This is a genomic window from Vibrio nigripulchritudo (genome assembly GCF_027924785.1).
In the GTDB taxonomy this organism is placed as follows: domain Bacteria; phylum Pseudomonadota; class Gammaproteobacteria; order Enterobacterales; family Vibrionaceae; genus Vibrio; species Vibrio nigripulchritudo.
The window spans coordinates 1,266,934-1,324,604 of sequence record NZ_AP027050.1 but is presented as its reverse complement, the minus strand read 5'-3'; the positions used below and the strand labels follow the sequence as shown (position 1 = coordinate 1,324,604).

Here is a 57,671-nt window from a genome sequence, read left to right as displayed (position 1 = left end):
TACACACGCTCGGCGGGTGACCGTATAGAATCCTCGGAGTTTCAAGGGTCGAGCATTTATGAGTTTGACCATGTGGGTCACACGCTAGAAAAGACGTTTGAAGAACTGAGAGAAAAAGACAAGTCGTTTCAGGATCTGTTTAATTTTTCACTCTCTCCGATCATTGTTTGGGACACCGAGGGTGGTGTTCTAAGGATGAACCCAGCCGCAGAGCGCGCTCTGAATTCAAAGCTGGATATGAGTGACAGCGAGATAGATGACCGCTTTAAAAGCTTTCAGAGCAAAGTCGCGTTTTACCTGCGTATGGTAATGACGGGTGAAACCCTGATGGGGGTTAACGTTCCAATTGAGAACAAGATCTATCGCTGGAACTTATCACCACTAGAGTTTGATAACGAGATCCACGCTATCATCGGGCAGGGGCAAGACATTACCACGCTTATTGAAGCAGAGAAGCAAAGTAACCTGGCTCGAATCGAGGCCGAGCGAAGTGCAGTCGCCCGAGCGGACTTCCTGGCAAAAATGAGCCACGAGATTCGTACTCCGTTAAACGGAATTCTCGGTATTACTCAAATCCTTCAGAGCACGTTAGACAAACCGGAAAACAAAGAAAAAGTCGATATTCTTTACCAGAGTGGTGAGCACCTTCTAACTGTACTGAATGACATTTTAGACTTTTCGAAAATTGAACAGGGCAAACTTAATATCGAGTTTAATGAGTTTGTTTTCCGTGATTTGGTGAAATCGCTTGAGACCATTTACATGCCGTTGTGTGTAAATAAGGGTCTGTCCCTCGAAATTCAAAATGAAATCCCAGAAAAGCAGATCATTAGAACCGATCAGGTTCGTCTGAACCAAATTCTGTTTAATCTGCTTAGTAATGCAGTGAAGTTTACATCGGAAGGTGGCGTGATTGTCCGCTTTATGATGGAAAGCCATGAACCCGGTAAAGAAATTCTAAAGCTTGAAGTTCGTGATTCAGGGATCGGGATTTCAGAAAGCAGCCTGGAAACCATGTTTGAACCATTCATACAGGCAGAATCCACCACCACCCGGGAATATGGTGGAAGCGGGCTGGGCTTAGCCATTGTGAAAAACCTTCTGGACCTGATGGGCGGCTCCATCAAAGTTACCAGTATGCAGGGAGAAGGGGCGTCATTCTACATACAGTTACCTGTGACTGTGGTCAGCCAGATCCAGCGCGAAGAAGTGGAAGCTTCGAATCACGAAGATCCAGCCACTCTGTTTGATACCAGTATTCGAGTGTTGCTGGTGGAAGACAATAAGAGTAACGCCTTTATTGCTAAAGCCTTCTGCCAGAAATATGGGATGGAAGTAGACTGGGCGGAAGACGGCTTGATTGCGCTAGAAAAAGTGCAGACTCAGGAATACGATCTTATCTTGATGGATAACCAGATGCCTAACCTTGACGGTGTTGAAGCCACACGGCGAATGCGACACGAAATGGGTATTGAAACACCAATCTATGCCTGCACAGCGGATGCGTTTGAATCAACGAAAAACGCGTTTCTTGAAGCAGGCGCAAACTTCGTAATTGTAAAACCTCTTAAAGAAAAACCGCTTTATAACGCTTTTCACCACTTTAAAGTGAAGGATTTGAAAGTGGTCAATGGTGATAATGCTGCCACCGGCACTTAGCCAGCTTAATTTTCTTTTTGCGAAATCTTGAATAAAGGGTTTATTTTGATGAATAAGCCCTTTATTTATAAATTAATCTCGCACATAAGTGTAAGTAACAAAAATGTTATTTTTTAAATTAGCGTAATTGGCCTTGTATCTGATACATGGATCAAATTAATAAATAAATGGCTGGATTATATTTACCCACCTGAAGATACTCTGTTAAGAGTACTCAGCCTGAATTTACTGAATTATAAATACCGCGCATAGACGGAAAGAAATTCGGGGTGCTATTTAAAAACGTTGGTCAGGGAAGGCAATATGAACAGGCTATCTAAGCCGAGCATCTTGACGCAGGAGAACATTCTAGTCCTGCTGGTGCCCGCAATACTCTATTTCTCACTGGTACATCTTTTTGGGATGTTCTGGTGCATTCTGTTTTTGTCCGCTTACGGGTGCTTCGTTTCCATTTACTCAACCCGAAAAAGCATCGTTGCTTTTTTCTTTGCACTGTTTGGGCTTATCGAGTGGATGGTATCCTTACATTTACCTCAGTCCCTGCTCGATGCATTCCCACAATTTTCCTACATGACAGGTGCGCTGCAAATAGCGGTCATCATGTTGGTATTTTCATTCCTTCGCTTTCCACTCCCCATGTTGCTCGCTGAAGCAAGCTACGAGCATTTGAAAGCGTTGCACCGACAGTTTCCAGACGAATACATAAGAATGTGGCAGAAAATAAGCGCGATGTGGATATTGTGTTTTTTGGGAAAAGCATTGGTATTCTATTTGTCTCTTCACGCGTCTCACGAACAAATACAACTGATGTCAATTCTGCTTGGCTGGCCTTTGTACTGCATGCTGATTCTGGTATCTATCATCGCACTGAATGTGAAAGTGCTGAGTTTTTACCGTGAATCTTTGACGTCAGAAAACAACCGTTCTCACGCAAATGGTCACTTTTTCTAACTGAGTGAAAAACCGAATTGTAGAAAAACGGCTAGCCCTTTAAGAGCTAGCCGTTTTCATTGATTTGGAGAAATTTAGCGCGACAGTTTACTGTGCGCTTTAGTAAAGTGCCCCGCGCAAAAAGCGCCGACGATAGACAGTTCCCCAGCCAGACAAAGTGATGCGCAGACTTCTGCCAGAGCTTTGGCTTTTCCTGTGCCGCTTAGCCCCATAATATCCAGACACGCTTTTTGAGAAGGTAAGCCAGTTCCGCCGCCTACTGTGCCAAGCATTAAATTAGGTAAGGTCACACTCGCGTAGAGGCTACCATCTTCTTTCACTGACATACGGGACATACCCACTGCAGACTCAGCAACACAGGCTGCGTCTTGCCCACAGGCAATGTAGAGAGCGGCCAGAGCGTTGGCAAAATGCGCATTCACGCCAATAGAACCACTGAGCAGAGCGCCAGAAGTCGTAATTTGCCCGAATTTCACCATATCTTCTGGGTTAGTGTGAAGGTACTTCTTTACCATCTCACGTGAAATGTGTACTTCTGCCGACACTTTTTTACCCCGGACACTTCTCATGGTGTGGGCGTTGGCTTTTTTATCACCAGAGAGGTTGCCGTCCAGGATGGCATGGTTTGGTGTCATGGGAGAATGCTTGAGGATGTACTCAAAAACCGCGTTGGTAGCAATGGTTACCATGTTTTGCCCCGACGCGTCCCCGGTAAGGAATTCAAATACTAAAAAGACCTGATTGCTTTCAATGGTGATGCTGATGTCTTTAAGTTTTCCATGGCGAGTGGTCGATTCTGCCAGTGATTTGAAGGTATCGTACTGACTGGTAGCCCAGCCGACGAATTGTCCGGCCATTGCCAAATTGTCAAACATGAATGCAGGAGTACGGGTTACTCCCTCATTGATCAGCATTGCTGATGCACCACCCGATGCCGTAACCAACTGACATCCGCGATGATAAGACGCGACTAATGCAGCTTCTGTTGTTGCCAGAGGGACAAGATAGTCATCTTTGGCAAACAGACCGTTTACTCGTAAAGGACCTGCAACTCCGAGTGGCATTTTCACAGAGCCGATGAAGTTCTCGATATTTTTGCTGTACGCTTTTCGTTGTTTGTAAGTCGCGGGATCGAGTAAGACTTCTTGCAGGGCGTCATCATCGATTATTGCCCAGCGGTTCTGAATGGCTTTATCCGTCAGAAAAGGGGAGCGAGGCAGAGTGACTACCGGAGGCTTGTTGTCTGGGGCAAGCTTATTTTCAATCTGACCCAGCGAACATTGTTCTTGAATCGAGTAATGCCCAGTGTTTTCAAGTGCATTCAATTTTGGCATGAGTGAAGCGTGTAATAATATTTTTAAAGGATTCTACCCGCGGGGGCAGATAAAACAAGGAAGACTCACCGAAAGTTACAATATCCGCTCCTGCTATTCAGAGCCAGGATGGTCATGTAACTGACAATTCACTATGTAATTTAACTATACCAATAAAAAAGAGGCGCACGCTGCGCCTCCTTTGGATTTCGGGATGTTTATCCGCCAGTTTTGAGTTTAAGGACATCCGCGAGCTCTGTGAGTAGCTTCTGAGTTCCATCGCTGAGGCGATTAATCTCATTTGTCGATTCTGAGGATCGAGATGCCAATTGGCGAACTTCATCTGCTACGACCGCAAACCCGCGTCCATGTTCACCGGCTCGTGCAGCCTCGATGGCTGCGTTCAATGCCAGCAAATTGGTCTGGTCTGAGATACCATCAATGACTTTCGCGATTTCGGAAATTTCATTACTTGAATTGGCCACGCGATCCATGATTTCAGTCATACCGTTACGCTGCTTCACTTCGGCTGAAATGTCCTTAATGAATGCGGTGTAAATAGTTCTGCCGTCTAGAGTTACTTTCGATAAAGACAGCAATCCCCATGCTTCTTTACCATCTGGGCGATTAATGGGAACTTCGCGGCTGGTTCCAACGATTTTGTTTTCACCAGTATTAAGATTACGCTGAATAAATCCGTCGTGATTCGGTTGCAACTCTACTGGAACCAGCATTTTCACGTTTTTCCCGATAACGTCTTCAGCCTTATAACCCCAAAGCTTTTCTGCAGAAGCGTTGAAGAAGCTAACTATGCCTTTTTCGTCAATGGTAATTACGGCATCAAGGGCTTGTGAGAGCGTTTGGTTGATCGTTTCCTGCGCCATGCGCTCTTCGGTGATATCTCGCACAAATGCGGTATAGGCAATTTCGCCGCCGATTTCGATCTTGGAAAGAGAAAATGCAACCCAAATTTCGGTGCCGTCTTTTTTCTCTAGTTGGAGTTCTCGGCTGGATCCTACAATTTTGTCATTGCCTGTTCGACGGTTAGCGTTTACGTATTCATCGTGCCGAGGCTGGTGAATTTTAGGAACCAGCATTTTTACGTTCCGACCGATAACTTCTGAGGCGCTATAACCCCATAATTCTTCGGCTGAAGGGTTATAAAAAGTAACGATGTTGTCTTTGTCAATTGTCACAACTGCGTCAATGGCCTGATGCAGAACCTGTTCCATTTGCTCTTTGGCTGCTCGCTCCGCGGTGATATCACGAGCAAATGCGGTGTATCCTATCTCACCGTCAAGCTCAATTCTTGAGAGTGAAAGGTTCGCCCAAATCCGTTTTCCAGACTTGGTTTCAAGCTCAATATCACGGCTGGTTCCGACAATCTTATCGACTCGGGTTTCGCGGTTTGCGTTGACGAGGGAATCGTGTTTGTCTCGAATTTCCCTCGGAACCAGAATTTTTACGTTTTTGCCCATGACTTCTTCAGCACTGTATTCCCACAGTTTTTCCGCTGCCGAGTTCATGTAGGTAATGCAGTTATCGCCGTCAATAGAAATCACGGCATTGACCGACTGAGCCAGCACTTGCTCAATCCGTTGCTGAGCATTCATTTCTTCGGAAATATCTTTAACGAATGCCGAATAGCCGATGCCATCTGAAAGCTTAGTTCTGGTTAATGCCAAACTGACCCAAACTTTACTTCCATCTTTTCTGATGAGCTCTAGTTTACGAGAGGTACCGACGATAACATTTTGATTCGTCGTACGGTTTCGGTTGACGTAGTTGTCATGGTTAGCCTGAAATTCTTCCGGCACCAGCATCTTAACGTTCTTGCCAATGACTTCTTTGGCTGAATAACCCCAGAGCTTTTCAGCGGCATTATTGAAGTAAAACACCTTGTTGTTTTTATCAATGGAAACAACGGCATCCAGCGCATTGTCGATAATCTGATTACTCACGTTTCCATTGCTTTGGCTTTTCCCGCCCATTAAAGAAAATAATCCCATTGCTCGATCCTAATTTGTTCTATCGACGTTGTGCTGCCAGTAATAGTTATTTTCTTTGAGTCTAGACACCGATTTTGTGTTGTTCCAATTTTGAGCAATTATTTCATTATTTAGGTCATTTTAGTGATGTTGTGGTAAAAGCTTTGCACTGATAGAACCTTAAATAGCTAATAACCAAATTTGTCAATTGTTCTAGGTTGTCGGTATATTGGCACGACAATGGACGGACAGACAAGGTTGTTTCAAATGGCGCGCATTCATATATTTAGACATGGTCAGACTCAATGGAACTTAGAAAAGCGTCTTCAGGGACATGATGATTCACCATTAACTCAGCTAGGTATTGAGCAAGCTGAACTGGCGAAAGAAAGATTGTCGCAGGTTTCATTCGATGCTGTTTTGTCTTCACCAAGTGGAAGAACGGTTCATACCGCCAACATCCTAACGGGCTTACCAAAAGAACAAATCAAAACAATGGAAGGGTTGAGAGAGATTCATTTAGGAAGCTGGGAAGGCTTATCTACAGAGGAAGTAGCTCTTCGTGATAACGAGAGATACACCGCTTTCTGGAATGCACCTCAGAACTACAAACCTGATACTGGTGAATCTTTCCAAGACTTGCGCGAAAGGGGGCTGAATGCACTTGAGGACATTGCTTTAGAATACGGAGGTCAAACCGTCGTTGTTGTTTCTCATGCTGGGTGGATCAAAACCGTGGTCAGTGAACTGGCTGGCATTGAGCGCTCACTGATATGGCAGGAACCTTATGCCGACAACCTAAGTGAATCCATTTTGTGCTTTGAAAATGGCAAATGGCGGGTCGAAAAATTCTGCGATATCACATGGAGCAAATAAGCAAAATTATACAATTTTTCTATTGAGCGCTTTGATAGGATGATCGTGTCAACATCCAAGGATTGATGGCATATCAATAGTAAGCATTAGACAAGGAAAGTTATGGGTACAACTCGCACCAAAAAGAAGAACAGAGAGATCGCTAATTTTTGCATTGCACAAGAATTAGGCGGGCTGGAGCTATTGGAAGCGAGTTACGAAAAGCAAAACTTTTCCTGTCATAGCCATGAAGGCTACACCATTGGTGTAATCGAAACTGGGGCTCAGCGTTTTTACCGTAGTGGTGGAAACCATGTTGCACCGAGCGACAGCATTATTCTGGTGAATGCGGACGAATTACATAATGGGCATTCCGCCACTGAAGGAGGTTGGTCTTATCAGGCAATGTACCCGCTTCCTGAGCACTTTGAACAGATTGGGCGGTCATTTTGCGGGGCTCCATATTTTCCAGCGCCGGTTGTTTATGACCCGGAACTGGCTTCCCGGTTTCGTCAGCTTTTTTCCGTGCTAAAGTCAGATTCAACTCGGCTTTACCGAGAAACAGCCCTCTACGAAGCGTTAATGAAGCTTGTTATTCGACATGGGAAAAATGAACCGAACATGCCAGATATGGCGTCCGCAAAACGTAATATTCAAAGAGCGAAAGAGTTTCTGGACGATCTACCTCAAGCAGACGTTTCGCTGGAAGAACTGGCTTCAATTGCTTCACTTAGCCCTTACTATTTTGCGCGTGAGTTTAAAAAAACTTACGGCATTCCACCTCATGCCTATCAGGTGCAGGTTCGATTGAGGCTGGCAAAGAAATGGATGTTAAGTGGAATGAAGGTCATGGACGTCGCTCATGATTTGGGCTTTCATGATCAAAGCCATTTTCACCGACATTTTAAGTCGGCAATGGGTATTACCCCTTCTCAGTTTGCTAAAGCAGCTTAACCTCACACGTATTACATATACTCTGAGTGTTTTTCCGTGCCCCCAGATGATTCATTTAAGGAAAATATGTCTCAAGAATCTCGCTCTTCACTTTTTATTCAAGGCACCATCAAGATGTTGCCTCTCAGTATTGCCGTTGTCCCTTGGGGAATATTGGCGGGATCGTTTGCAATAGACAGCGGCCTTACGCCGATGGAAGGGCAGGCGTTTTCTTTGATCTTGTTTGCAGGTGCCGCACAGTTAGTGGCAATGGGCATGATCAAAGCAGGTACAACACTGGGTGCGCTTGTCGTCACTATCTTTTTCATTACATCGCGTCATTTTCTATACAGCGTGGCAATGCGAGATAAAATCAGCCCGTTGCCAGGGCGCTGGCGAGTGGTGTTGGGCTTTCTGTTAACGGATGAATTGTTTGCGTTTTGTGGCAGTCAAACCCCGAAGCAATTTAAGCCATGGTACGCATTTGGCGCAGGGTTGAGCTTTTACTTGATTTGGAACGTGGCGACTTTTGCCGGAATTGTTGCTGGCAGTACTATCCCCAATTTGAATGAACTCGGATTGGAATTCGCCGTTGCCGCAACTTTTATTGGCATTGTGGTGCCAACAGTGAAAAATCGACCTGTACTGGTGTCTGTGTTTGTCGCTTTAGTCCTTTCCGTTTACTTTGCGTGGCAACAAGTGGAGGGAGGTCTGGTGATTGCCAGTGTGATTGCAATGATCAGTGGTTACTTGTGTGAAAGGTTGGAGGGCAAAGCATGATTTACTGGTACATTCTGGCAATGACAGCAGTTGTATTTCTTAGCCGGTATCTGTTTTTAGAACCCAGATTGCCGCTTCGGCTGAATCATCAGTTTCAAAGATTGCTTTCTTATGCTAGTCCTGCGGTGTTAACGGCGATTTTAGCGCCTATCGTATTTGTTCCCGAGGGAGAGCTTTACATATCGCTGACCAGCCCTTACGTTCTGGCAGCATTGTTGTCTTGTTTTGTTGCATGGAAAACAAAAAATGTACTGACAACAACGCTAGTTGGAGTGGCTGCGTTTTTAATCCTAAAGCACTTAGTTCTTTGAGTAAGAAGACTGCCTTGCAGCTCTTAAGTGGTTTCCAAAAACTCAGCTTCAAGCCAGTTGCGAAGTGACTTTACACTTTCAGAATTCAGGCGGGATGGATGACAGGCATAGAAGAAGGTGTTCTCAGGGTGAGTTACTGAAACATCGACCTGAGTCAGTAGCTCATGATGTAAATCGTCTGCAATAAACAGTTTGTGGGTAATGAGTACTCCGAGCTTTCTACGGCACGCATGGATGGCCTGAACTGATGTATTGAAAGTCAGATTGTTTTCTTTAAGTGGAAGGCTGACACCGCGTGCTTCACACCAGAGAGCCCAGTCCTTTTTACGTCGGTCATTCGATACAAAAATGGCGGGCACTTCTAAAAGCAAATCCTGAGCGCTTCGGGAGCTTTTCGCTAAGTCCGGGTGAGCAACCATCACAAGTTCATCATCCAGTAATTTATGGCAGTAGTAGTCTTGCCAATGCTGTTCCTGTCCATGAATGATTGCTAAATCCACGCCTTCTGCTGGTAAATCAAACGTTCCGATGATGTTTGAAATCCTTACGTCCAATTCCTGATTTGCACCTTGGAATTTTTCCACTCTGGGGATCCACCAGTGCAGCGCAAGCGATGCCACCATGTTTATTGTAAGGCGCCCATCATCTGGGTTTTGTTTCAGCTTCTCGGTTGCAGACACCACGGTTTCAAAAGCAGGAGCAACCTGCTGGAAGTACCGTTTTCCTTGTTCATTCAGATGAACATGTCTACCTGAGCGAACAAAAAGAGTAACATTGAGGAAGTTTTCAAGGCTTTTGATAGCCTGGCTAACCGCTGAATGGCTTACATTCAGAACGTCGGCTGCTTTAGTCATGCTTTCAAGTCTTGCAACGGCAATGAAAGTATAGATGGCTTTAAACGGTGGCATTTTCTTCTCTCTGCTTGCTGGCTCAATGAATTTTATATGTAAGTAAAACTTACAGGTTTAGTTAATTTTAATCGTTATTTTTCTTTTTGCCAGCACCTTAGAATGGGTATCAACAGGAGATATATATGACGTTATCGAAACCTATTGTATTTATGCTGGTATCCACGTTCAGTCTTTCACTGAATGGGGTCTTTTCAAAATTACTTACAGAAAGCCTGAGTGTGCAATTACTCAGTATGCTGAGGTTTTTTGTTCCTGCGTTTATCCTTTTCGTGTTCATGGCACTGACGCAGTTTCACCTTCCACATCGTAAAATGTGGCGAGCGCTTTGGGTCCGTTCAATTTGTATGGCGGGCTGTCAGCTCTGCTTTCTTTGGTCGATGCAGACACTGACGTTAGTTGAGTCTGTCGTTTTATTCAGTACCGGACCCTTGTTTATTCCAGTACTCGAGCGATTGATTTTTAAAGTAAAAATTTCCGCCATGAACATTGCTTGCTTGATCATTATGGCGGCAGGTGTTCTGCTGTTAGCGGGAGATCTATCTGAGTTTTCATTTAAATGGGAGCTATTGGTGGGGTTAGCCGCTGGTGCTCTGGTTGCTGGATCTCAACTGGCGCTTTTCCGGGCATCAAAGGGGAGCATGACACCTGCGTCTCTCAATGCCTGGACATTTCTGTTGGCGTTTCTGTTTCTGGTTCCCGTTTATCTGGTTATTGGACCAAGCCATACCGACACGGCATTACTTGCGATGCCAGAAGAACATGAGTTTGTCTGGATCATGTTATTGGTGTTGTCACTGTTGATTGTGAACACCCAGGTATTTCGCGCAAAAGCGTATCAACTGGTGGAGACTGGATCGCAGCTTGCACCACTTATCTACACCAATTTGGTTTTCACCTGCATTTGGCAATTCACGTTGTTCTCAGAGTCATTAGATGGGCACAAAATAATGGGAATAAGTCTGATTGTGCTGGCCAGCATGATGAATACGCTAAAAAAGGGGATAGTGCGAATCCATAAAGCTCTGAAACCCGCAATTGAGGGAATGAGGGCAGGGTTCGTTATCTATAAAGAAACGAGGTAATTAAAAAGCACGGTGATCGTAATCACCGTGCTTTTTGTAGGCATCTTCATTTAGCTGGTGGTGGTAGAACCTTTTGTCGTTTTCTTAGTAGCTTCCGCTTCTAATTGAGCTCTTTTGGCTTCACTAGCCAGTTTAGAAAGGTGAATAAGCACCTCGGTCATATGAGATTTCACATCTACCTCAACCATCTGTTCTGTAGATAAATACTCTCTGGCGTACTTCATATACACACCTTGCTGTAAGAAGAGCAGGTACAGTTCTGGGTCGAGATGCCCCGTAGTTGCAAGTTTGGTCATGATAGACAAGGACTCTTTAAGGTTCTTGGCTTTCTTGTAAGGTCTGTCGCTGGCTGTGAGGGCTTCAAAAATATCAGCAATTGCCATCACTCGCGCGGGGACGCACAGTTCTCCAGCCATATAGCCTCTGGGGTAACCCGTTCCGTCTACACGCTCATGGTGGCAACCTGCAATTTCCGGTGCTTTCTGGAGATATTCCGGATAAGGCAGTTTATCCAGCATGTCGATGGTTTGAATGATGTGGTCATTAATAATGAAGCGCTCTTCATTTGTGAGTGTGCCAGAACGTACCGACAGGTTGTAAAGCTCACCACGATTATAATGGTAATCCCCAGGTGTGAGATTGAAGTCTTCTTTCCACATCTGCTTTGGATTGAAGCCCTCAGCCCATGGAATACGGTGTACTTGCTTATCTGATAACACCGATTCCATAACGGGAAGCGGAGCCGGATCTTCACAGCGGCTTTTCTCTACCCAAGAAATGCCAAGCTGGTCATCGATGGTTCGAGTCCACTGCCGCTTGCTGATTTCTTCGATTCTTTCCAGCTTACTGTCGTCCATAAACTCACTACCCAGATTACAGTCAGCGATAAACCTGAAATCTTCATCTAGCGATTTCAGTTCTGCGTCGAGCGCTTGTTTCAGTTCCTTCTGGTCTTTACCTGAACTTAACCCTTTCCAGTACTGCGTATGGGCTGTTTGTTTGAGTAATTCAAAGCGCATGCGCACTTCGTGAATGCGATCGTAAATGGTTTCCAGTTTTGTCGCCTTATCAACCACATATTCAGGCGTGATGATTTTCCCGCAATCGTGTAGCCAAGCGCCAAGATGAAGCTCTTCCCACTCTTTTTCCGTCATTTGAAAATCTTCAAAACGACCTTTGTCATCAACAACAGCCTGAGTCAGCATTTCTGCGAGAGCAGGGACACGCTGGCAGTGTTTACCCGTATAGGGAGATTTGGTATCGATTGCCGATGCGAGCAGCTCAATAAAGGCATTCAGCATGTCTTTTTGTTGCTGAATTTGGTCAATGTTTTCTTTCGCTATCGCAGCAAAAGAGAGCAGTTCACGCAGGAAGTCGTGTTTCTCTTTCTGAGCGGCAGTGACTGGACGCTCGTATCCTAGAGTCAGAATTCCGATGAGTTGCTGGTCTCGGTTAAGAAGAGGAAACAGATACAAATCGGAATTGTAGAAGTAAACAAGGTAGGGCTTGAGCGCTTCGTCCTCTTTGGAAAGGTGAACTATTTCTCCTTTCTTCAATGATTCCTCAACATGGCTTGCATTTTTAAGGAGCAAATTGATGTTTATTTTCAAAGGAATGATGGCTTGATTGACGCTCTCATCAAATTGCTTAGTGTTCTTATTCCAGACCGAAAGTACGATGGTTTCAGCCTTGGTGACAATGTAACTTTGATAGGTGATATTTTTCGCCAGCCTTGAGAAATCCCGATTGCTTGCAGTGTCATGCAAGAGCTCTAGTAAGTCATGAAGCGTGTGCTCCATCAACTCAACGGACTGAGTCAGGTCATTTACTTCTCTGATCAGGCTTTTTGGATAGCGCGTCTTGGTAAATTCAAAGCGTCGAATGTTATCGGTTTGTCTGTTCAGGTTGTGAAGCGGGCTGGCAATACGTTTCGCGATATACCAGACAATGCCAAAGCAGCCTACCAGCATGAGAATGGCCACAGTAACTTGCTTGTCTCGCATGGAATAGAGGTTTGCCAGCAAAGCGTCCTGAGGTGTTGCTTCCGCCAGCCACAGGCTAACGTTATCGGTGAGTTTCACCGGGGTCAGAGTAACGGACCAGTCGATGCCTCCGTGTTGAATTGCGTAGTACTGATAAGAGAGTTCTCGGTTTAAATCGAGTTTGCTGAATACCGTGTTTTTAAGCTGCTCGCCAAGATGAACATTGTCGTAAGAATCTGGAGAGCCATTCAGCCGATGTGAGGCGAGTGGTCGCAGCGCGCTGTCAAACAGCAATAACTGACTTTCACTGGCGTAGGCAAGTTCACCAATGCTTTTATTTAACCCATCAAGAGAAAAATCCGCGGCGACCACATAATCGTTATTGGCAGTCTTACGAACAAATGTGACACCAATATCCTGTAGCCAATAGAAATGGTAAGGCTGGGTCAGATGGATTTTCTGGTCGTCAGTGGCATGCGCATACCATGGCCGTTTTCTGGGGTCGTATTGATTGTCATACCGAATAGATGCGGCGAGAACAGTGCTGTCTCCGTCAAGAAACATGGACTCGTTTCTTCCATCAATGTCGGTAGACCGGAAAAGTATCTCGGCACCTTCTGGAGCTTTGAACTGCTCCGCAGTCTTCGGGTTGTAAAGCGGTCGGTAGAGTGTGAAGTCACCGTTGTCTGAACCGTAATACAGCGCGACCAGACTGGTATTTCTTTGAAAGATGATTTCCAGAGAGTTCAACCATCCGCCTTTCTCTACTGAATCTTTCTGATGACGAATAAAGCTGCTCATTGCCATGAAATCGAGTGTTGTCAGCACTGGTGCGACTTGCTCACGAAACAGAGTTTCAAGCTTAAGGCTATTTTCGTTACTCAGCTCTTTGGCTGATCCTTGTAACAGTTGTTGTGAGTGATGGTAGCTGATCGCAATCAAAACGCTTCCAATCACTGTGGCGAGTGCCATAAACAGGCTTGTTATATGGATACTCAGGGGGTAGCGGTGCTTTGTCATACAAGTTTCACCATGCTGCAAACTGACTTAATGCGAATTTAACTTGAGCCATATATGTAATGGCTGAGTTAATATTTTGTTGTAGGCTAAAACAATTACGAACGTAACTAACCCTTTGTAACTGATGCTTTTTAAGTATTGTAGAGGTCGCTCTATATGCAAGTATTCCAATGGGAAAAATTTGCATATAAGTACTTTTATTTGAGCTGGATCTCTTTGTAATTTCGGAAAGAAGGTCACCGTTTTACGCAAACTGTGAAACAACGAAAACCAAACGGTCGGCATCGTAAAATGTTAAGCTTTAACTAATTGAAATATAAACAGGGTCTGTTGACCTTAGGGTTTGATCTTCATTATGAGATTGTTAGTAGACACACATACTCACACCTATGCCAGTGGGCACGCTTACAGTACCTTGATTGAAAATGCCAAAGCCGCGAAAGAGTGTGGACTGGCGATGTTTTGTACTACGGATCACTCAGAATCCATGCCAGGCGCACCACACTATTGGTTTTTCAGTAATCAGAGGGTATTACCCAGATTTATTGACGGTGTTGCGATTATTCGTGGTGTGGAATCCAATATCATGAACACCTGCGGCGACATCGATATTCCCTTATCCGTTGACAAAAACCTCGACTGGGTGATTGCGAGTTTTCACGAAGCCGTGTTCAAACCTCAAAGCAAATCTGCGCATACGGATGCCTTAATCAATATCATTTTATCAGGTCGGGTGGACGCTCTCGGACATCTAGGCAACCCGAATTACGATTTTGAATTTGAACCAGTCATTGAGTGCGCCGTCGAGAACCACGTTGCGATTGAAATCAATAACACTTCACTTAAAGGAAGAAGCCGAGCGGGTAGTGTTGAAAGGTGCAGTGAAATCGCAAAGCTAGCGAAAGAAAAAGGCGCTTTTATTACAACTGGCTCTGACGCACATTTCTGTCTGGATGTGGGCAACCTTTCCTTAGCTGCACAGCTCATCGATAAAACCGGGATTTCAGCTGAAAAAGTTATCACACATTCTCCTGAACAGTTTTTAAACTTCCTTTTATTAAGAGGAAGAAAAAATATTGAAGAATATTCAATGTATTATCGTTCAAAGTAACGCTTTTGTTCATAAAATTATCAAAAAGTGAACTTTTTTCGCGCAAATTAATTTATACTGTACGCTCATCTGTTAATTTCGTTGAGGGTGAAGATGAGTCGTTCGCCTATTGCTCGAGCTGTACAACATCGAAAACTTTTCTGGCTTCTTAGCACCACTCTGATCTTGGTTATCTGCCTTGCTGTGATATTCACGTTTCCGGAGGCTGTAGTCACTACCAGTCTGGCGCTGTTTCTTACTTTATTTGCCTTTTTGCAGCTGGTTCATTTTCATGTCATCACCACCAGTAAAAAGGTGGCAAAACTGGAAGAACAACTAGAAATAGCACAGGAAGAGAATACGTATCAGAGCGATGAAATTCTGGCTCTTAAAGAACGATCAGACAAATATCAGACCTTACTCAATAGCATTCCTGACCTGGCCTGGATAAAAGATACTGATGGACGGTTCCTTGCCGTTAATGCTGAGTTTCAACGAGCATTTGGTGTAAATTATGAAGCGCTGATCGGAAAGACAGACTTTGATCTTTCTCGATACGAAGACGCAGTGCAATACCGTGAAGATGACGAAGAGGTCATGAAAACGCTCACCCCCATCAGGCACGAGTTTCTTGCCACAGCAGTGGATGGGAATCGTTCGTGGATAGAGCTCATCAAAGTGCCTGTCGTAAGAGAAGGTGTCGTTGTTGGCACAGCAGGAACTGCACGTGATATCAGCGAACGAAAAGCCGCAGAGGATAAATTGGCTTTTCTTGCCCACCACGACATGCTGACCCACCTTAAAAACCGCTACTCTCTTGAACAGGATTTGGACGCATTAATCGCCGCAAAGGCTCCGTTTATCGTAGCTTTTGTGGATCTGGATAACTTTAAGATTGTAAACGATTCAATCGGTCATGCGGCAGGGGATGCGGCACTAAAAGCGGCGGCTGAGAAACTGCGTCAGGCAGTAGGTAAAAAAGGTGATGTATATCGCCACAGCGGCGATGAGTTTGTTGTGGTGATTCAAGATGACACCCAGGAAGCCAGTGTCGAGCGTTGGTCCAGCTATCTGCTCAAGCAAATCAGCATGACGTTTAAGAAAGACAACTATGAATTCGATTTTTCAGCATCTATTGGTATGTCTGTGTTTCCTTTGCACGGGGAAACACATACCGAACTGCTGAGAAACGCAGACATTGCTATGTATCAGGCTAAGATCGCGGGTAAGCAAAGTGCTCAGGTCTTTTCTTCTCGTTATGAGGGGCTGGCTCTGAACCAGTGGAACATGGAAAAACGTCTGAGAAATGCCATTGATCAGAACCAGCTATTTGTTCGTTATCAGCCTATGGTGAATAGCGATACGGGTTCGATTGTTGGAATGGAAGCTCTGATTCGCTGGCAGGATCCGGAAAAAGGTGAAATTGGTCCAGGTGAGTTTATACCGTTCGCTGAACAGTCCGGTCTGATTTCAGAAATTGGTCTGTACGTTATTAAAATGGTTCTGAATCAACTGGCTGAATGGCTGGCGAAAGGAATCGACTGCAAACCCGTATCTGTCAACGTATCCGGTATTCAGTTTTATCATCACAATCTTCTGGTCGAAGTAGAAAAACTTCTGAAAGAAACCCAGGTTCCGGCTCATCTTCTTGAGCTTGAACTGACGGAATCCATACTGATGAAAGATGAAGAGAGGCTGATTGGCACTCTCAATAAATTCCGGGAGCTAGGACTTAACCTGAGTGTTGATGACTTTGGAACCGGCTATTCAAACCTTGCTTATCTTTCCCGTTATCCAATCGGAAAACTAAAAGTGGATCGTTCCTTCGTTCACCAAATTCAAATGCACAAAGACAAACAAATCATTACACGAACAATTATTGAGCTTGCGCGAAACTTAGGCATGGATGTGGTTGCAGAAGGGGTAGAGAATACGCTGGAACTCGCTTTGGTAAGAGAGCTTGGTTGTCAGTCAATTCAGGGGTTCTTGTTCTCTAAACCGCTGCTATTAGAAGAGATCGAAGATTTGCTCACATCCGATTACAAATTCTTACCATAAGCACTGTGATCGTGGTTGTGTAAGTTCTCCTTTCTTTTGAATCTTTTGTTAATAGGAGATACCCTTCATACCGTAAAATAAGGAAGGGTTATGATCCATCGCACCCCATTTAAAACAGGAATGTTATTCGCTTGTGCCCTGAGTTGGGTACTGGTGACATTAATGCCGGTCATAAATGCGCACGGCAGCAATGCTGGTGTGTGGGCGATGCTATGTACCGTTAACGGATTTGAGTTAGTTCAGATCGAAGAAGGACAGGAGGTGAAAACCCACAGTGGGAAGCCTTGTCCATTCAGCCATTATTCCACTTTTCACCATAACAATCTTCCAACTACACCCATCTTCCAACTACTGAGTTTTGCAATTGAAAACCAATACGTTTATTTGGCTCTAAACGTGCGTTATCAATTGCATACCCCACGAGCACCACCTGCTTATTTTTCCTGAACACACAATTATTACAAAAATATACGCACTCGCATGTATCTGAAGTTACTCGGCTTTGGATATACCCAAGTAACCTAAAGATGCTCGGCTCAGCGAGAATTAAGTGGCTTTCAGACAAGGCACCGATTTGAAGATCTAGTGGCTCTAAATCGAGAATCGGTAACACAGTATGAAAGCCAGTTAAACTCGCCCTTGGGAGCGCATATTCTGTCCCACTTCATCGTCAAAGAACTTGGAAAGGATTCATCATTCCGCTGCGTTCTTTTCCTTGAATTGAAACAGAATATGAAGCTCTGAAACCGGCATCTTTAGGTTACTTGGGTATAAAAGAGTGTTTTAGCGTTAAAAGGAAAAATTATTATGTTGGGAAGCACTCAAACAGCTCAACAAAAGGACTTCGCACGTTCGAAGAACCTCTATTTTCTCACTTGGAGATGGCATTTTTATGCAGGGTTATTTGTCATCCCGTTTATGTTGATACTGTCTCTTACAGGCATTGTGATGTTGTTCGATGACGAGCTTGAAAGCGCTCGCTACGGCGACATGCTGATTGTTGAACCTAAATCGAATTCTATTCCGGTGTCACAGCAGCTTAGTATCGTTGAGAGCTATGCAGAGGGCACAGTTACTCAATTTGTGCCAGCACATAGCGAGACAGCACCAAACCGATTTTCAGTAAGGTTTGAAGATGGCTCAAACCGTTTTGTTCTTGTTGACCCTTATACCGGTGATATCAAAGGCGAAATTGATCGCGGTGAAAGCTGGTACGCGTTAGCAAATGACATTCATAGTACATTACTCGTCGGAGACACTGGCGGTTACCTAATCGAAATTTCTGCCAGTCTGTCCATTATTTTACTGGTGACTGGTATTTACCTTTGGTTACCGTCGGACAACGCTTCGAAAGCGGGCTTTCTGAAAATTCGTATGCAGAGTGGAACCCGCATCTTCATGCGAGATCTGCATGCAAACTTAGGTGGTGTGCTTTCATTAGTTCTATTGTTCTTCCTGGTTTCCGGGCTTGCTTGGGCAGGTATTTGGGGTGGAAAATTTGTGCAGCCATGGAGCAGTTTTCCCGCTCAAAAATGGTCGGATGTTCCTTTATCGGATAAAACGCACGCCAGCTTAAATCATGGAACCGAAGAAGAAGTACCATGGGGGTTAGAGCAAACGCCGTTACCCGAATCGAAAGGTCATGAGCATCATGGTGGTCACGGTGACCATGCCCATCACATCAACACGGCAACTGTATCTATCGATAAGGTCGTGGATACTGCGAGTAAACTTGGCATGACTCAATACAAATTGAATCTGCCGAAGAGTGAAACTGGCGTGTTTACGCTTGGTGCGAACACCATGAGTGGTGATATAACCGATCCAACACAGGATCGTACGACACACATCGACCAGTACTCAGGTGAAATCCTCGCAGATGTGACATGGGAAGACTACAACTGGATGGCCAAGTTTATGGCGGCAGGCATTGCACTCCACACGGGTGAAGTCAGCATCATCAACAAGCTTTTGAATGTGTTCTTCTGTCTTGCGTTCGTCGCGGTTAGCGTAACAGGTGCGCTAATGTGGTGGAAACGTCGACCAGCAGGTAAGAAAAAACTGGGAGCACCACCTTCTTTTCAAAAAGGGGGAATCTGGAAGCTAGGAGCAGTGACCGTTGTTTTGGTCGGCTTCGCCTTCCCACTTGCAGGCGCGACGATAGTGACTGTTTTGATTATTGATGCATTGCTCCTAAAAACGATGCCAAAACTGCGCCACTGGTTTGCTTAATCTTCATGTACAAAATTAAGCCTTAAACCACACAGTAATTACATTATTAAGCCCCAAACTTTTGGGGCTTTTTTGATCATGTTCTTTAGACAATAAATTTTCTCCCCAATTTAAATTGAGAGAAGTATTTGATGTTGAGTTTTAATGAATAGCTCAGGTGTCCGATAGAAAGTTTGGACTGGATTATTATTGAGGCTTTTAGAGAGGAAAGGCAGGAGAAAAATCACACTAATTACTCGGAGAAAAAAGCTAGTGAAAAAGAACATGAATATTTCTCATGTTAAATGTGAAAGAAAACCATTTTTACTCAATTTGGTATCTGGGTATAAAACACATTCTACTCCCGAGCGTAGTGGATAATACAGTTGAAGCTATTTGCTTCGTTTGACGCAAATCAAGAATCTGTGAAAAGTTCAGGCTGGGAAAATAAGAAAGAATATTGGGAAGACCTGAAACCCGTGAAAACTCTCAGGTCTTTCCTCAAGAATTGGAAATCAGATCACCATGAATAAAGACTTTGCATTCACAATCAAAAGCATTTGTTTTGATGAGAATTACCATCCTTCAGACAGTACGCGTATCACAACTAATTTTGCTAACCTAGCAAGAGGCGATAGCCGTCAAGCTAACCTACGTAACGCGTTGAAGATGATCGACAACAGCTTTAATGCTCTGGCAAGTTGGGATAACCCGAAAGGTGATCGTTATTCTGTTGAGCTTGAAATCGTATCCGTAGATATGGATATCGAAGGCAGTGGGCAGGCTTTCCCATCAATAGAAATTCTGAAGACAAACATTGTTGACCATAAAACGAATGAACGTATTGAAGGTATCGTTGGAAACAACTTCTCCTCTTACGTTCGCGATTATGATTTCAGCGTATTGCTACTGGACCATAACAAGAACCAAGATCAATTCAGCGTACCAGCTAACTTTGGTGAACTGCACGGTAAGCTATTCAAGAGCTTCATTAAATCCGACACTTACAAGCAACATTTCAATAAGCCACCGGTTATCTGCCTAAGTGTATCTGACAACAAAACGTATCACCGTACTGAAAATCAACACCCGGTATTAGGTTTTGAATACGAGCCAAACGAATCGTCTTTGACCGAGCAATACTTCAAAAAAATGGGTCTGCAAGTACGTTACTTCATGCCGCCTAACAGTGTTGCCCCGTTGGCTTTCTACTTCTTTGGTGATCTGCTTAATGATTACACCAACCTTGAGCTGATCAGCACCATCAGCACCATGGAAACTTTCCAGAAAATCTACCGACCAGAGATTTACAATGCGAATGCAGCGGCAGGCAAGCATTATCAGCCAAACCTGAAAAACCTGGATCACTCTCTGACTCAGATTGTTTATGACAGAGAAGAGCGCAGCAGACTGGCTATCGAGCAAGGGAAATTTGCGGAAGAGAACTTCATCAAGCCTTATCAAAATGTTCTTGAGCAATGGTCTGCAAACTACGCTTAATAGTTAAGGGAAAAACAAAAGCATGACGAAAATTCTATTACCTACTTCAACGGCTGGCAGCTTACCTAAGCCTTCTTGGCTGGCACAACCTGAGAAACTTTGGTCTCCCTGGAAGCTAGAAGATCAGGAACTGATTGATGGAAAGCAGGACGCGTTGCGCGTATCTCTGCAAGAACAAGTGCAAACAGGCATAGACATTGTCAGTGATGGCGAGCAAACACGTCAGCACTTCGTGACCACATTTATTGAGCATCTCGATGGAGTTGACTTCGAGAAGCGTGAGACAGTGAAAATCCGCGACCGCTATGATGCGAGTGTACCAACCGTTGTTGGCGCTGTTAGCCGTCAGAAACCAGTCTTTGTTGAAGATGCAAAGTTTTTGCGTGAGCAAACTGATAAACCGATCAAATGGGCTTTGCCAGGTCCTATGACGATGATCGACACGCTTTACGATGCTCACTACAAGAGTCGCGAAAAGCTGGCTTGGGAATTTGCCAAAATTCTGAATCAGGAAGCCAAAGAACTTGAGGCGGCTGGAGTAGATATTATCCAGTTTGACGAACCTGCATTTAACGTATTCTTTGATGAAGTTAATGACTGGGGTATCGCAACTCTGGAAAGAGCAATCGAAGGGCTTAAATGTGAAACCGCTGTCCATATTTGTTACGGCTATGGCATCAAAGCCAACACAGATTGGAAGAAAACGCTCGGTTCTGAGTGGCGTCAATATGAAGAAGTGTTTCCTAAGCTGCAAACATCCGACATCGATATCATTTCGTTAGAGTGCCAAAACTCGCGAGTGCCTATGGATCTTATTGAACTCATTCGCGGTAAGAAAGTGATGGTTGGGGCGATTGATGTGGCAACTAACGCCATTGAAACACCGGAAGAAGTTGCGGACACGCTTCGAAAAGCCCTCCAGTTTGTCGATGCTGACAAGCTTTATCCTTCAACCAACTGCGGTATGGCTCCTCTATCCCGTGAGGTTGCGAGAGGCAAACTCAATGCTCTAAGCGCAGGTGCAGAAATTCTTCGTAAAGAACTGACCTCCTAACGTATTAAACATAAAAAGGGCTGTTTTTTAGCAGCCCTTTTCTATATTAAATGCATTAGAAACAAAAATATGACACACCCATTTTAAATATAAATTTGTTAATAAGATTTACTCCCTCCTTTTATCTAATAATCTTTATCTTTTCTTGAAATTCTACCCTTCTGAAACTATTGCAAACCTTTTGCGCCAAATTAGCTCTTGGATCCAAATTCACTAAAATAGCCTTGAGTAAAAAGTCCTATTTAGTAGTCTGCCTTTTTGGTAAAAAGCTCAACGAAATCATTGCACAACATAGGTAAGGAAAGCTGAACTAATACCTGGTTCAATTACAATTTTCGAAATCTTTGTTTGCTTTATCTAATGATATTTTTATCTAAAATAAATATTTCTATAAATTCACAAGGATGAAACTAATGAGAAAGTTATCTGTAATTACATTGGCGGTTGCTTCATTTGGTGCTTTTAATGCCTATGCGGACTCAATATCCACTGCAGAAGTAGAAGCCGCACAAATAGGTTGGGGAGAGGGGATCGTTAAAATAGGAAAAGCAAGTGATCCAAGAGAAGCTGCGATAAAGCATCTTGAAGAATTCTATGCTTTTGGTGAAGGACAGGTTCTGTTTAAACCTACTTTGGCGTCTGTAGACCAGTTCCGTGGAACACAGAAAGAAGCTTTGTCCTATTTTATCGGTCAGGATCTTGCAGAAGATAAAGGCTTCGCTTTGGCACCTTATATTAAGGTTCGTTGGGAAAACGAAGGAATTGTTACTGATGGTGATTCTGCAATGGCAATGGGCAATTACTTCTTCACCAAAACAAATGGTGAAGAAGTAAAAGTTGAGTACTCATTTGGCTATATCAAAGATGAAGAAGGCAACGTTAAGATAAATCTTCACCACTCTTCTCTGCCATTTAGCCCTAAGTAATCTATCCCTCTTTCAAAAAGCACTGGTATACAGCAAAATGTACCAGTGCTTTTTTACTTTAAAAATCAAAGGAAGATTAAATGAAAAAGTTAATTACCATTGCTCTTTTTGTATTTGCAAGCTCCGCAAATGGCGCTGGAACTTACATAGTTAAAGACGCAACCATCACGTCAGTGGCAAACACAAGTGGTAACGGAGACAACTTTACTGTTTGGGTAGAGGGCGGTACGGGTGTATGTGCTAATAAAAGCATAAATTTTCCAAGGACTGCCACAAGTTCAAATGAGATTTTTTCTCGGGCTTATTCGACAGCACTTACCGCATTTGCATCAGGGCATAAGGTGTGGATACACGATTATGCAGGTGCAAGCTGTACTAATGCAGCTTACATTCGCGTGATCAAATAACGAGGGAAATTATGAAAATTCACTATTTAGAAATAGTCACTCCTGATGTTGATTCGGTGTGTAAAGCGTATGAAGCCGCTCAAAAGATCAATTTTGGAGGAGCAGATGAACTACTCGGTGGCGCGAGAACAGGTGTTTTGTCTGATGGCTGTATTGTCGGAGTTAGGGCGCCACTGCGGGAAACAGAAACACCGGTGACTCGCCCGTACTGGCTGGTAGAAGATATTGCGCAGGCAGTTATCGATGTTAAGGAGCAAGGCGCGGAAATTGCGGTTCCGCCATTAGAGATTCCTGGTAAAGGGACGTTTGCAATATACATTCTGGGCTCGATAGAGCAAGGTCTGTGGCAACTTTAAGAGACCTTTTGGTTACCTGTTATTACTGGGCAAAGTCATTCGATATAGACGTAGTTAAGCCCATAAAATATACGATAGATTGATCATTCACCTGCGGCGGGAGCCGAGATGCAGTACTCATTAAGAAAAGCAAACGATGGAGATGTTGGGTTTCTGCTCGACCTACGTGAGATCACCATGGGCAAATACTTGCGAGAAGCTGGAATGCCCGTGACTCGTGAAGCCTACATTAACCGTATACGTTATGACTTCGAGCACGCAAGGATCATACTGGTAAATGGGGTTTCTGCAGGTTTGATCAAAGCGAAATTCAAAGAGGAAGAGAATGAGTGGTACTTGGTTCAAATTCAAATCCATCCGAACTTTCAGAATCAGAGCATTGCAAGTCGCCTGATTACAAACCTTATTGATAAAGCCAAGTCCACTAATGCTGTAGTTGGTCTCAGTGTATTAAAAACTAACCCTGCAAAAGATTTGTACGCGAGATTGGGCTTTGTCGAGGTAGGTGAAACCGATTTCGAGTACCTGATGCAGTACGCATGAATTTCAAAATACACCAAAGCTTTTTGGTGAGCGATGTCCGGTTCCCTGAAAGCTAATGCACCTCTGATTCCAACTCCTGTTTTACAAATTCAATGAAGCTAGAGACCTTTGCCGACATGTGTTTTCGGCTGGGGTAGATTAAGTACATATTGATCTGAACCTTCGGGTAATCCGCGAACAGTTCTACCAGTTCCCCCGTATCAAACTCGTCACTAAGATTAAACTTCGGCATCCGGGTTATTCCCAGCCCTTCTTTGCACATTTCCAATTCAAGCTGAGGACTGTTTGTCAGAAGTTTACTCTTTACTTTCACCGACTTCTTAGTGCCGTCCTTTTCCCAATATGTCCACAGAGAAGGGTTCTTTATCAGGCGATAGCAGATCGCCATATGATCCTTGAGTTCAGAAGGATGTTTGGGCGTACCATAGGATTTTAAATAATCAGGAGAGGCAAAAGTGGCGCTATCACTGGTCAGAATTTTTTGACTAATCAGAGTCGAATCTTCCAGTTGACTAGAAGTCCCTCGAATCGACACATCAATACCCTCCGCAATCATATCGACTTTGTGATCACTTAGGTCTACGTCTAGGTTTACCTCGGGGTACTGTGCTGAATACTTTGCCAAAATAGGGCGAATGCGCGACAAGCCAAAAGTGATTGGGCAACTGATTTTCAACGTTCCTCTGGGCTCAGCGTTTTTTCCGCTCAATGTTTCTTCAAGTTCTTCAACATCCTGTATTAGTTGTTGGCAGCGTTCGAAATACATTTCTCCTTCTGGTGTCAGGCTTAACGTGCGAGTTGTCCGGTGCAATAACCGCACTTTTAGTCTTTCTTCCAGTTTATTGATTTCTTTGCTGATGTAAGAAGTGGAATGCCCGGTGCTTTCTGCAGCCTTAGTAAAGCTTCCTCTAGAAACCACCTCGGAAAAAATAACCATTCCATCAAGAAGTTGTGTATCTGATGCCATTGCCTATGCTCGAGAAAGTATTAAGTGCCATATGGAAATAATGAATTTTCATATGAAGTATTAATCATTAAATAGAATTAATCTATAGTTTACCTAAATCAAAACGAAACAGAATCTAAGAAGTCGGCGAAGTTAACAATACGTAAAGTATTCTCCTTTAAGGCTTCAAGTGAATAGGAAGGAAAGATTATGAAAATTGTCGCTTTTGCAGCTACCAGCAGCCGTGATTCCATCAACAAGCAGCTAGTCACTTATGCATCAGGCTTGGTGTCAGGTGCCGATGTTGAAATTCTAGACATCAATGATTATGAACTGCCGTTGTTCAGCACGGACAGAGAAAAAGAGCTGGGTCAGCCTGATCTTGCTAAAGCCTTCTTTAACAAATTGGGTGAAGCCGATGCCATCGTAATCTCCTTTGCTGAACACAACGGATCCTACACAGCGGCATACAAAAACCTGTTTGACTGGACATCTCGCATCGACATGAAATTGTTCCAAAACAAACCAATGGTGCTTCTGGCGACGTCTCCTGGTCCAGGCGGTGCACGAAATGTGTTAGCAACCGCAGTGAGTGGAGCTCCTCATTTTGCAGGAAATGTGGTTGGGCAGTTCTCGCTTCCAAGTTTTTATGACACCTTCGATATGGAGAAGGGTGAGGTAAAAGATGAATCGGCTAATGCAGAGCTGGTAGAGCTGATGAAAAAACTGTCCGCTTAGAGTTGGTCAAAAACGTAAGAAGGAACTTGCGTTTCAAATACACAGGGAGGTTCGTATGGAATCACCAATCTTATCCAAACCTGTCAGACCTGCACTGGTTGCAATGGCGGCGCCTGCCGCTTTTGGCATGTTAATGACATTCATGTTTCAACTTGTGGATACCTACTTTGTTGGTCAGTTGGGCACACAACCTCTCGCCGCCATGAGTTTTGCTTATCCTGTCTATTTTCTGGTTATCAGCTTGTTTATGGGAACGGCTGCAGGCGTTTCTGCTGTTGTAGGTAAAGCGCTGGGCGAGAAGAATAGCGATAAAGCGAGAACCATTGCTTCTATATCTATCCTCTTTTTTCTACTGACAGCCATGGGGTTAGGGGCTTTAGGTTTGTTGAGTGCAGATCAGGTATTCACATTACTTGGTACGCCGCCAGATACCTTGCCACTGGTTAAGGACTATATGAACCCTCTGTTTATAGGTATGTGGGCATTGGTTGGAACGCTAGTAGCGAATGCCGCTTTAATGGCAAAGGGTGTGATGGTTTCGTCCACAATAATCATGGCGATTGGTGGCGTAACGAACCTCGTTTTTGACTACCTGCTCATTTTTGGAGTAGGACCGTTTCCAGAAATGCATTTGGAGGGGGCGGCACTTGCCACGGTGATTTCGTGGTTGGTGATTCTTGTTTTAATGGTAAGTCTGGCGTTCAAAGAGTCCCTTTTCAGTTTTCGCGTTTTGTTTACCCTTATTCAATCCCTAAAAGAGCTAACAGCGGTTTTTCGAATCGGTATCCCAGCGATTGCTGCACAGGTGCTTACACCATTTGCGGTGGCAATCATCACTCGTGCTTTATCTGCCCACGGAGAGGCTGCTGTTGCGGCTTATGGTATTGTCACGCGTATAGAGTCTTTGGTTCTTACCGGGATACTGGCGCTCAGTGTGGTGATGACGCCTTTTGTCGCGCAAAACTATGGTGCAAAAAAGCAGGACAGGCTGGATAAAGTGATCGCAATATCAGGAAGAATGACCGTTTATTGGGGATTACTATTCTTTGCTCTTGTGGCACTGGCTTCGGCGCCAATCCTCTCCATATTCAGCGATCAACCAGAGGTATTGGCGTTTGGGTCTAGCTACTTCTACTTTGTCGGGCTGACGTTTCCAGCGTACGGTCTGGCACTGATTACTACGTCATTCTTTAATGGTGTAGAGCAGCCACTGTCTTCACTCAGAATTACCTTGGTGCGTTCGATTATTCTGACGATTCCTCTGGCATGGATTGGATCTTATTTCGGTGTTTCTTACGTATGGGCAGGAATAGCTAGCGCTAATCTCATAGCCGCCTGGTATGCGGGAAGAAAATTGAATTTGTGGCTAAAGACTCAAGATTCATCGCTGATAGGGCACAACCCACTTTCTGATTACAAACGAGATTTTCAGGTGTTGCTCGGAAAGCGATAGCTATTACTCGGCAAGCTTTTCTACGATGTAATCGATAAACACACGGAGCCTTGCGGGCATGTACTTAGTTTGCGCGTATTGCATCGCAACGGCTCCGTGGTAGTTACTTTTTAGCGTCCAGTCTGAAAGCACCTCTACCACACTGCCATCACGTAAGGCTTCTTTTACAACAAAGTCATGGAAGATCCCTATCCCCAAACCACTTTTCACACCTGCGAGTCGCATTTGCGAATGGTTGACGGCATACCGACCAGACACAGCCACCGTAAAAAACTCATCGTCTTTTAGAAAATCCCAAATGTGATCGTTCGGGGTTTCGGCCAAATACAGACAATCGTGTCTTTCAAGATGAGTAGGGTGTTTAGGCGTGCCTTTCTCAGTCAGATAGGCAGGGCTTGCGCACAAGACGAGATTGGTTTTACGGATCTCTTTTAGAACCTGATTTTCATGAGGTTTGTCCGTCAGTCGAAATGCGATATCAATGTTTTGATTCAAATCGATGTCGCCATCCACGGCGCGAAGTTTAAGCTGGATGTCGGGGTAATGTTCCAGAAACGGCAGGATGTGAGGTTGTAAAACCGAATTTAAATACGCTTCCGGTGCTGCAACTGTAATGCTTCCCGCAAGCTCTGTGTGGTCTGCTTCTGATATCGCGATAGCTTGCTGAGCAGCATTTACCATGACAACGCTTTGCTCATAAACCTTCTTTCCCGACTCGGTAATAGCCAGAGAACGCGTCGTTCTTTCAAAAAGCTTCACCGAAAGCGCATGTTCTAAGCGAGTGATCAACTTACTGAGTGCAGAAGGTGTCACATTCAATTTTTTCGCCGCCGCGGTAAAACTGCCTTCATCTACAACTAAAATAAAAGCAGCGAGGTCGGGGAGCAGGGCAATGAGCTTTTGGTTAAGCATTAAGCAAGTGTTCCTTTATTTGTGCCTGTGATTCACTAATGGTTTTCCATTGTGAGGGATAATAGTCGTTAATGAGTTCATTTAAAATAAAAAGAATCCGCAGCAAAGCGGAACAACAATAACGAAGAAGGAATGAGAACATGTCTTCTGCATTTTACCAGCATATACAAACCCAAATCGAAGAAGTAAAAAACGAAGGGTTGTACAAGTCTGAACGCATCATCACTTCTGCTCAAAAAGCAGCAGTATCCATCTCTACAGGCGAAGAAGTATTAAACTTCTGCGCGAATAATTACCTTGGCTTAGCTAACCATCCTGACCTGATTGAATCAGCAAAAGAAGGAATGGATCAGCATGGTTTTGGTATGGCATCGGTTCGCTTTATTTGTGGTACCCAAGATTCCCACAAAGTACTGGAGCAGAAGCTTTCCACGTTTCTGGGTAAAGAAGATACGATTCTTTATACCTCTTGTTTCGACGCTAACGCCGGTTTATTTGAAACCATTCTTGGCAAAGAAGATGCGATCATTTCCGACGCATTAAACCACGCATCCATCATCGATGGCGTTCGTTTATGTAAAGCCATGCGCTTCCGTTATGCGAACAACAATATGGAAGAGCTGGAGCAACAACTGATAGCCGCGAAAGAAGCGGGCGCTCGTCATACACTTATTGTGACAGACGGTGTGTTCTCAATGGATGGCGTTGTTGCAAACCTACCTGCAATCTGTGATCTGGCTGAAAAGTACGATGCGCTAGTGATGGTAGACGATTCTCACGCAGTAGGTTTCATGGGTGAAAACGGCGCAGGTACGCATGAATATCACAACGTGATCGACCGTATCGATATCATCACGGGTACGCTTGGCAAAGCCATGGGTGGTGCGTCTGGTGGCTATACGTCCGGTAAGAAAGAAGTGATCGACTGGCTGCGTCAGCGTTCTCGCCCTTACTTGTTCTCGAACTCCGTTGCACCTGCCATTGTGTCGGCATCTATCCGTGTTCTTGACCTATTAGCCGAAAGTGGCGATCTACGTACTCGCCTTTGGGAAAATGCAGAACACTTCCGTGCACGTATGACCGAAGCTGGATTTACCTTAGCCGGAGCTGATCACGCGATTATCCCAATTATGCTAGGTGACGCAAAAGTGGCGGCAGAGTTCGCTGAACGTGCGCTTGCTAAAGGCATCTATGTTGTTGGTTTCTCATTCCCTGTGGTTCCAAAAGGACAAGCTCGAATCCGTACTCAAATGTCGGCTGCACACTCTAAGGAGCAGCTAGACAGAGCTATTGATGCGTTTATCGAAGTAGGTCGTGACATGGGGATCATCAAATAATGAAAATTAAAGCACTAGCGAAGCTGAAGCCTGAAGAAGGCATTTGGATGACCGAGGTAGAAAAGCCTGAAATCGGTCACAATGACATTCTAATCAAAATCAAGAAATCCTCGATTTGTGGTACTGACGTACACATCTACAACTGGGATGAGTGGTCGCAAAAAACGATTCCAGTACCTATGGTTGTGGGGCACGAATACGTAGGTGAGGTTGTTGAGATCGGTCAGGAAGTACGTGGCTTCGAGATCGGCGATCGGGTTTCTGGTGAAGGTCACATTACCTGTGGGCACTGCCGTAACTGTCGTGGCGGACGTACCCATTTGTGCCGTAACACAGAAGGAGTGGGTGTAAACCGTACGGGCAGCTTTGCTGAATACCTTGTTCTGCCTGCGTTTAATGCGTTTAAAATTCCGGATGAAATTTCTGACGATCTTGCTTCAATTTTCGACCCGTTTGGTAACGCGGTTCATACCGCTTTGTCTTTCGACTTGGTCGGTGAAGATGTATTGATTACAGGTGCTGGTCCTATCGGCATTATGGCGGCAGCGGTTGCAAAACACGTTGGTGCGCGCCACGTTGTGATTACAGACATCAACGAATACCGTTTGGATTTGGCACGTAAAATGGGCGTGACTCGTGCAGTGAATGTCGCGGAAGAAAAGCTGGAAGACGTGATGGCTGAGCTTGGCATGACTGAAGGCTTCGATGTTGGTCTTGAAATGTCTGGCGTTCAAGTCGCATTCAGTACCATGCTAGAAACCATGAACCACGGCGGTCGAATTGCTCTTCTGGGTATTCCACCATCCAACATGGCAATCGACTGGAACCAAGTTATCTTCAAAGGTTTGGTGATCAAAGGCATTTACGGACGTGAAATGTTTGAAACCTGGTACAAGATGGCGAGCCTGATTCAATCAGGCTTGGACCTCACACCAATCATTACCCACCACTACAATATTGATGACTTTCAGAAAGGCTTCGATATCATGCGAAGCGGGCAATCTGGTAAGGTCATTCTCGATTGGGAATAGGGGCATCGCTTCAGACCCTCAGAATAGTTTTGAGACCCCAAAATTGGTTTAGTATTTGTACAAAAGGGAGACAAAGCCCTATTTGACCTTACAAAACGTCCCAAGAGATTCTTGGGACGTTTTTTACTCTAACTTAATGACAATTATAGATTAATCGCCTTAGAATTTGGCATTGGTACGGTCTTTCGTCGACACTAGGTCAATTGTTTTTTACGTGAGTACTTGGTTTGCGCCTGTTGTAACTTTCCCCATAATCTCTCTGACTCTGTTTTGTTAGCTTCTTTTAGCCATTTGCCATAGATTTTGCAATCATTGTGATACCTGCATGACCAATCTGACGCGCTAGGTAGCTGGTATTGACGTTTGCGAAGGTGATCATCCAACTCGCATACGTATGCCGTAATTGATAGAGTTTTCAGTATTGAATGTCAGCCTTTGAACACATGGAAGCTCATATTCGCTGTAATGCTGGATGGTCATAATAATCATGAGCATTCCTTTTTGTGCTCGAACTGCCTTTGGGTTAAGTACAATGCGTAGTTTTTCTGTTCGAAAGGATTTATCGGCAACCCGATCTTGTGTTCTATAGCTGGAAAAGAGTCTTTTAACGTCAATGCTTTTTGTAACTTAAGGGCTTCTATCGCTGGCGGAAACAAATCGGTCTCTATCTGTTTTAGTTGTTTTTAACCCACGGTCTTTGTACTCAGAACGGCTAATATGAAGTACACCCCTATTTAAATTGACGTCTTCCCATACAAGCGTTGTAAGCTCTCCGGTGCAAAGTCCTGTATAAACTGCTACGGTGATTAGGTTCTTGTGTTGAACTCGATAGTAGATTGAATTTCATCGAATGAGAAAGGATTGATCTCTGATGGTGCTTCTTTTACTTTCTCCAAGATATTTGAATAGTTCTTATCGATATACTTCATTTTGTGAAGTCATTTGAGGAAACTATTAACGGTGGTGATACATAGAACCATTACGAACAATAACCAGTTCCGACATAAATTGTATCTAAGAGCGAGGAGATATAGTGTCAATGTTTCGGTTAGGAGAAGTGACCCCCAATGGTTGGACACATAAGCTAACTTCTTAAGTGGTTGACACAGCTCATGCTGCGTATCTTTGCCTGCCGAAGTAGGCTTCATCAGGAGTGAGGCCATTGAGTCCTTGATGGTTACGCTCTTGATTATAAAACACCATGTAGTTGCTAGTTGCCGATTTCAAGTTCGGCTTCACGAGGGGTCGTGTAAGCTTTTAAGTAAACCTCCTCATATTTCAGGCTACGCCATAATAGCTCGATAAAAACGTTGTCGATCCAGCGACCTTTTCCATCCATGCTGATCCGTACATCATGATCAATTAACTTCTGTGTGAACTCAGTGCTGGTAAACTGGCTACCTTGATCTGAGTTTAAGATATCAGGCGGTCCATATCGCGTAAGTGCTTCCTCAAGAGCTTCGATAAAAAAGCTCGTATCCATAGTGTTAGATAGCCGCTAGGACAACACCTTGCGGCTATACCTGTCAATAATGGCAACCAAATGCAGGACCCCTTTAGCCATTGGGATGTAGGTGATATCTATCGCCCAAGCTTGGTTCGGGTATATGTCTTCAACATTACGCAACAAGTAAGGGTAAACCTTGTGTGCTTTGTTTGCCAGTGTTTTTTACGGTTTGGGATAAGTCGCTCCAATGCCCATATCGCGCATGATCCGAATGACACGCTTACGATTAACGTTATGACCCTTTTTTACCAGCTCGTTTCAAACGCGTCTACTCCCCATGAACGGATATTAAAGGTGAATTTCGTTGCCCATACTGAGTAAATCAATTTCCTCAACGGAGATTCCGATAGGCTGATAGTAAACTGTCGAACGAGCAATATTGAGCAGCTCACATTGGCGCTTAATCGGCAATGGTGTGGATTTAACCAGCAAGCTTTTTCATTGGCTCGATCTAACGACCGAGCATTCTAGTCAAAAAATCATTTTCCATAGTCAACTGACCGATCTTGGCATGAAGCATGTCCACTTCTTCGAAGTTATCTTTGCTCAATTGACTTTCAGAAGCAAAAATCCTAGCTGCATTTTCAAGCAGATTCTTTTTCCATGTAGATATTTGATTAGCGAGCAGGTTATATTTCTGGGCTAATTCCGCGACAGTTTTGTCACCTTTGGCTGCCGCCAATGCCACCTTAGCTTTAAATTCAGGAAAATGGATAATACGTTTCTTCCTGTTTGTCATGGTTCACCTCGTTAGTGATTGTGCCCACTTAACTCAGTGTCCAAAGCTGGTGGAGCAGATCGTCACGATATCATGACGGAATCTGAGGCGTTTTTACTCAAACGGATGTTCGCCGTATACAGTCGGTTCTGGCAAAAGCCAACGCTTTAATCACGACAAACAATGAAATAACGGACTCTACTCACGCCCTAAAATGAGACTCGATACCTATCGGATGAATTTTTCCATATACCAAGACTAGCATTGGCTTCATCGACAATACCGAGCTGAACGTAGTCACCAAATTTGGGGTACAGCTGATCATTTTGTGGGTCGAGGATCTGCCAAGCACCATCGAGGTAAACTTCGACCCAGTTATGTAAATCGCGTGCGCGTAGTATTCGCTGTCCTGCGATAGCAAAGCCCACCGCGACCCTCGCTGGAAAGCCGTTAGCACGCAGCAATGCCGTTGTGAGATAACTGTACTCGGTGCAGTCGCCTTGCTTTTCTGTTAGTGCATACAATGCACCCTGGTTTTGGGCTTTAAATCCGGAGTAGTTAAGGTTATCCACCACCCATTGATGAATGTCGGCTACCTGTTGAGCGTCGCTGGCAGCGCTGCGGCGCAATTGTGAGGCTTGTTCAACAATGTCGGGATGGCGGCTCTGAATAAACCGAGAAGGGGCGAGGTAGCGCTGGCGCAACTTGGGGTCAAGGGAGATTTCTGCAAGGGCGGTCTCGACACTGGTGACCGCCATTTGAATATCGATTTGGCTGAATCCGTAAGGCGCAGTGAGCGGTACCGCAAGCGATGTATAACCCGCCAAAGGTCGTTTGATGTTTCGCGTCACGGGCTCTTTCTGACTTGCTGTTGGGGTATTGACCGTCCATTGGACAGATTGATTTCTTGATGTGGGGTTTAACGGCAACTTAAAGTCTAGCGATTCATGCTCTAATAACTGAGCGGTCAAATTTTCGATTTCTAGCCGGATCAAATAATGCTCAGTATGAGAGAGCACTTCCGCTTTCGGCGCTTTGGCATGAGCATCATTGGCCGGCGTTGTTGCAGGTGGCTTGAGCCCAAACAGCGCTGCGAACGCCAGTATGATCGAAACAAATAGGCTCAATAGAACCCGCTTGCTTGAGGCGATTAATACCATACGCAATCCTCACTGAGTGTTGGCTGAAATGCGCGCACTGTGTAGCTAAAATCCGCGTAGTCTTGCAAGGATTGATTACCGCCGTTGATGTACCACGCATGCTGGGCGATATCGCTCGGAAACTGTTGATAAAAATCTTGATACAGTTCGGTGTCTTGCGCGGTCACGATCAACTTACCAAGTGGCTGATTGTCGAGATAATAACGGCTTTGTGCATAGAGGGTGCGCTGTTGCTGAGCATTTCGCCAGTCCAGTTGTTGCCCTGAAATGCCATCTGGCAGCGGGGCGTCGAGCGAAATAACCAGCCAATTGGAAAACTGGTGATTAATCGTGACCTCATCTGCCTCGATAAAGTTGATGACTTGGCGATCTGGTGCAAGCTCAATAATGCGCACGTGTTCAAAACCCGACAAATACAGCTCCGTGACCGCCGATTCAACGGTCGCCCGACTGGCATTGTTGTGGATCAAATAGAGCGGTGTCGATTTCAAATGCAGCTTATGACGCAAGTGAAACAGCGGGATCGCCAAGGCCTGCGGATGCGTCTCTGCACTATATTCACGAGTATCAATCAAATAGCCGTTCCCAGCCTTAACGGCTGAATGAGCTTGTGCAAACGGCACATAGTAATTGGTAATGGAGCTCAATGCATTGTGCGCAGACAAAGAAGCAAGCTCGGTTCTTACTGGATCAACATCGCACGTTTTAAACCCCAATTCGGCATTGTTCATAGGCGTTGCCATAAATAGTACCGATGATAAACCTAGTGACAAAGAGACCATGCTCATTGGCTGACTAAAGACCAATTCAGTTGGCTGGCCGAAATAGGCGTTTGATTTTGCGTTTCAATCGTCAACGGCACGCTAATGATGTAGTCGGCTTTTGCACCTAATTTCGACACCGGCAATGTATCACTTTTCACCCCGATTTGGTTGGGGTGTTTGCTTTTAACACTCAGCTGTAAATCAGCGAGATCTTGAGGGTGAGTGCTCTTGAGCGTGATTTGATATTGATGCTCAAATGTTGTGCCGTGTTGAACGGTTTCGAGCAACGTCATTGAACAAATCTGGGCAAATCGAGAAAACTTGTGCTGGGTTTCATCATTCACCACATGACCCAGCAAGGCACGGTGTTGCCTTGGCAAATATTGCGGATCGCGACGATCAGCAATTTTCGGGATCAAGCGCAGTGGTTGGTACCAATTGTAGCGACAATCGTCTTCGACACGGAAGCGAATGGCTTGGGGAACATCCCAATTATCCGCAGTGAACGTCACGGTGTCATCGAACAGGGTGATCCCTTTGCTACGATTCACAATGTTGACCGTTATGTCGGTGAATGGGCGTTTACTGAGCATCAGTGAGGCCGCGTAGTCGCCACCACTTTCTGCTAAGCGAAGATAGTGCTGATCAACCCATGTTACTTTGCCTTGTTGAATGTAACGGTTGTTAAAGACTACAATAAATGGTGCTTCAATGGTTTGAGTGCTTTGTTCGTCACTAATGCGTGCGTAGAGTCGATAAGTCCCTTGTGCGATCCCTTTGGTGTCCCAACGCCATTGATCAAATTGACCATCTGGGTTTTCCGATAAGGTGGTTAGGTGTTGCTCTTGATCCGAGCCATCTCTGCGGTAGAACAGGGTGATGCTTGCATCGCTGTCGGGATCGTCATCTTGCCAACGTAACGTGATTGGTCGCGGATGATACATCATCACTGCGTTGTGGTCGTGCGTCCACGTGAAGTTCGGCACGTCATTTTCGCCGTTGTCATCAGTATAGAATCGTTGGTACTCGCTCCATTCGCTGCGAGCTTGCTGCTCATCGATCGCTCTCACGCGCCAGATGTACCATTGGTTATCTTCCAGTAAGGCGCCAATCACCGAGTCTGGGCTGGTGGACGTGGTTTGCCAGAGTTCTTCGTCTGGGGCGCTGCTGCTAAATAATTGGAATTGATAGTAGACGCTGTCATGATCGGAATCGGAGACTTCATGTACCGCCAACTGCGGTTGCAGCGAGGCAACCCAGGCATCTTGCCCCGGATTTTTGGCAATTGGTGTGCTTGGTACTGTGTTCTCTGCGTTAACAAAGAAATGACTGTCGACCCAATCACTGCTCATTCCTTGAGTGGTTTCGGCTTTTACCCGCCAGAAGTAATCATGATCTTCTTTGAGTTCAGGCAATGTCAAGATCAGCGGTGCGTCGGTGTCATTGATCGCGATTTGGTCATCGGATGCCTGTACGGTAAATTGTTGTCGCTCTGCCGAGCCAAAGTCTGCTTGGCTGTCGAGTTCCAGCACGAAATGGGTTCGACTGAGATCGGTATTGCTGGCCGCTTGGAAGCGCAACTGTGGCGTTGAACTTGAAACTCGTTGACCCGTTAACGGTGACAAAATAGCGGGCGCATCGGGGGCGATCTCGAGGCTAACAACACTGAATTGCCATACATCACTGCTCGCGGTTTCGCCCATCACATCCTTTACGGTCACGCGCCAAAAATAGTGGCGTGAGAAATCGAATTCAATGCTAGGCTGCCATGCAATCGAATTTGTTGCAGCTTGAGGTTGCAGCCAAGGAGATTGCACAACCGGTGTAAGTGCCTCGGCAGTAGAAAAGATCTCAAATTGATAGACCAACTCATCGCCATCTGGGTCGGTGGCTTGTATCGCGCTCAAATGGCTTGGCGCTTGATTTAATTCGCTTCGATCTTCTGGTGTATTGAGGGTCGCTGACGTTGGAGCCGCGTTGATGCTATTCACGGTGAACTCGCCGTAACTCCACAAGCTTTTGACAAATTGGTTGCTTGCTCGCACACGCCAAATATAGTGAGCGTCTTCAAGCAAATCGCTAGGCGCTTGCCAACTTGTGACTCCTGAGTTGCCTTGTGCGACCGTATAGTAGGCATACAAAGGCGCTCCGCTGACGGCATCTTGATAAACTTCAAATTCATAGATCACTTCATAAGGACCTGAATACAGCGAATTTTGGATGATCAGCTCCGGATTGATCACCTCGATAAACCCGTTGCTTGGTGTGATGATGGATGGCGCTTGTGGCCCGTCGGGCAGGGCGGGGTTCTTGTCGGCCAGTAGCTCTTCCAAGTTGGTTAAGCCATCACCATCGAAATCGCCAAATCCGTCTTGATCTAAGTTGAGAAAGTGTTCGCGCTCCCAATTATCGGGCAGTCCATCACCATCTCGGTCGGTGGGGTCGCGGATCAAAAAGAACAGCGGTTGAGAAGCGGTTAACTCTCCATCACTGGCATGCAGCACCAGATCATGACGGCCAATTTGATTGAAATCGGGTGTCCAAGTGATCATGACGCCAGTGCCACTCTCTTGCTGGAGTTGCATACCAGTTGGCGGCTCGCTCCAACTCAAACTGAGGCGCTGGTTGTCCGGATCCGTCGCTTGGAAGTTAATTTTGAGTGTTTCGCCAGCAAAGCCGATGCTCAGCGGCAGCACGGGCAGTTGTGGTGGACGATTGGCGGCGGTTTGAGCTGTATTGATGATATAGCGCCCTTTAGCATTGCTGTCGAACACATTGAGCTGTAGCGAGTAACTGTGCACTTCGTCAGTCGGCAGCCTTGCTATCCAGATGTTGTCTGGCGCAATGCGTTTACCATCGTAACGCACAACCTCAGGGGGGTGGGTATGGTCGCCACTCCAAGGCATTTGAAACAGTGCCATGCCAGTTTGCTCGGGAGCGCGGAATAAAAGCTGTCCGTCAGGTTTTTCTATCGGTGCAATAGCGTGGATGTTAACGTTATTCACTGCCCCTTCGGTATCGTAGACTCGTACTAAACTGGCATCCTTGACTAATAGATCGGGAATGGTATCGTGTCCAGGTAATTGCACCAACACGCGTTTTAACAAGATATGGGTATTGACGCTATTGATGAGTGAGGTTAATCGTCCGCCCAGATCATCATCATGCGAATAACTTGCGGTAAAGTTTTTAAATCGACCAGAAAGCGTGGTTTCCATAAGCCAGCAGGCACTTTTAGCGCTGTTGCTTGCGATGTCGCCGAAATCAACCAATAAACTAGGTTGGATCGATTCACTGCCAAGAAACGCGCCAATAATTTCAAAATCAATCAGCAGACCTTGTTTATTCTCAACAATTTTTGGCTGAGCAGATTCGATTTTGAGACTTTTCGCGACGCTCAAACCATTATTTTTCACACGTACACAAAGTGGAAACGCTTCTTTAGGTTCAACTTCTGGGGTGAAAGGATTATCGCTAAAAACGTTTTCCGGCAAAAAATAGTCAAGCGTTAGTTCCGGCATGGCTTTGACGAAGATTGAATCCGCGACGACGGGAACCGCATCGGCTGCACCTTCAAGCTCATAATTAAACGTTGCGCCGACCCAATATAGCGTGCCCACTTGGCTGTTCTTCGCACTGCCAACCGCAGGCACGATCAGCCAAGTCAGTGTTGCTTTTTGACCAGCAGCTAACGAGTCGCTGCCATTAACCAGATCCAGCCCCTCCTGTCTAAGTGGTCGAATAAAAAATTGCGCGTCGGTCGCATTCGGGTTGGAAGACGCGAGAACCTTATTACCCAGTTCGTCGGAGAGAATAACATCAACAGAAATCTTATCGAGAGATTGTTCCGTGAGAACATTTTCTATTTCTAAGGTGGCTTCGAAACCTTGCCGCTCGAGGGTTAATTCTTGAACGATTTGAATGGAAACTTCGGCACAAACGAATTCTTGAGCATGAACACGCCCAATAAATACTATTGATAAAAATACTATTAATAAGCTGTAAAATCTGGTAATTAATATTTTGTTACGTTTGAACATTGGAAAATCCCGACGGAATAATGAGTCGTATCATTTATTAACCTTATTTTTCCCGCAACCAAACTGATTAAGTTTCAATGTATTACATTTTGTTATGTGAAGTGTGCTTAAAGTACTAAATCGATTAATATATTTATCTATGAACGATGTTACATTCCGCGGATATATACTTCTAAATCGTATTTAAATAGTTAATGTAATAATGATGAATTCATTAATAGGTCAAGATTTTAAAATATTTTTTAATAAAGTAATAGGTGTTGCCCCATTGAATTGGTTGATAATAATTGTTAACAATAGAATACATATAGGTATATCATGCGGTTTGATGATTGTACCTTTTCTTGTTCTTGCGAGCATTACAATGGTGATGCGAATTTCCCATGCCGCAGAGATTGATGTGGTTGGTGGAATGGGGTATGGAACCGAAGGAAACCGCTACTTTGTCTATGACACAAGGGGGGACGACATAATTCGTGTCCCTGTCGGGGAGAACGATCTAGAAGGTAGCATTATATTACGAGATGGAAATGATCACGTCATAACAGACGGAAAACTCGTAGATATCCTGATTCAGGATTATGAACAAACCCCAATTAAAAAAACGTTGGAATTTCATGCTGACAAAAACAATATTAGTCATACTGGGCGAATTAAAAATATTGATTTCGATATTAAACTCTACTCTGGCAACGGTCGCGCAATAATTGGAGGTTACCGAGAATTAGTATTTGATGCAACTAATCACACCCCTATTGATGACACAAGATATGACTTATATTTAGGAACTATTACAGAGTTTCCAGGTAGAAAAGAACATTTAAAATTAAAAAATACAGATGTTGTGTACCGTAGTGTTGCTGGAACAGGAGTTGCTTCAGATTCGCCAGCCACATTGATTGAGTTTTATGGTAACAGTTATCTTAACCATGAAACTTTGTCACATGCGAGCTCAGTAAAAGTTCCTAACAAAGTGATATTCCATGAAGGAGAAAACGAACTTAGGTTTGGCTGGCAGTCTAGACATATTAATGCTGAGATTATGGATGATGCGGTGTTAACAAATATTGAATTAGCTCCTGATACTGGAAAATATCTACTCGATCAATCTGACAACCCATATACTTTAAAAGTATACCTTCCTAGCGATATATCTGACTTTACTACTTACTGGAATGAAGAAAAATATGCTATCGAGCTTGAAAATTCGATGGGAAATAGGGTGCATTTTACCATTAGTCAAGAACTACTGAAGAAAATATTGGAATCAGATTTCTACCTGCCAGTATATCTTTTATCACCAAGTGGCGAGCAAGTCAGTCTTCAGTCTCTCCTAAGTGAAATCACTCTTACAGACTTTATTGCACAAGAACCCATTGTTAACCAGGATTTCTATTATTTTTTCGGTACCGTTTTGGGCACCAATCAAGATGATGTGATCAGAAATGCTTGTAATGTAAAATCGGGTTTAGGTAATGACACACTCATACAAACTCGTGGGAATTCAATAGGTCCCTGTATTTATGATTTAGGCTCTGGGAATGATACGGTAGAAGTTGCTTCAACTAGTCAACCAGATAAAATTATTTCACACGGTGGTGTATTAACTGTAAAATCAAACCAGCGTTTCTATGAAAGCTATTACTCTAACTTCAAGCGAGCGATTCAATGGAATAAGCCGATTAATAAAGATGATATCGTCGCTGCTAAAGTTGGATTAGACCTCGAAGTCACCCTGTCTGCGACCGATAGTATCGTCCTAAAAGATTACTTCTTATCAAATCAGGGCTTGTTGACTGCTTCAGAGTTGCGTCTTAGTGATGGCTCTAGCATCTATTTTCAAGAGCTTGCCAACCCAATATCGCCAGTGTTTGGCTTTGAAGTTCCGACGGAAAGCGCTGACAGGTTAGTGTATGCCTATTGGCAAAAGGAGCACGTCGAATCACTTGCGGGTGATGACTTTATATCCGGCGCACGAAGTGTCGATGCGGGTGAAGGCATTGATACGATAATCATGAAGGGTCATCATCGCACTGCGCTCGTTAGAGCAGGGGCGGGTAACGACACCATCACACTTGCAACCGACACGCATGCAACGCTCTATTTTGACCAAGGTGATGAGTGCGATGTCGTCAAGTCGGATAGATATAAAAGTATTTACTCTCCAATTATTTTCAGGAATTTGCAAGAACCACGTACCACACTGGAATTTGGTGAGGGGATCACTCCAGACGATCTTACCTTATCTTTCGATGGCAATGAGTGTGGTGTAAAAAATTATCCAGGGGCAATGTCCATTGCATATCCAGGTGGCAATATCACGCTCGATGAAGGAATAAACATTGATGCTATTGCGTTCGTCAATGGTGATCGCTATACGTTTACCTCCATGTTTCCTAGCACCGCTATGAAAGTGACCCTCCACGATGAAGGCGGCTCAATAAGCTCGGCTAAAGACGATGTCACTACGCTCGGAGGAATGGGGCGGGATGTTATGTTTGCTTCATATATGGATGGTAATGCTGGTGCAGATACGGTTCAACTCAATAACAATAGCGCATTTTATGATTTAGGCGACACGTGCGGTGTCAACAGCGAGCGCTGTGCTGAATCAGAGTTGATCTTAGCGCATTCATCAGCCTCAATACCTCTGAAGGGCAGAATCCATTTTTCAGGTGGTGTGAGTGCAAGCAGCTTGAAAGTGTTGGAATATACACAAAGGGTGAAATTAGCCTATGGTCACGATGACGTGATCGAGGTCGATGAACAAGTGGCATTTTCGCCTTTGGTTACTTATGAATTTACTGATGGGACCATCATCACTGGTGAAGAACTCAGTCGCGGGATACAACAGCAGAATTACATTGAACTGACGGAGCATGATGACCGATACTCACCATATATTGAGACCGATACGGTCGTTCGTATGCTGGCGGGTGATGACACGTACTATAATTACAAAGGTATCATCGGTGTAGTTGACCCAGGTAAAGGCAATGACTTTTTACGCCAACCTAGCCATGTCATGATCAATAAAGGATATCAAGAAGAGTTAATCGAAGGTCCCTACCCCAAAGGGCTAACTTTAGAGTTCACCGACCGAACCTTAGATGATATCCGCAACGCTAATATCTCGATTACTCAAGATTCGGATTATAGAGGAACATCATTTCAACTCAATGTTGACTTTGGGAACTATGATATAATTAAAGTTAAAAATGTGATGGAGTGTTACAGTTTCTGCAGTGTCGAAAATATATTAATACGCGCACAGGACGCAGATGTTAGTTTACTTGACTTTGACCATTTGGTTGAACCGCTACTATTTTTTACGCTAATTAGTGAAATAGATTTGCTTAAAAATGAAAGCGGTAAATTAAAAGATAATACGATTCTAAAATTCCAAACTTTGAACTTAGACCAGAGCTATCAGTTTTCACTATACCGCAATGACAAGAATATATGCACCATCAGTTACGATAAATATTACACCTGGACAGCGCCAATTGTAGACCCAATGCAATGTCTACTGCGCGTGGATGATCTAAATGGTCAAGATTTCGAGTTAACCGCTCGCTATCAGTTTAAAGATCGATCATTTGAATTTAGAACGCGTTTACCTGTCAATGTGACGGGACTAGCAGCGCCCAATATTCTTAGTCAGTCACCAAGTAGTGCCCAAGAAGTCAATACGACACGCTTCTCACCAAGGATTGAACATGATCAAATTGGCGTGGATATGGACGTGTATTTGAATGGCAATTTGATCTATCAAGGGCTGTTTGCTGGAAATCGTGTTTTCTTGCAATCATTGTCGATTGCATTTTCAGAAGGCGAGAATCAAGTTCGCTATGTGCTAAGAAATTCACAAGGTGAAGATAGCGTTACCTATCTGATCAACTATGTTCCACTTGAAGTGAAACCTGTGAATACCATAGTTACACGGAGCAAAGGCGTTTTTTCTGTTAGTTGGGATGCACTGGGCGATCAAAGTAAATATCATGATTTCAAAGTATTTGGTTCCAATATTCCAATTTCATCTGATATAGATGTGCTTGAGAAACTTACACCAATCGCGACGACGTCGGAATATCTACATACCTATTTTGTCTCTTCAGGGAAGGGTAACTATTATCATCGTGTCGCGGCACTCGATGTATTTGGTCAGATTGTTGGCGTTTCAAAGCTGATTGTTTATGACATTACGCCAAGTTCAGCAACTTTAGTGTTGAGTAGTGATAATCAGGTTGGAAATACGCTTGGACCTGGACAAATCAAAGTAACCATGGCGTTCGAAAAAGAAGTTGAGTTTACATCACCTATCTATATTCAGGATGATAATAATAAGTATAGCACCTATATATCACCAAAGAGAGAAGCCAACACTAATACCTATATTGCTTCTTTTGACCCGAAATCGATTCGTGATGAGTGGTATGGTGTGCGTATCACAGGCACCGTTTATGACGAAGATGGAAACCGTGTATATCTATCGTTTGACTCATCATATTACGTTGATTTATATCCGGCAAAAGCGTACCTATCTGTATCTTCCAGTACTAACAGGACAATAAATTACATTCCCGGCAGTGAATTGCAAATTCGTTGGTCGTTTCAAGATTATCTTTCAACTACGGTTGAGCCCGAGTTTTATTATCAGCTTTCCGGTCCGAATCGACAGAAACAGCGCATTGAACAAAGCAGCGTTATCGATAAGGAAACTAATCGACCAATCTATGTCGCATTTATCACCCTCCCTTCTGATGTGAGCGCAGCAGAACAAGAGAATATTACATTTTCATTCCGAGCAGTCGACCGATTCGGCAACGTCAGTGTTAATGATTATGCTTTGTACGATGGTGTGTTTATGGTGGTTAATGGTGATGATGTGCCGCCTGCAGCGCCTCAATATGTCTCTCTATCTGCCAACCAAAACTCTGTTGATGTCGTTTGGGAAACCGTGAGTGTAGATGAAGATTTGAGTCACTTCGAATTGAGTGTTGATGGTTCAGAGGTGGTTCGATTGGAAAAGAACGCAACAAGCCATATCATTACTGATCTCGCTAAAGGTACTACTTATCAGCTGGCGCTCTCGGCGGTGGATTTGGCTGGCAATCGAAGTGAAACGGAAAAACGCTGGATCTCAACCCAGATGGATAATCCGATCCTCACGATTACCGAAGTCAAAGATGAGCAAATTACATTGGAGTGGCAAACCCCAGAACATGGGGGGGCGTTAACGGGGTATTATTTCTACCAATCTACGGCTCCTTTTGATTCGGTTGCGAACATGCAACATCGAAAAGTGGTCAATCAATATGTGCCAAATAAGTTGGTGCTTAACGAACTGTATAATGGCGAACAATACTACTTTGCTTTGGTGTCGAAGTCGCGATACGGCGAAATTGACCCCAATGTCATCGCGGTTTCGGCCATACCCGAAAAAGATGAGATCGGGCCTGTGGTTGATTCAGTCATGTGGAACATGGGTGAATTTACCCAAGGCACCTTGCTAGAGCGTGCGGGTCAATGGCAAGTTAAAGCCAGCGATGTGAGCGGGTTAAGCCGCATGGAAGTGATGATCGATGGCGAATTTTATCAAGTCGATACTTCTGCTAATGATACATTTGCGGCGAATTTTGATCCCGCTGGATACACTGATGGCGAGCATCAGGTGACGTTCTCACTTTATGATGTGTATGACAACCAAACCGACATTAACCTCAACTTTAATACCGCGCTGGCGGTGCCTACGGCGCCACAGATCGTCACGCCAGCGGGTGATGTGAGCGTCGGTGAGCGCTGGTTACCGATTTCTGTGCGCAGCAAATTTGCCGATCACATCCAACTGATGGTTAATGATCTGCCGCAAGGCCCTTGGCTGGCCATGGGCGCGTCATCGACAAATCAAAACGATGCCAGTGTGCTGACCACTATGGAGGTCGATCTAGAGGTTGGTGTGAATTCGGTGGCGGTAAAAGCCAAAAACCGTGCTGGTGAAAGTGCGCTTAGTACTCCTGTCAACATAACGCTGGATGCCGACATTCCCACTCGCCCGAAGCAACTGGTTGGTCTTGCTCGTGTCGGTGGCGAAATTGCACTTAGTTGGGCGGCAGAGCAATCCGACGTGACGGTGGGTTATCATATTTATCGTGCGAAAACCGCGTTTGTTGACCAACAAAATGCCATTCGAGTGACTTCTCAGCCGCTGCGTAATAGTGCGTTTGTTGACTTACCGCTTGAGGATGGACGTTACTTCTATCGCGTGACCGCCGTGTCGAGCAAAGGCATTGAAAGCCCGTTGTCGAATGACGTTCAAGTTGAGTCTGATCGCTTAGCCCCTGTTGCTGTGGTTGAGTACCATACCGATGGCGCGCAAGATGCGACTCGCGGTGTGTTTGGTCAAGGGGAGTTGACCCTAACCATCACGGTATCAGAGCCATTGTTTGCCGACCCGTTTATCAGCATCACCAGTCAAGGTCGCGTGTTTACCCCAAGATTGAGTGCGGTGGCTTCCGATACTTATCAAGCGCGGGTACAGTTAGATGAACACTGGCCAAGTGGTGACGCACACCTGACATTTTCAGCACGAGATCGGATTGGTAATCGCGGTTTTGCCGTGACACAAGGCGCAAGCTTTAGTGTTGATACACAAGGACCGATTGTTGAGGCGTTAACGTCCCAGCCACAATCACCGGTTCGAATTGATGCGGCTCCAACCGCAGTGACCATCGAGCTGACGTTGGATGAAGCCGTGGCACAAAATAGTCAGCCAGAGTTGCATTATTCGGTTGGGCTGCAAAGCCACCAACAAGTCGCGCTAACTCACCTCGCGGATGAGCGTTGGACGGCGGAGCTCACGTTCGATGAAACGGTGGCATTGGATGCGCCTCAGCAATTGAGTTTTGCGTTAAATGCGCAAGATGAACTTGGTAACGTTTCGCTGTGGCAAAGCCGAACTGACCAAGTCATCGAGCTGTATCAAGGAGAGTTACCAGCGTTGAACGCGCCACTTGGGCTTAAAGCGCAAGCGTTGCCGCAGGGTGAAGTGCAGTTAACGTGGATGTCGGTCACGGCAAATTCGGGTTATGTAATTTACCGACAAACGGCAGATGGCACCGAGCCAGTTGAAGTCGCGCGCGTTGGGAGTCACGATGAGCGCAACATCACTGAGTATGTCGAGCGTCCAACCAGTGATGGTCAATATCGGTATGCGGTTGCAACGATACGCAGCGCGAACCAGCAGCAATCGCTCAGCCCTCTATCGGAATGGGTATCGGTGCTCGCCGATTCAACCCCACCGATTGCGCCAAGCAATCTAGAAGCGGAATTGACCCCGGTGGGGATCGCGCTGCGCTGGGAGATGGTTTCACCTGAAGCGGGTCTGACGTATCAGATATATCGCGCCGAACAGTCCCCAATATTATCGGTCAGCGATCTAGAGCCAATTTCTGCAGCGATTGTGGATCAATTGGCGTTAGACAGTGAACCGAGTGAGCATTTGCCGGCTTATGCGGTAGTCGCGGTCGATCAAGCAGGAAATCGCTCTGCCATTTCTGACACGGTTTATCTTAACTTGTCACTGCTGCCGGTGCGTAACGTCAGCTTAAGCTTTGATCAAGATACGTTGCCCACGTTGAGTTGGTCACATGGCTCGCAATCGCTGCAAGGTTATCAACTGGCGATTGGTCAAGGCGCTAATCCGACCTTAATTAATGACGGCCTGATCACCGAAACCCATTATCAAGATTCTGGCTATACCAGCGGTGAGCGTCGTTATCACTTAACGGCGATTGATGTGAATGGGGAAACCAGTTTGACCCGCAGTGTGCTATTGCCTGATGTGTCAATCAATGTGGCGCAAGGTTCGGTGATTAAACGGAACTTGTTTAGCAAGGTTGTGTTTGAGTTGCATTATAACGGCAGTGAACCCTTGCCGGGTCAGCGTTTGATTGCCGATGTTCAAGGGCAAGCCATTCAATCGGATCGCTTCACGCTTGAACCTGGTTGGCAAGAGATCGCGATGACCATCGCGGGCGACGAAACGCTCCCTGACCGTTTAGTGTTGCCTGTGACGTTACTAGGTAAGCGTTTTGCTGATCAAACAGTGGAAATTCGTCAACGTGTTGAGGTGCCAGTGGAGCAAGGTCTGGTTTCGGTTGACATTGAGACGCGCAACGTGACGCGTGGCGGTTTTGGTGAGTTCCGCTATCGAATCACCAATCCTGGCGATGAAACCTTGGCGATGGTGACGGCCAAGAACAGTGGTCAGCAAGCTTCCGGTGATGTGCGTGTTGTGCTCAAGGATCTCGACGCCAACACGTTGAGCGCACAATCCTATCAGCGTAATTCCGGTGAGAACATCATCACGCTACCAAATCGAGACTCGGTGCTGCGAGTTGCGGCAGGTGAAACCTATCGTTCACCGTGGCAACAGTTTGCGGTGCCATCCAGTGCGCCGTATCAAGCTCAACTTGAATTGAGAATTGCCAAGATTTACGCACATTATGGTCTGGATACCCAAGTGGAAGTGGCCGGTTTGGTCGCCACCAACACCTTAAAGCTCATTGATACGGCTTATTTTGCCGATATTGATCACGTCTCACCCAATGTTTCGTTTGGCGATGGTCCAATCACGATCCAAGGGCGCGCGGTGGATAGAGCAACGGGGGAAGCGACACCACAAGCGCCGATAACACTGGTGATCGCCAAGGACAGCTTTGAGCGAACGGTTTCGTTGATGACTGATGAAGCCGGGCAATTTGTTTATGAGCATACGCCATCTGCAGGCGTGAGTGGGCAATTTGAGTTGCACGCCATTCATCCTGAACTGACGGAAAGACCGGGTCAGGCGAGCTTTACGATCCAAGCCGTCAAGGTGATGCCAAATCAAATCAATTTGCGAACGGTCAAATCTGTGTCTCAGACGTTCCCAATCATTATTGAAACGCGCGCCGAGACGGCACTGAGCGAGGTGAATATTGTGCCGACGCAGTCTTTACCAGAAGGGGTTGAGCTGTTCCTGCCGCAAGATCTGAGCTTGGCAGAGAATGAACGCCGTGAGATTTCGGTTGATTTACTGGTCGGCGAAAGTGGGCCTGAAAAGGGCACGATTGAACTTAATGTGATGGCGTTGGTGGGTGGTGAAGTCGATGTGCGGAATATTGGTCAGCTAAGCGTTAACTTTAATGCGGAGCAATCTAGACCGAATTTGTTCGTAGCTCCATCGATGTTGGAGCTAGCGGCAACCGTAACGGGCAGTGATCACGGCGCATTTACGTTAACTAATCGCGGTACTGAACCCATGTACGCGGTGACGATTGAGTTGTTGACCAAAGAAGGCACGCCTGCGCCCAATTGGTTACAAAATCGTACCTTTGGCCAGTATGCCCAAATTGCGCCAGAGCAATCGGTGACGCTTGATATTGCGCTACAGCCGCAAGAGCTGGCAGCGACGGGCACAGAAGAGTTTATCGTGCAAATTACCTCAGCTAACCATGCGCCACGGCGTGTGCCGGTGTTTACCACGCTGGTTGAGGACGGCCAAGGCAGCGCCCAATTCAAGGTGAGCAACATCTATACCGGTACTTTGGATGCGCAAGGCAAAGTGATTCAAGGGTTGCAGGGAGCCAAGGTGGTGCTTCGCAACGAAGCGGCGCAAGACATCGAATACCTCGGCAGTACTGATCAATACGGTGAGCTTTTGCTCTCAGAGGTTCAAGCGGGAAGTTACCAGTATTGGGTGACCCAATCTGGGCATCAAACTTACGTTGGACGTTTGCGCGTGAAACCGGGAGTGGTGACCAATCAGGCGGTATTTTTGAACTACGAAACCGTCAAGCTGGATTGGAGCGTCAAAGAGGTAGCGCTGCAAGATAAATATGAAATTGTACTCAACGTCGACTTCGTAACCGACGTGCCCGCTGCGGTGCTGGTTGCAGAGCCTGCCGCGATCATAGTGCCAGAGCTGGAAGCCGGTGAGGTGTTCTACGGTGAAATTCGTTTAACCAACCACGGACTGGTGCGGGCGGATAACGTCAACTTTATGCTGCCAGCAAGCAGTGACACTCTGCGTTATGAATTGTTGAGCGAGAGTCTGCCAAATACCTTGGAGGCAAAACAAAGTGCGGTGATTCCATATCGGATCACGGGTTTGGCAGCAATGACCCCGGATGGCAGAGGCAGTGGTGGTAACGCCGGATGTTATTCATCGAATCAGTGCTTGAATATCAGCTCGTCTTTCCAATGTGCGAATGGTGATCAGAGCAATGCAAATGCACAAAGCTGTTTTGTGGTGCCAAGGGTGTGTAACTCGTCAGGTGGTGGCTCAGGAGATGGAAACGGTTGGGTTTGGCATGGTGGATGGGATTGGGGCTCCGATCCAGGTGAATGGGTTGGCAGCGAAGAATCGCCATTCCCACTACCAGAATGTCGCGTGGATTGCCCAGATGGATGTGAATCAGGAAACAATGGAGGTGGACAGTAATGATGCAGTTACCTAGAAGTATGAAGCAGTGGTTAGGTAGAGGCATCGTGTGTCTATCACTGGGGCTGTTGGTATCGTGGCAAGCGATGGCGAAGCCCGTTGGACGATTTGATCATGCGAAAGCGCAGTATGAAGAAACCAGCACCGATCTAGTGGTAAAAGTGCTGGGTGGTGAGGTCAAGATCAAGCGTCGTTATCGAGATGGCGAGTGGTTATTTAACCCTCATTGGGTAACGTTAAAATTGAATCGTGTGACCCCAGATGGCACGCCCTCAGACGACGCCCGCTACCCGGTGTCCAGCATTAATCGCGATTTGTATAGTTATGGTAAATCGCGCGTACTGCAAGCGGGTGAAAATATCGTCGCTCGCTTTGTGTATGAGCACGATCCTTCAAAGCACATCCTTCAAACTCGCACGGGGTTTATTTGGGAAGATCGCAGTGGTGATCAAATCTTCTATGATCTTGAAGGTAAAATTGTCCGTTACCAAGATAAGAATGGTGTGACCGTTTCTTTCAATCGCGACAGTGAAGGAAACATGACGGGGATCCTGGATCATCACGGCACACAAGTGGTGACCTTGAACTATAGCCAGGGCAATTTGGTGGCCGTCCGTGACTACAGTGGGCGGCAAGTTTCTTATCAATGGGATAATACGGCACTCGTGCAAGCGACTGATGTGAATGGTCACAAATGGCGTTATGAATACCAAACCATGTTGAACAAGTCTTATATGCGCAAGGCGATCGATCCTGAAGGTCAAGAAGTGATCTTTACCAATCGGATCAGTCGCAGTGGCGTAGTCAATATTTCAAGTCAGCCGTTCAGTGGCAGTTCGGTCGGTGGGGTGGTCGCCTATGGCGGTGGAACGGGTCAAATCAGCGGCGGGATCCGTGACAACCGCGGCGACTTAGGCCAGCGCAGCATCAACGCCAAGCCAATGGTGGTGCTGACGAAAAAGAGTTACGGCGATGGTGCGTACATTCGTTACCAAGCGTTCTACAACGCTCAAGATGAGCGATATACCACGGTAGAGAAAACCAGTGATGGCAGTGAGATTTTAAAGACGTTTGCCAAAGATGGGCAAGCTGGAGAAGTGAGCATTGGCGGTAAACGCCTGTATACGCAAATTAAAAGTGGTAATCGCCGCGTGATTGAAGACGGGCTCGGTAATCGTACTGAAATCCTGTTCGATCAATGGGACAACCCAATTAATATCACTTACGCTGATAACAGCACCGAGACGGTAACTTATCACTCTAATTTCAACCTTCCACTGGAATATCGCGACCGGAGAGGTGTCGTTACGAGATTTCGCTATGATCAAACTGGCAACGTGGTAGAACTCGAGCAAGGCGTCGGCAGTATGGAGCGACAAATCATTACCGCAGAGTATGATGAGTTTGGTCAGTTTACCAAATTACAAGTGCTCGGCGCTGACACCAGTGTTGCAGCTGCTTGGCTATTTCAATACGACCGCTATGGTAATTTGGTTCAGTATACCGATGGCCGTGGAGTGGCGTGGAAATTTAGTGATTATACGACAGCAGGTAAGCCTCAATCGGCTACCGATGGTCGCGGTGAAGTATGGGGCTATCAATACGATCAAAGAGGTCAACTGACGCGAGTAACCACACCTGAGGGCGCTGTCGCGGATAGACACTGGGCTTTGGAATACAACAAGCTTGGTGAGCTTGCTTTCTTTACTGATCCTCGCAATGTTCGCACCTCCTATCGTTATGACCGCCGCGGTCACTTAAACCAAGTCAGCGACGCACTGGGATTGCTGGTAGAGAGCACTTATTTGCTCGATGGCCGTTTGCAAAATTCGACCGATGGTTCCGGATTAGCCAAGCAGTTTTCGTATGATAAACAGCTGCGATTGAAGCGCATTTTGGATGGTGTTGGCAATGTAACTAAAATCAGTTATGTGGGTGAAAATAACAGTGCCATCGCATGGGAAAGTCGCATTGAGAGTGCTGAGTCGGATTATCATTACCGCTATGACGCGCTAGGACAAGTGACAGAGATTTCCCAGCAGCAACTTGGCGGCGAAGACATCAGAACGCAGAAATTGGTTTATAACCAAAATGATTATCCGGAAGTGGTTATCGATCCAAATGGCAACGAAACGTCGGTGATTTTTGATGCCCTCGGCCGACCTGTCACAAAAAAAGACGCATTGGGCGGGCTGTCGACGATCACTTATACCGCGCTTGGAGATATCGCAAGTGTAACGGATGCAGAAAATAGAACGACCCGTTATGAGTATGATCAGGTTGGCAATCGAACCGCCGAAGTCTTGCCGATGGGCGAGCGCTTTGAGTTTGAATATGATCCAAACAATAACCTAGTCGTTAAGCGTTTTCCGTCCGGTGCGGTGATTCGTTATAGCTATGATTTAGACAATCGACTAATTAAGGAAGTCTGGTATGCGGCAGTGCATCGCACGAACGACTTTCATCAGCCAGAGCGTGAAGTGCACTATGACTATTTTGCCAATGGTCAGTTAAAGGGGTATCAAATGAGTGACAGCTCCGGTGTGACCGGGGCTGAATATCAATATGATGCGCGTGGCCAATTGCTGCAAGAGACTACCCATTTCCCAACCTTCAGTAAGCAGATCCAATATGGGTATTATGGCAATGGTCAATTGAAGCAAGTGATTGCGCCTGATGGAAATGAAGCCAGCTATCGTTATGACAAAGCTGGGCGTTTGTTAGTCGCAACCATGAAAGGCTCTGGAAGTGTCTCATTTTCAGGTTATCAGGGGCAGTTGCCAACGGAGATGGTTTACCCCGGTGGCATCAGTCGTCAGCAAACCTACAATGGATTTGGCAATTTACAACAGATCATCGTCAATGACAGAGAAGGGAAAATACTCGAACAGTATAACCATCACTATGATCTTGCGGGAAATCTACTGTCTAAAACTACCCTCGCGGGTGACTTTCAGTATCAGTACGATAAGTTGGATCGACTAGTACAAGCCACGCAACCTGCACCACATCAAAATCTCATGTTTGACTATGACGGGGTGGGTAATCGCACCAAGAGTCAGGACGAGTCACTTTGGCAATATAATGCGAATCATCAATTAACCCAAATGGGAGAGATGTTTTATCGTTATGACGATAACGGGAATCTCATCACGGAGCATCAAGGTACTGAAACCGCAACCGCGCAGCGTGAGTATCAATACAACGCAAATGGTAGGCTGAATAGTGTTACCAGTACCAACCATGCCGCGGTTTCGTATGATTATGATCCACAAGGTCGTCGAGTTTCGTCAACATCGGGCGATGAACAAAACTATTTTTTGTATAGCCAACAGGGACTTGTTGGGGTTTATGATGAACAGGGTAATTTACAATCCGGTTATCAGTATTCACCTTTAGCAAGATGGGGACAGATGCCTTGGTATCAGACCACCACGCAAGTTGAAGGGGGCGGTTTTTACCAGAACGATCACCTAGGCGCGCCGTTTATGATGCTGAAAAGCAATGGGCAAACCTTGTGGCAGGCCAGCTATGATGCGTTTGGGCAAGCGGAAGAATCCATTACCCTTACCCAAAGTAATTTGCGATTTCCCGGTCAATGGCTCGATAGAACCACAGGGCATCATTACAATTTCTATCGTGATTATGCTCCAGAAATTGGCCGATACGTTCAAAGAGATCCGATAGGATTAGCGGGTGGTCTTAATACCTATGGTTATGCCAATGGCAATCCGAATAGATACATCGATCCTCTTGGATTATGTCCTTGGTGCATAGCGGGCGGTATTGTTGGTGGTGGTGTTGCAGTAGCTGCGTATTGGGAAGCTTATCAGTGTGGTGATATATCTTTTCCTGAATATATTGGAGCTATTACGATTGGCGCGGGTGCCGGAGCTATTAGTGGCGGGGCGTCTATTCTTACAGGGGTAACCGTTGCGGGTGTTGGAAGTGCGCTCCAGCAAAAAATAACCGGCGATGAAGTTGATATGTGGGATGTTACCATTGCATCATTAACAGCTCGCTATGGAGGGCTATTTGGGCAAGGGATTTCTAAGATTATCTACCCAAGTAAATACATTCATGTACGCGAACGAAAATGGTACACCTTGTGGCTATATAGGCATAAAGTTGTGAAAGAAGTTTGGAATGACACAGGGCGCAGAACTGTAGACTCGGCAATTTCAGGTGGTGTTGGTGGAGGTTTGAGTACTCTACCAGGAGCTTTGCAGACTGGCGGAGGCGGATGTGATGACTCTAACGACTGCTAGGGAACATAATGGTAAATAAGCTCCTTAAGCTATCAGGCATCATGCTTGTTGTTTTGAGTCTATTGCTTATTCCATTGCTGTTTATTTATGAATATGGGGAAAGTGAGCAAGTACAAGGTGTGATTAGCTGGTTAATTTTGCTATTTAAATTGCTTGTGATTTTGCCTCCGATCCCCGTGGTCGTGTGGAATAGAATTAACCATCTGATAGACAATAAAGCGTGTGTGGTGTTCACCTTTTACACTTTGTTTATGTGTTGGTTATTGTTTTTGAGATGATTTAGCGCAGTATGAGAGATGGTTGTAGCCCCATATTTCTATCGACTTGAAACGAAAACGGCTCCCTCAAGGAGCCGTTTTTTTGTATAGAGAAAACCCCCAGCTAGGCTGGGGGGTCCGTAAAGCTTACAGCTATAAGTCAGTTATATAACCCCTTTCAATTTGATAAAAACGTCTTGTGGTCTGGCAACTGCAAGAGTTAATTAAGAATTGAAAGGGGGTCCCAATGGGGGACGAAAAGAGCTTAGCGCACACGCGATGGAATTGTAAATATCATGTCGTTTTTGCACCTAAGTACAGACGGCAAGTGTTCTACGGAGAGAAACGAAGGGCAGTAGGAGAGATACTAAGAAAACTATGTGAATGGAAAAGTGTGAATATTATTGAAGCGGAATGCTGTGTAGATCATATTCATATGCTTTTAGAGATACCGCCTAAGATGAGAGTTTCATCATTGATGGGGTATTTGAAGGGGAAAAGTAGCCTGATGCGATATGAGCGATTTGGCAATTTGAAGTTCAAGTACAGGAACCGAGCATTTTGGTGTCGAGGGTATTATGTAGATACGGTGGGTAAAAACACGGGCAAAATCCAAAGCGATATAAAGCATCAGCGAGAGCAGGATAAAATGGGAGAACAGTAGTCGCTCCCATACTCGGGTAGCCCGTTTACGGGTCGCAGGAAATAGTCATATGCAAATGTGAGATCACTATGCGCCTGTTAGGGCGCAGCCAGTAGGAGAGCCTTATAGGCGCATATGAAAAACCACCGGCTATGCCGGTGGATACTTTTTTTCACTATCGGCTGATTTAGAAAATCAGGTGCGCATCGCCCGCAATGACGGGCAGCGTGATAATGGTACGGAGAATAAAGATCAAGAACAGTTCAAAAATGTTCACTGGGATCTTACCATCAAGCAGTAGTGAACCAATTTCCGACATATAGATAAGCTGAGTGACAGAAAGTGCGGCGATGATGAAACGGGTCATCTCATTGTCAATGGCCGCAGCAAGAATTGCAGGGATAAACATGTCTGCGAAACCAACCATGACGGTTTTTGATGCCGCCACCGCTTCTGGTACGCCCATTAGTTCAAGATACGGAATGAATGGCGCGCCAAGCATTTCGGACAGTGTGCTGTATTCGGCAATCACCAGCGCTATGGTGCCAAGGTCCATGACGACAGGCAACACGCCAAAAACCATATTTGTGGTGGCAAGCATGCCTTCACCCAATAACATCTTTCGTTGACTTGACCTATCCTGAACGTTTAAGTGTCAGCTCCATTCCTCAAGAGAATGATGTGTGGCCTGAAAAGGGAATTGCAGACTCAGGATGTATACCTGAAAAATGACAAGTTCGATAATTTTACTATTGCATTGGCTTTGCATATTGAGATAGATATTCGTTCACTGCGACACAGGAAGTTTTGAAATGTTGCTTCATCGACTCACGTACCTAGTGTGTAGCGACCTGTTGCGTGTACCGACTCGAGTGTAAATTCTTGCTACTTTTAATAATAACACGTGGTGATATGTCTTCGAGTTAAGTGCTAATAACTATCATTTTGGGTACATCGGAGAGCTTGTCGTTCATGTGTAGAACGCCATTTTTGATGAATCCGTACTCTCTAGGTCTACTAGTGTACAATTTGGTGGTGCCGCCTTGACCTACCCAATCAGAAACAATGATGGGCAGCTCTGGGCAATCCTTAAATACTATAGTGTCGGGTAGTTGGGTTTGTCGCCATTGATTTTTAATGTGATAAGAGCCACTAAAATTACATCCTTGATGTTGTTTTGTAAGAAGCTTAGTACCTATACATGTAGTCGATTAATGGGGTAGCTTTGAATATATGGGTAGATCATTGAAAGTTGCCTATACCGCTAAAATTTGGTGTTGCTATTTGCTAAGCTCATTGATGAGTAGTTAGCTAGTTCCCAATCTTGCAAAAGGCATTTCGCCAACAATCATGCAAGTTGTTCGTTGAAAATGACCAATTTTATCGAATAGGTGAAACGTCCCAATTCGGTCCCAAAGTAAATCGATATTTTCATAACCTAATGATAGAAAAAGTTTTTTCTATCATGCCCAATATGTTTTAAACCTGGTACAAAATGGCGAGACCGATTTAATCTGGCTTGGGCCTTACACCAATCATTACTCATCACTACAATATTGATGACTTCCAGAAAGGCTTTGATATCATGCGAAGCGGGCAATCTGGTAAGGTCATTCTCGATTAGATTCTAAAAAAATGGCAGCTTCGGCTGCCATTTTTATATCAGTCGCCATTTTGGAATCATTTTAATTACAAAATTGGCTTATTTCATATATAAACTAATAGATTATGTTTTTTCTATATGTGGTATATAGAAGAATAATGGACTAATTAAAGATTATTGAAAGTACCGAACGTTTTTTAACATGTGAGGCTTAAGTTTAAAGGTATTTACTGTAGAGTAGATTTAGGATGGCACATAAGTACAGAAAGCTACTAGCCTATGTGGGCTCGGAGGATGGGTGAGTAACCATAGAACTAGTTAAACTTTCTAGAAATGGTAATTCCTATCACCTTCAGGGAGATAGATGGCGTAGAATGCGATCTGGTTTTTTGGATGATGATAAATGCACTAATGATAGTGGGCGTACGATTAAAATCTCGCTTTTGAATAGACGCCACTGTCCTAATTGGGTAGATGTGAATGATATGTAAATATCTAACCTTGCTGAAGAGCAATACCGTTCATGGTTGGGTTGATTTCACTAACTGCAACTTTCAATTTATGCTCGCTTCTAATTATCAAACCCGTTAGCATTCTGACAAATTCATTTTAACAAGTAATACCCCATGTCTTTTCCTCCTTGCCCTAGCTGCACGTCCGAATATGTATACCAAGATCAAAGTAACTTGGTTTGCCCAGAGTGCTTCCATGAATGGAATCCTGACGAGCTTCTTGCTGAAGATTCCATTACCGTGAAAGACGCAAACGGAGCCTTACTGCAAGAAGGCGATAAAGTCACGATGATCAAAGATCTGAAAGTCAAAGGCAGTTCTCAGGTACTTAAGATTGGTACCAAAGCGCTAGTTCGCCGAATTGTCGATGGTAAGGACCATCAACTGGACTGCAAAGTCGACGGTGCTGGTGAGATGATGATTACGGCTCACTTTGTAAAGAAAGCTTAGAGCTTTTTCTATCTATAAAAACAAGGAAAGTAGAAATGAAATACATGTTTTCAATTGCGCTGATTATGACATCCATTTTTTCTAATGCAGCAAATGCTGCATTCATAGATTGTGGATTGCAAGAGCTACAGCAAGTTATGATTCAAGCAGATCGTGATGACGGGAATGCTCACGCAAATTCACTAGTTATCAAACTGAAAGACAATTCCTGCAATGGGCGTTCTTATCTTTATTTAAAAAATAACCATCCAGCGTATTCTGGAATGGTGTCCATTGCTCTTGCTGCGAAAGCAAATAATCAAAGCCTTAGAGTATATGTAAATAGCAGTCGTGTTTTAGGTTCTGCAACGCAAATTTCTATACTTCTGAACGAGTGATATCTTGAAGTTACCATTAGAGAGCGAGCTATTTCGCTCTTTTCTCTAAAATAACTCTCTGATTTATATTAATGAAATGAAAGTGTTACTTTGCTGATTGCATATAATCCAAAGGAAGGAAACTTGAAAGTAAGAAAAGCGATATTTGAAGATGCCCCCATTCTTCTGAGTCTAATAAACAAAAAAGCCGATTTTGACCGCTCTATGAGAGGGTTTGAAGGAGAAATCACCACCTCAGTTGAAAGAATTCAAAAAACATTTTTTAACTCAGAGCCTTTTGCTCATGCAATCATATTGGAAGTGAGTGATGAACCGATCGGTTTTGCGATTTTCCATTATCGATACTCTTCTTTTAGTGGTTTGCCTTCAGTCTGGCTTGATGATCTATTGGTTTTGAATACAGAGCGTTCAAAAGGTCATGGCAGAAAAGTTATGACTTTCTTAAAGGAACTAGCCCAAGAGAAAGGGGTATCGCATATTTCATGGACGGCAAGCCCCATCAACAATAGAGCACACCACTTTTATCTCAACTTGGGAGC

General features: G+C 45.0%; 36 protein-coding genes and 3 pseudogenes (2 of these 39 only partly in view). 28 read left to right on the top strand and 11 right to left on the bottom strand.

Going from position 1 to position 57,671, the window contains the following annotated elements; genetic code table 11:
* On the top strand, positions 1 to 1,659 hold the 3' portion of the coding sequence (locus tag QMG91_RS24295; RefSeq protein ID WP_004408228.1) for a LuxQ periplasmic sensor domain-containing protein. The gene continues 951 nt to the left of window position 1, outside the view; 1,659 of the gene's 2,610 nt are visible here — the last part of the coding sequence; the start codon falls outside the window, past its left edge; the stop codon is at positions 1,657 to 1,659.
* Positions 1,660 to 1,962: 303 nt separating this feature from the next.
* On the top strand, positions 1,963 to 2,610 hold the full coding sequence (locus tag QMG91_RS24290) for a hypothetical protein (protein ID WP_281830612.1): 648 nt from the start codon (positions 1,963 to 1,965) through the stop codon (positions 2,608 to 2,610).
* A 74-nt stretch (positions 2,611 to 2,684) separates the two neighbouring features.
* Here QMG91_RS24290 and QMG91_RS24285 read toward each other — a convergent pair whose 3' ends face one another.
* Together QMG91_RS24285 and QMG91_RS24280 are read right to left on the bottom strand one after the other, a co-directional pair.
* Positions 2,685 to 3,944 (bottom strand): hydroxymethylglutaryl-CoA reductase, encoded by a 1,260-nt coding sequence (locus QMG91_RS24285; RefSeq protein WP_004408225.1) that lies wholly within the window; start codon positions 3,942 to 3,944, stop codon positions 2,685 to 2,687.
* A gap of 197 nt (positions 3,945 to 4,141) precedes the next feature.
* Complete coding sequence (locus tag QMG91_RS24280) at positions 4,142 to 5,932, bottom strand: PAS domain S-box protein (protein ID WP_004408224.1); 1,791 nt, start codon at positions 5,930 to 5,932, stop codon at positions 4,142 to 4,144.
* A 246-nt stretch (positions 5,933 to 6,178) separates the two neighbouring features.
* Between QMG91_RS24280 and QMG91_RS24275 the strand changes: the two genes are divergently transcribed.
* The 4 genes from QMG91_RS24275 to QMG91_RS24260 all read left to right on the top strand — a co-directional run bounded on the left by QMG91_RS24275 (position 6,179) and on the right by QMG91_RS24260 (position 8,790).
* Positions 6,179 to 6,787, top strand: coding sequence for a histidine phosphatase family protein (locus QMG91_RS24275; protein WP_281830611.1), 609 nt, complete (start codon positions 6,179 to 6,181; stop codon positions 6,785 to 6,787).
* A gap of 102 nt (positions 6,788 to 6,889) precedes the next feature.
* Positions 6,890 to 7,720, top strand: coding sequence for an AraC family transcriptional regulator (locus tag QMG91_RS24270; protein WP_281830610.1), 831 nt, complete (start codon positions 6,890 to 6,892; stop codon positions 7,718 to 7,720).
* Positions 7,721 to 7,786: 66 nt separating this feature from the next.
* Positions 7,787 to 8,479, top strand: a complete 693-nt coding sequence (locus QMG91_RS24265) for an AzlC family ABC transporter permease (RefSeq protein ID WP_022599783.1) — start codon at positions 7,787 to 7,789, stop codon at positions 8,477 to 8,479.
* Entirely contained in the window at positions 8,476 to 8,790 is a 315-nt protein-coding gene (locus QMG91_RS24260) for an AzlD domain-containing protein (protein ID WP_281830609.1), read from the top strand. The genes QMG91_RS24265 and QMG91_RS24260 overlap by 4 nt, the downstream gene beginning before the upstream one ends.
* 23 nt (positions 8,791 to 8,813) lie before the next feature.
* Here QMG91_RS24260 and QMG91_RS24255 read toward each other — a convergent pair whose 3' ends face one another.
* On the bottom strand, positions 8,814 to 9,698 hold the full coding sequence (locus QMG91_RS24255) for a LysR substrate-binding domain-containing protein (protein ID WP_281830608.1): 885 nt from the start codon (positions 9,696 to 9,698) through the stop codon (positions 8,814 to 8,816).
* A gap of 125 nt (positions 9,699 to 9,823) precedes the next feature.
* Between QMG91_RS24255 and QMG91_RS24250 the strand changes: the two genes are divergently transcribed.
* Positions 9,824 to 10,783 (top strand): DMT family transporter, encoded by a 960-nt coding sequence (locus tag QMG91_RS24250; protein ID WP_281830607.1) that lies wholly within the window; start codon positions 9,824 to 9,826, stop codon positions 10,781 to 10,783.
* Positions 10,784 to 10,833: 50 nt separating this feature from the next.
* Here the strand turns inward: QMG91_RS24250 and QMG91_RS24245 are convergent, their stop codons facing one another.
* Positions 10,834 to 13,785, bottom strand: coding sequence for an HD domain-containing phosphohydrolase (locus tag QMG91_RS24245; RefSeq protein ID WP_281830606.1), 2,952 nt, complete (start codon positions 13,783 to 13,785; stop codon positions 10,834 to 10,836).
* Positions 13,786 to 14,140: 355 nt separating this feature from the next.
* Between QMG91_RS24245 and QMG91_RS24240 the strand changes: the two genes are divergently transcribed.
* From QMG91_RS24240 to QMG91_RS24195, 10 genes are all read left to right on the top strand, one after another.
* Positions 14,141 to 14,896, top strand: coding sequence for a phosphatase (locus tag QMG91_RS24240; protein ID WP_281830605.1), 756 nt, complete (start codon positions 14,141 to 14,143; stop codon positions 14,894 to 14,896).
* Between the two features lie 93 nt (positions 14,897 to 14,989).
* A complete protein-coding gene (locus QMG91_RS24235; protein ID WP_281830604.1) occupies positions 14,990 to 16,933 on the top strand; it encodes a putative bifunctional diguanylate cyclase/phosphodiesterase in 1,944 nt (647 codons plus the stop codon).
* A 90-nt stretch (positions 16,934 to 17,023) separates the two neighbouring features.
* Positions 17,024 to 17,380 (top strand): hypothetical protein, encoded by a 357-nt coding sequence (locus tag QMG91_RS24230; RefSeq protein ID WP_004409119.1) that lies wholly within the window; start codon positions 17,024 to 17,026, stop codon positions 17,378 to 17,380.
* A gap of 360 nt (positions 17,381 to 17,740) precedes the next feature.
* Complete coding sequence (locus tag QMG91_RS24225) at positions 17,741 to 19,165, top strand: PepSY-associated TM helix domain-containing protein (RefSeq protein ID WP_281830603.1); 1,425 nt, start codon at positions 17,741 to 17,743, stop codon at positions 19,163 to 19,165.
* A gap of 504 nt (positions 19,166 to 19,669) precedes the next feature.
* Entirely contained in the window at positions 19,670 to 20,644 is a 975-nt protein-coding gene (locus tag QMG91_RS24220; protein WP_004409113.1) for a DUF1852 domain-containing protein, read from the top strand.
* Positions 20,645 to 20,666: 22 nt separating this feature from the next.
* The gene (locus QMG91_RS24215; RefSeq protein WP_004409110.1) at positions 20,667 to 21,698 is read left to right on the top strand and encodes a methionine synthase; all 1,032 of its coding nucleotides are present in this window, start codon (positions 20,667 to 20,669) and stop codon (positions 21,696 to 21,698) included.
* A 413-nt stretch (positions 21,699 to 22,111) separates the two neighbouring features.
* Positions 22,112 to 22,624 carry a hypothetical protein gene (locus QMG91_RS24210; RefSeq protein ID WP_281830602.1) on the top strand — a complete coding sequence of 171 codons (513 nt, stop codon included), beginning with the start codon at positions 22,112 to 22,114 and terminating at the stop codon, positions 22,622 to 22,624.
* Positions 22,625 to 22,704: 80 nt separating this feature from the next.
* Complete coding sequence (locus QMG91_RS24205; RefSeq protein ID WP_004409106.1) at positions 22,705 to 23,031, top strand: DUF5992 family protein; 327 nt, start codon at positions 22,705 to 22,707, stop codon at positions 23,029 to 23,031.
* An 11-nt stretch (positions 23,032 to 23,042) separates the two neighbouring features.
* Positions 23,043 to 23,387 (top strand): VOC family protein, encoded by a 345-nt coding sequence (locus QMG91_RS24200; RefSeq protein WP_281830601.1) that lies wholly within the window; start codon positions 23,043 to 23,045, stop codon positions 23,385 to 23,387.
* A gap of 108 nt (positions 23,388 to 23,495) precedes the next feature.
* Positions 23,496 to 23,930 (top strand): GNAT family N-acetyltransferase, encoded by a 435-nt coding sequence (locus tag QMG91_RS24195; RefSeq protein WP_281830600.1) that lies wholly within the window; start codon positions 23,496 to 23,498, stop codon positions 23,928 to 23,930.
* A gap of 52 nt (positions 23,931 to 23,982) precedes the next feature.
* On the opposite strand, the gene QMG91_RS24190 is transcribed toward QMG91_RS24195, so the two are convergent.
* Positions 23,983 to 24,897, bottom strand: coding sequence for a LysR family transcriptional regulator (locus tag QMG91_RS24190; protein WP_281830599.1), 915 nt, complete (start codon positions 24,895 to 24,897; stop codon positions 23,983 to 23,985).
* A 189-nt stretch (positions 24,898 to 25,086) separates the two neighbouring features.
* Here QMG91_RS24190 and QMG91_RS24185 point away from each other — a divergent pair, with 189 nt between their 5' ends.
* Entirely contained in the window at positions 25,087 to 25,614 is a 528-nt protein-coding gene (locus tag QMG91_RS24185; RefSeq protein WP_022593690.1) for an NADPH-dependent FMN reductase, read from the top strand.
* A 55-nt stretch (positions 25,615 to 25,669) separates the two neighbouring features.
* Positions 25,670 to 27,067 (top strand): MATE family efflux transporter, encoded by a 1,398-nt coding sequence (locus QMG91_RS24180; protein ID WP_281830598.1) that lies wholly within the window; start codon positions 25,670 to 25,672, stop codon positions 27,065 to 27,067.
* A 3-nt stretch (positions 27,068 to 27,070) separates the two neighbouring features.
* Here the strand turns inward: QMG91_RS24180 and QMG91_RS24175 are convergent, their stop codons facing one another.
* Positions 27,071 to 27,979 carry a LysR family transcriptional regulator gene (locus QMG91_RS24175; RefSeq protein WP_281830597.1) on the bottom strand — a complete coding sequence of 303 codons (909 nt, stop codon included), beginning with the start codon at positions 27,977 to 27,979 and terminating at the stop codon, positions 27,071 to 27,073.
* Between the two features lie 140 nt (positions 27,980 to 28,119).
* Here QMG91_RS24175 and QMG91_RS24170 point away from each other — a divergent pair, with 140 nt between their 5' ends.
* Both QMG91_RS24170 and tdh (QMG91_RS24165) read left to right on the top strand, forming a co-directional pair.
* A complete protein-coding gene (locus tag QMG91_RS24170; RefSeq protein ID WP_281830596.1) occupies positions 28,120 to 29,316 on the top strand; it encodes a glycine C-acetyltransferase in 1,197 nt (398 codons plus the stop codon).
* Positions 29,316 to 30,347, top strand: a complete 1,032-nt coding sequence (tdh, locus tag QMG91_RS24165; RefSeq protein WP_022561535.1) for an L-threonine 3-dehydrogenase — start codon at positions 29,316 to 29,318, stop codon at positions 30,345 to 30,347. Before QMG91_RS24170 ends, tdh (QMG91_RS24165) begins: the two co-directional genes overlap by 1 nt.
* Before the next feature lie 1,110 nt (positions 30,348 to 31,457).
* On the opposite strand, the pseudogene QMG91_RS24160 reads toward tdh (QMG91_RS24165), so the two are convergent.
* The 4 genes and pseudogenes from QMG91_RS24160 to QMG91_RS24145 form a co-directional block, all read right to left on the bottom strand.
* Positions 31,458 to 32,593, bottom strand: a pseudogene (locus QMG91_RS24160) (IS3 family transposase).
* A gap of 188 nt (positions 32,594 to 32,781) precedes the next feature.
* Positions 32,782 to 33,732, bottom strand: coding sequence for a transglutaminase-like domain-containing protein (locus tag QMG91_RS24155; RefSeq protein WP_281830595.1), 951 nt, complete (start codon positions 33,730 to 33,732; stop codon positions 32,782 to 32,784).
* The gene (locus QMG91_RS24150; RefSeq protein WP_281830594.1) at positions 33,723 to 34,463 is read right to left on the bottom strand and encodes a hypothetical protein; all 741 of its coding nucleotides are present in this window, start codon (positions 34,461 to 34,463) and stop codon (positions 33,723 to 33,725) included. The genes QMG91_RS24155 and QMG91_RS24150 overlap by 10 nt, the downstream gene beginning before the upstream one ends.
* A 53-nt stretch (positions 34,464 to 34,516) precedes the next feature.
* On the bottom strand, positions 34,517 to 38,536 hold the full coding sequence (locus QMG91_RS24145) for a fibronectin type III domain-containing protein (RefSeq protein ID WP_281830593.1): 4,020 nt from the start codon (positions 38,534 to 38,536) through the stop codon (positions 34,517 to 34,519).
* 1,222 nt (positions 38,537 to 39,758) lie between these two features.
* On the opposite strand from QMG91_RS24145, the gene QMG91_RS24140 reads away from it, so the two are divergent.
* From QMG91_RS24140 to tnpA, 3 genes are all read left to right on the top strand, one after another.
* Positions 39,759 to 49,022, top strand: a complete 9,264-nt coding sequence (locus tag QMG91_RS24140) for a fibronectin type III domain-containing protein (protein ID WP_281830592.1) — start codon at positions 39,759 to 39,761, stop codon at positions 49,020 to 49,022.
* Positions 49,022 to 53,290, top strand: coding sequence for an RHS repeat-associated core domain-containing protein (locus tag QMG91_RS24135; protein WP_281830591.1), 4,269 nt, complete (start codon positions 49,022 to 49,024; stop codon positions 53,288 to 53,290). Before QMG91_RS24140 ends, QMG91_RS24135 begins: the two co-directional genes overlap by 1 nt.
* A gap of 504 nt (positions 53,291 to 53,794) precedes the next feature.
* Positions 53,795 to 54,211 carry an IS200/IS605 family transposase gene (gene tnpA / locus QMG91_RS24130; protein WP_281830590.1) on the top strand — a complete coding sequence of 139 codons (417 nt, stop codon included), beginning with the start codon at positions 53,795 to 53,797 and terminating at the stop codon, positions 54,209 to 54,211.
* A 166-nt stretch (positions 54,212 to 54,377) separates the two neighbouring features.
* Here the strand turns inward: tnpA and QMG91_RS24125 are convergent.
* Positions 54,378 to 54,906, bottom strand: a pseudogene (locus QMG91_RS24125) (YjiH family protein); the annotation flags it as partial.
* Between the two features lie 767 nt (positions 54,907 to 55,673).
* Here QMG91_RS24125 and tdh (QMG91_RS24120) point away from each other — a divergent pair.
* From tdh (QMG91_RS24120) to QMG91_RS24105, 4 genes and pseudogenes are all read left to right on the top strand, one after another.
* Positions 55,674 to 55,814, top strand: a pseudogene (gene tdh / locus QMG91_RS24120) (L-threonine 3-dehydrogenase); the annotation flags it as partial.
* A gap of 605 nt (positions 55,815 to 56,419) precedes the next feature.
* A complete protein-coding gene (locus QMG91_RS24115) occupies positions 56,420 to 56,755 on the top strand; it encodes a zinc ribbon domain-containing protein YjdM (protein ID WP_022612595.1) in 336 nt (111 codons plus the stop codon).
* A gap of 35 nt (positions 56,756 to 56,790) precedes the next feature.
* Positions 56,791 to 57,132 (top strand): hypothetical protein, encoded by a 342-nt coding sequence (locus QMG91_RS24110; RefSeq protein ID WP_281830589.1) that lies wholly within the window; start codon positions 56,791 to 56,793, stop codon positions 57,130 to 57,132.
* 123 nt (positions 57,133 to 57,255) lie between these two features.
* Positions 57,256 to 57,671, top strand: partial view of a GNAT family N-acetyltransferase gene (locus tag QMG91_RS24105; RefSeq protein WP_281830588.1) — the 5' portion only. 52 nt of this gene lie beyond the right edge of the window; only the first 416 of its 468 coding nucleotides appear in the window; it begins with the start codon at positions 57,256 to 57,258; the stop codon falls past the right edge of the window.

Coding starts and splice junctions, on each gene's coding strand:
- QMG91_RS24180 (WP_281830598.1), top strand. CDS start 25,670: ATGGAATCACCAATCTTATCCAAACCTGTCAGACCTGCACTGGTTGCA.
- QMG91_RS24250 (WP_281830607.1), top strand. CDS start 9,824: ATGACGTTATCGAAACCTATTGTATTTATGCTGGTATCCACGTTCAGT.
- QMG91_RS24145 (WP_281830593.1), bottom strand. CDS start 38,536: ATGTTCAAACGTAACAAAATATTAATTACCAGATTTTACAGCTTATTA.
- QMG91_RS24280 (WP_004408224.1), bottom strand. CDS start 5,932: ATGGGATTATTTTCTTTAATGGGCGGGAAAAGCCAAAGCAATGGAAAC.
- QMG91_RS24255 (WP_281830608.1), bottom strand. CDS start 9,698: ATGCCACCGTTTAAAGCCATCTATACTTTCATTGCCGTTGCAAGACTT.
- QMG91_RS24205 (WP_004409106.1), top strand. CDS start 22,705: ATGAAAAAGTTAATTACCATTGCTCTTTTTGTATTTGCAAGCTCCGCA.
- tdh (WP_022561535.1), top strand. CDS start 29,316: ATGAAAATTAAAGCACTAGCGAAGCTGAAGCCTGAAGAAGGCATTTGG.
- QMG91_RS24275 (WP_281830611.1), top strand. CDS start 6,179: ATGGCGCGCATTCATATATTTAGACATGGTCAGACTCAATGGAACTTA.
- QMG91_RS24235 (WP_281830604.1), top strand. CDS start 14,990: ATGAGTCGTTCGCCTATTGCTCGAGCTGTACAACATCGAAAACTTTTC.
- QMG91_RS24135 (WP_281830591.1), top strand. CDS start 49,022: ATGATGCAGTTACCTAGAAGTATGAAGCAGTGGTTAGGTAGAGGCATC.
- QMG91_RS24185 (WP_022593690.1), top strand. CDS start 25,087: ATGAAAATTGTCGCTTTTGCAGCTACCAGCAGCCGTGATTCCATCAAC.
- tnpA (WP_281830590.1), top strand. CDS start 53,795: ATGGGGGACGAAAAGAGCTTAGCGCACACGCGATGGAATTGTAAATAT.
- QMG91_RS24270 (WP_281830610.1), top strand. CDS start 6,890: ATGGGTACAACTCGCACCAAAAAGAAGAACAGAGAGATCGCTAATTTT.
- QMG91_RS24245 (WP_281830606.1), bottom strand. CDS start 13,785: ATGACAAAGCACCGCTACCCCCTGAGTATCCATATAACAAGCCTGTTT.
- QMG91_RS24260 (WP_281830609.1), top strand. CDS start 8,476: ATGATTTACTGGTACATTCTGGCAATGACAGCAGTTGTATTTCTTAGC.
- QMG91_RS24190 (WP_281830599.1), bottom strand. CDS start 24,897: ATGGCATCAGATACACAACTTCTTGATGGAATGGTTATTTTTTCCGAG.
- QMG91_RS24110 (WP_281830589.1), top strand. CDS start 56,791: ATGAAATACATGTTTTCAATTGCGCTGATTATGACATCCATTTTTTCT.
- QMG91_RS24210 (WP_281830602.1), top strand. CDS start 22,112: ATGAGAAAGTTATCTGTAATTACATTGGCGGTTGCTTCATTTGGTGCT.
- QMG91_RS24220 (WP_004409113.1), top strand. CDS start 19,670: ATGAATAAAGACTTTGCATTCACAATCAAAAGCATTTGTTTTGATGAG.
- QMG91_RS24175 (WP_281830597.1), bottom strand. CDS start 27,979: ATGCTTAACCAAAAGCTCATTGCCCTGCTCCCCGACCTCGCTGCTTTT.
- QMG91_RS24225 (WP_281830603.1), top strand. CDS start 17,741: ATGTTGGGAAGCACTCAAACAGCTCAACAAAAGGACTTCGCACGTTCG.
- QMG91_RS24200 (WP_281830601.1), top strand. CDS start 23,043: ATGAAAATTCACTATTTAGAAATAGTCACTCCTGATGTTGATTCGGTG.
- QMG91_RS24195 (WP_281830600.1), top strand. CDS start 23,496: ATGCAGTACTCATTAAGAAAAGCAAACGATGGAGATGTTGGGTTTCTG.
- QMG91_RS24240 (WP_281830605.1), top strand. CDS start 14,141: ATGAGATTGTTAGTAGACACACATACTCACACCTATGCCAGTGGGCAC.
- QMG91_RS24170 (WP_281830596.1), top strand. CDS start 28,120: ATGTCTTCTGCATTTTACCAGCATATACAAACCCAAATCGAAGAAGTA.
- QMG91_RS24290 (WP_281830612.1), top strand. CDS start 1,963: ATGAACAGGCTATCTAAGCCGAGCATCTTGACGCAGGAGAACATTCTA.
- QMG91_RS24215 (WP_004409110.1), top strand. CDS start 20,667: ATGACGAAAATTCTATTACCTACTTCAACGGCTGGCAGCTTACCTAAG.
- QMG91_RS24115 (WP_022612595.1), top strand. CDS start 56,420: ATGTCTTTTCCTCCTTGCCCTAGCTGCACGTCCGAATATGTATACCAA.
- QMG91_RS24150 (WP_281830594.1), bottom strand. CDS start 34,463: ATGAACAATGCCGAATTGGGGTTTAAAACGTGCGATGTTGATCCAGTA.
- QMG91_RS24265 (WP_022599783.1), top strand. CDS start 7,787: ATGTCTCAAGAATCTCGCTCTTCACTTTTTATTCAAGGCACCATCAAG.
- QMG91_RS24155 (WP_281830595.1), bottom strand. CDS start 33,732: ATGGTATTAATCGCCTCAAGCAAGCGGGTTCTATTGAGCCTATTTGTT.
- QMG91_RS24230 (WP_004409119.1), top strand. CDS start 17,024: ATGATCCATCGCACCCCATTTAAAACAGGAATGTTATTCGCTTGTGCC.
- QMG91_RS24285 (WP_004408225.1), bottom strand. CDS start 3,944: ATGCCAAAATTGAATGCACTTGAAAACACTGGGCATTACTCGATTCAA.